Source organism: Brachybacterium sp. EE-P12, from assembly GCF_003711805.1.
Taxonomy (GTDB): Bacteria; Actinomycetota; Actinomycetes; order Actinomycetales; family Dermabacteraceae; genus Brachybacterium.
In genome coordinates, this window is sequence record NZ_QXCP01000005.1 from 342,527 (window position 1) to 398,401 (window position 55,875).

The window sequence follows — 55,875 nt, forward strand, 5'->3', positions numbered from 1 at the left end:
AACTCCACTCGTGAGGAGGTGGTCTTGGTGGGCTTGTGGAAGGGGACGCGCACGAGCGCGGAGCGGTTGTTGTGGCCCCAGCAGATGTAGCTCGGCGCCTCCTGCGCGCCCCACAGGCGCTTGTAGGAGTTCACCCACTGGTTGGTCACCGCGACGTACTCGGGTGCATGGCGCAGCAGACCGGCGATGAACTGGCGCCCGGTGCGGGAGAGCCCGTACTCGGCGCCCGGCTCGTGGAAGGCGTTCTTCCCGCCCTGGAAGAGGGAGAGGTGGGTGTGCATGCCGGAGCCGGGCTGGTCGATCATCGGCTTGGGCATGAAGGAGGCGACCTGTCCCATCGACAGGGCCACCTCCTTGACCACGGTGCGGAGGGTGACGATGTTGTCCGCCGTGGTCAGCGCATCCGCGTAGCGCAGGTCGATCTCGTTCTGGCCCGGGCCGTTCTCGTGGTGGGAGTACTCGACCTGGATGTTCATCGCCTCCAGGTGCTGGATGGCGGAGCGACGGAAGTCCTGTCCCTGGCCGCGGTGGACGTGGTCGAAGTAGCCGGCCCCGTCGATGGGGCGCAGCGGCTCGCCCTGCTGGTACGGCTGCTCGAAGAGGTAGAACTCGATCTCGGGGTGGGCGAAGAACTCCAGCCCCTTCTCCTCGACGCGGGCGAGGGCGTCCTTCAGCACGCGGCGCGGATCCGAGGCGGCGGGCTCCCCGTCGGGGGTGAGGACGTCGCACATCATGCGGCCGGTGGCATTGGTCTCGCCGCGCCAGGCGAGCAGCTCGAAGGTCGCCGGGTCCGGGCGCAGGATCATGTCGGACTCGTAGCTGCGCGTGAGCCCCTCGATCGTGGAGCCGTCGATGCCGATGCCCTCGGTGAAGGCGATCTCGAGGTCGGCCGGGGAGATAGCGATCGACTTCAGCGTCCCCGCGATGTCGCAGAACCACAGCCGGATGAACCGCACGTCCTGGTCGGAGACGGTGCGGATGACGTCGTCATGGAGATGTCCCATGGCTCAAGTCTGCCTCACCCGGCGAGCTCCGCTGCGGCAGGGGCCGCTGCTCGCTCAGAACGGGATGGAGAGGTACCACCGGCCGTCCTCGCCCCGGATCATCGGGACGTCGATGCCCTGCTGGAGCACGCTGAGGGAGATCGTGCCGTCCTCGGCGGGTTCGGCGCGGACCATCGAGGCGTCGAGGTCATCGAACGTGCCGGGCTCGAGGAGCTGCTCGTACTCCCCCATCGCCTCCCGGGCCCCGTCGGCGCAGGACCGCAGCCGCTCCCCCTCCGGTGCGACGCCGGTGTCCGGATCGAGGACGAGGCCGCAGGCGGCGTCCCAGTCCTGGTCGTCGATGGTCCGGAGGAAGCCGAGGAAGCGGTCCGTCGCCGTGTCGAGGTCCGCCTCGGTGACCTCCTGGCCGCCGCCGTCGCTCGGGCCCGCGGCGGGTCCCCCGGCCGGGGGACCGGTCTCGCTGCTCGGGGCCGGGGCGGGCTGCTCCTCGTCCCCTGTGCAGGCGGCCGCACCGAGCGCGAGCACCAGGGCGGCGGCGGCAGCGGCGCCTCGGCGGACGACGCAGGGCCGGGCGGGACTGCGCAGGGCGGTCAGCTCCATGGGGGCTCTCCTCGAGAAGGTCGAGCGGCGACGGATCCCAGGGTGGCACACACATCGCGCGCACGGCAGCCGCACGCAGGGCGTCCCGCCGGGCAGCGGGCCGCGGCAGGACTAGGCTGGCAGGCCGGAACCCGTCCTCGTCCAGGAGCCCGCTGTGAGCACTCAGTCCCCCGCCGCCGTCCCCGCCCCGTCCGGTCCGGCGAAGATCCGGCTGCGCCATCTGCAGCAGGCCAAGGAGCAGGGGCGCCCCTTCGCGATGCTCACCGCCTACGACCAGTTCTCCGCGACCGTCTTCGAGGAGGCGGGCATCGAGACGCTGCTGGTCGGGGACTCGGTCGGCACCACGGTGCTCGGCCACAGCTCGACCACCTCCACCACCCACGCGGACATGCTCACGTTCACCGCCGCGGTGGCCCGCAGCGTGCACCGTCCGCTGGTCGTCGCCGATCTCGCCTTCGGCACCTACGAGACGGGTCCGCGCGACGCGGTGCTGCACGGCATCGAGCTGGTCCGTGCCGGAGCGGAGGCGGTCAAGCTCGAGGGAGGCGCCCCGCTCGTCCCCCAGGTCAGTGCCCTGGTGGAGGCCGGGATCCCCGTCTTCGGGCATCTGGGCTTCACGCCCCAGTCGGTCAACGCCCACTCCGGCCACCGCGTCCAGGGACGTGACGAGGAGGCCGCCGAGAGGCTCCTCGCCGATGCGCTCGCGATCCAGGAGGCCGGGGCCAGCGCGATCGTGCTCGAGCTGGTGCCGGCGCGCGTCGCCGCGGAGGTCACCGCCGCACTGCGGGTGCCGACGATCGGGATCGGCGCCGGCCCGGGCTGCGACGGGCAGGTGCTCGTCTGGCAGGACATGGCGGGCCTGTCCGGCTTCCGCGGGAGGTTCGTCAAGGCCTTCGCGGATCTGCGGGGGACGTTGCGCGAGGCGGCGGGCAGCTACCGTGCCGAGGTCGAGCAGGGCAGCTACCCCGCGGCCGAGCACTCCTTCGAGTGAGCCACGTCGAACGCGCCGCCGAGCGGAACGTCGGCGAGGAGCTCAGTCCTCCCACTCCGCGTCGTCCTCGTCCCACTTCTCGTTGCGCTTCGCCGCGGTGCTGAGCGCCCGCTGCGCCTCCTCGCGCGTGGCGTAGGGGCCCATCAGGTCCGTGGCCTGCGACTGCGGGCCCTCCTCCACCGCGCCGGTGCTGAGGTTGTAGTAGTACTGCACGCCCTCGCTCATGTCCGGGCTCCTTCCGGGTCGGTGAGACACTGGTGGGCATGACTGTAGAGCAGGAATGGATCCGACCCGAGGGCCGCGCGCTGCTGGTCCCCGGCACCCTCAGCCCCCGTCGTCCCGTGCCCGCGCGCATCGAGCGCCCGGAGTACGTGGGCAAGGACGAGGCGGTCTCGGACAGCGGACCGTTCGTGCAGAGCGCCGACGTGATCGCGCGGGTGCGCGAGGCCTCTCGCGTCGCCGCCCTCGCGCTGCAGGCCGCGGGCGAGGCCGCGCAGCCCGGCGTGACCACCGACCACATCGACGCCGTGGTCCACGACGTGCTGATCGAGAACGGCGCCTATCCCTCCACCCTCGGCTACCTCGGCTTCGAGAAGTCCTGCTGCACGAGCCTGAACGAGGTCATCTGCCACGGCATCCCGGACTCCACCGTCATGGAGTCCGGCGACATCCTCAACGTCGACGTCACCGCGTACCTGGACGGGGTGCACGGCGACTGCAACGCGACCTTCCTCGTGGGCGACGTCGCGCCGCGGGCGCAGGAGCTCGTCGAGACCGCCCACGCCGCGATGATGCGCGGGATCAAGGTGGCCCGCCCGGGGCGCGAGGTGAACGTGATCGGCCGGGTCATCGAGAAGTTCGTCTCCCGGCACGGCATGGAGTCCGTGCGCGACTACACCGGTCACGGCGTGGCCGAGGGCTTCCACAACGGGCTGATCATCCCCCACTACGACTCCGCGCCGATGTTCGACGACGTCATCGAGGAGAACATGACCTTCACGATCGAGCCGATGGTCACCCTCGGCTCCCAGGCCTGGGACCAGTGGGACGACGGCTGGACCGTCGTCACCCGCGACGGCTCCTACTCCGCCCAGTTCGAGCACACGATGCTCATCACCGACGAGGGCCCGGAGCTGCTCACGGTCGTCTGACCCCGCCCGGGCGGGCCGGGCCGCCGGAGGCCTCCGCCACCTCCTGGAACGGACCGTCCCGCCCCGCCGCGCCCAGGTATCGTGGGCACGCGTGAGAGCGCCGACGCCGGCGCCCGGACCGGGCGGAACCACCCGCCGCACCAGCAGGGAGAGACGATGAGCAAGAGGGCCTTCGGCATCGACATCGGCGGCAGCGGGATCAAGGGCGCGCCCGTCCATCTGGGCAAGGGAGAACTGGCCGCCGACCGGCTGCGGATCCCGACCCCGCAGCCCTCGACCCCGGACGCCGTCGCCGACGCCGTCGCCGAGCTGGTGGACTCCTTCGACATCGCCGAGGACATGCCGATCGGCGTCACCTTCCCCGCGGTCATCAAGGACGGCGTGGCCCATTCCGCCGCCAACGTCGACAAGAGCTGGATCGGCACGGACGTGGACGCGCTGCTGACCGAGCGGACCGGGCACGACGTGTTCGTCGTCAACGACGCCGACGCCGCCGGGATCGCGGAGATGGAGTTCGGCGCCGGTCGCGGCAGCTCCGGGGTGGTGCAGGTGTTCACCCTCGGCACGGGCGTGGGCAGCGCGACCTTCACCGACGGCCGCCTCGTGCCCAACACCGAGCTCGGCCACCTCCTCCTGCACAGCGGCGACGCGGAGAAGTACATGGCCTCCTCGATCAAGGAGCGGGAGGACCTGGACTGGGAGACCTGGGCCGATCGTCTGCAGGAGTACTTCGAGCACATCGAGTTCCTCTTCAGCCCCACCCGCATCATCATCGGCGGCGGGGTGTCCAAGAAGCACAAGAAGTTCCTGCCCCTGCTGGACCTGCAGGCTGAGCTGCTCCCGGCCGAGCTGCGCAACGAGGCCGGCATCATCGGCGCGGCCGTGCTCGCGCACCGCGAGGAGAAGGCGCTGCGGAAGGCGGCGAAGAAGGACGGGAAGAAGAAGGACAAGAAGGACAAGCACGAGGGCTGATATGTAGGTCCTCCTGTCAAGTGGGCAGGGTGAAGCGGGGGCATCCACTGGCCGGTGGGTGCCCCCGCTTCGGCGTTCGCGGGGTGCGTCTGGGGATGTCGCGTGTCTGTTCGACGCGTGGTCAGTCTGATATTCGCGGGTTGATTACCGCAGGACGCTGTTTCCGGTGGGAGGAGCGGAGCTTGTCTGAGGTCGAGCGTCGCCCGTGAGGGCTGCTCACAGCCCTTGCGCTGGTCTCCTCCTCACGCTGCGTCCCCAGATGCTCTGGATCGCCCGTGAACGCTGTCTGTAGGGGTTATGCCTCCATCGTCGCCAGGGACCAGCACCAGCTGGCCAGCTCGCGCGCGATCGCGGTCGTCGCGACGGTGTGAGGCTTGTGGGCCGCAGTCAGCACCTTCCACCGACGATGGAGTCGACGGTTCCCGAGATCAGCCCGTTCCGCGACGGCTGCGGGGACCTTGGCCCAGTCACGGCGCAGGACCGGGCCGGGCCGGTAAGGCGACTTGTGCTGCCATGCGGTCTCGACAAGGAGGCGGCGAGCATGGGAGTTGCCAGTGCGGGTGATCCCGCCGAGCACCCTGGACTGGCCGGAGGAATGCTCCGATGGGACCAGCCCCAGGAACGCTGGGAAGTTCTTTCCGGTGAACCGGGTCCAGTCCCCGATCTCGACTGCGAGCCCGAACGCGGTCAGGGTCGAGATGCCTCGCAGGCAGCACAGACGGTGAGTGATCTCGGTGAACTCGCTGTTCTCAGATCGCGTCGGGCATCGTCCCGGCAGCGGACGAGGTCGCGTGCGGCTTCCTGGTTCCGCGTGGGGATCCGGACCGCGACGATGTCTCCGGCCCGGTCCAGACGGGCTAGCAGCAGTGCGTCGTTACGGTCTGTCTTGACCCGGTCGCCAGGAGGGCGGATCAGCTTCGAGGGCGCCGCGACCTGCACGAAGTGTCCCGCCTCGTGAAGGGCGCGGGCCAGACCGAACCCCGTGGGCCCGGCCTCGTACGTGATCCGCAAGGGGCCGTGGCCACGGGCGAGCTCGTCCGCGAACGAGCAGATCTCCACGGGATCGTTCGACAGCTTCCGATGGATCACCTCTCCGGTCGTCCCGTCGATCGCGGCAGCAGCCACGCTGCGCGCATGGACATCCAGTCCCAGGCTTGTAGTCTCGGTGAACACCAGGGCCTCCTATGAATGTGTGCACCCCGGCCGCCCATCGACCAGGGTGATCCACGAGTCTTCATAGCGGGGCCCTGGGCCACAACACCCGGGCACCCCCGCCCTCATAGCGTCTGACCCCGCAGGGCGGACCAGCCGGCCTGTAAGCCGGGTTCTGTGATCGGCAGCCATCCCTCTCGGGTCGCCGTCGCCGACGACCTCCAGCGGTCCACCCGGGAACTCGGGCCGGCGCCCTCGAACGTTCCCTGTCTGACCTTGCTCCCGGTGGGGTTTACCGTGCCGGCCTCGTCACCGAGACCGCGGTGGTCTCTTACACCACCCTTTCACCCTTACCGCCGCGCCCCGAGGGGCGAGGCGGCGGTCTGCTCTCTGTGGCACTGTCCCGCGGATCACTCCGGGTGGGCGTTACCCACCACCGTGCCGGATGGAGCCCGGACTTTCCTCGGCCCCGGAGCGTGAGCTCCGGAGACGCGGCTGCCCGGCCGACTGGTCCAGCACGAAGTCTACGTCTCGCCACGCCCGCTGTCGCCGCCGCGCCGCCGCGCGCGACCACGAGGTGACGTGCGCAACCTCTCCCCGGCCCCTCCCCGGGGAGGCCGCCGCCGCGGCCGAGAATGGGCGGATGCTGATCCTGCTGCCGCCCTCGGAGACGAAGACCCGACCGGCCGAGGTGGGCCATCGCCCGCTCGCCCTGGACGAGCTCGCGCTGCCCGCGCTGACGGAGGCGCGCGAGACGATGCTGCGCGCCGCGCATCGCACTGCGGCCGGGCCCGACGCCGCCTCCCGCCTCGGGGTCCCTGCTTCCGCGCCCGAGCTCGTCGGCCGGATGCTCCACCTCGAGCAGGAGCCCGCCGGGGCGCCGCTCGAGGTCTACTCCGGGGTGCTGTTCGACCAGCTCGATCCGGGCGCCGCCCCGAGCGAGGACCGGCGCGTGCTGGTCCAGTCCGCGCTGCTGGGGCTCGTCGACGCCGCCCGGGACCGGATCCCGGCCTATCGCCTCTCGGCCGGCTCGCAGCTCTCGAGGTTGGGCAAGGCCGGCTCCTGGTGGACGCCTCGGCTGAGGCCGGTCGCCGAGGAGCTGCGGGCCGACGAGGCTCGCGGGGACTCCCCCGTCGTCATCGACTGCCGCTCGGGGGCGTACCGCTCGATGATGGCGCTGCGCAGCGGGGGCGGGGTGCAGGTGCTCGAGGTCGCCCCGGTGCAGGAGCGTTCCGGGGTGCGCAAGGTGATCTCCCATGACGCGAAGCGCTACCGCGGCCTGGTGACCCGTGCGCTGCTCGCCGCGGACTCGACGCCGAGCACGGCCGACGAGGTGGTCGACACGGTGAGGAGCGGGTTCGGCCAGGGCCTGCGGGTCGAGCTGGACGGGGACCGGCTCGTGATCGTCGACGTCGTCCCCTGAGCAGCTCTGCGCCGGCTCAGCCGAGCCGGCCGCTCCACGGGTCGGTGACCTGCGCACTCACGCGCACCTCGAGGCCGGGCAGCGCATCGGTGAGCAGATCGTGGGCGAGCGGCAGCCACAGCGCCTCGCTCGCCGCATGCGCGACATCGATGAGGGCGGGGACGCGCGCGGTGTCGGCGGCCCCTTCGACGTGCTCGAGCGCGGGATGGTGACGCAGGTCGGAGGTGATGTAGGCGTCGACGCCCGCAGCGGCTGCGGCCTCGAGGAAGGAGTCCCCGGCGCCGGGGCAGACGGCGATCCTGCGCACGGGCCGATCGGCCGCACCGGTGAAGGCGATGCCGCGCGCCGTGCGGGGGACGATGCCCGCGACCGTCTCGGCCAGCTCGCCGACCGTCGTCGGCCGCTCGAGCTCGCCGACCGCGCCGAGTCCGAACAGACGCGAGCCGTGCCCCGCGGCCTCGCCCTCCTTCCCGGGAACGAGCGGACGCGCATCCTGCAGCGCGAGGACGTCGATCCACGCGCCGACGGTCCCGCGCGTGGAGCGGTCGACGTTCGTGTGCCCGCACCACAGCGCCGTCCCGGCGCGCAGCAGGGAGGTGACCACCGCGCCCTTGCCGTCGTCGGCCGGCAGGAAGCTCGCCCCGCGCAGCAGCAGCGGGTGGTGGGTGATCAGCAGCTCGCAGTCGTGCGCGACCGCCTCGCGGGCGATGGCGAGCGTCGGATCCACGGCCAGCAGCACCCGGCCGACGGTCGCATCGCGCTCCCCGAGGACGAAGCCCACCCGGTCCCAGTCCTCCGCCCAGGAGAGCGGGTAGGCGGATTCGAGGACGTCGACGACGTCCCTGACGGTGATGGTGGCGTCGGTGCTCATGGCGCTCAGCCTCGCAGGGCGCGCGCCTCGACGAGCGCGGCCTGGTAGGCCTTCCACGGCATGAGCACGCACTTCACCCGGGCGGGGAACTTCGCCGCGCCGAGCAGCGCGATCCCGTCGCCGATGAGGTCCTCATCGCCCTCGATGCGGCCGCGCGAGCCGATCGCCTCCTGGAAATGGAGCCGAGCCGGCTCGACCTCCTCGACGCTGTGCCCGATCAGCAGGTCCGCCATGATCGAGGCGGAGGCGCGGCTCATGGCGCAGCCGACCGCGTCGTAGGAGACGTCCTCGATGCGCTCGGCTCCGTCCTCGGACAGGTGCAGGCGCAGCGTGATCTCGTCGCCGCAGGTGGGGTTGACGTGGTGGACCTCGGCCTCGAACGGTTCGCGCAGACCTGCGTGCAGGGGGCGCTTGTCGTGCTCGATGACCAGTTCGGTGTAGAGCGCGGAGAGGTGGCTGCTCATGAGAGGGCTCCGAAGAACTCGACGGTGCGGGCGACGCCGTCGACGAGCGCGTCGACCTCGGCGGCGGTGGTGTGGACGGAGAAGCTCGCCCGGGTGGTGCCGTGCAGGCCGTAGCGGCGGTGCAGCGGCCAGGCGCAGTGGTGACCCACCCGCACCTCGATGCCGAGGGAGTCGAGCACCTGGCCGACGTCGTGCGGGTGGCGGCCCGCGAGGTCGAAGGCGACCGCGCCGGTGCGCTCGGGGGACGCGGCCGGGCCGATGATCCGCACCCCGTCGATCCCGGCGAGCCCCTCGAGCGCGCGGACGGTCAGGGCCTGCTCGTGCGCCGCGATCTGCTCCATCCCGAGCGCATCGAGATAATCGCAGGCGGCGGCGAGGCCGACGGCCTGGGAGATCGGCGGGGTGCCCGCCTCGAAGCGGGCGGGCGGCTCGGCGAAGGTGCTGGCCTCCATGGTGACGGTCTCGATCATCGAGCCGCCGGTGAGGAAGGGCGGCAGCTGCTCGAGGAGGTCGTGACGACCCCAGAGCACGCCGATGCCGGTGGGGCCGAGCATCTTGTGCCCGGACAGCGCCGCGACGTCGACGCCCAGCGCCGCCAGGTCGAAGGGCATGTGGGGCGCGGACTGGGCGGCGTCCAGCACCGTCAGCGCGCCGACCGCCCGGGCGGCCTCGACCAGCTCCGCGACGGGGTTGATCGTGCCGAGCACGTTGGACTGATGGGTGAACGCGACGACCTTCGTCCGCTCCGTGAGCAGGGAGTCCAGAGCGGTGAGGTCGAGGGTGAAGTCCTCGGCCAGCGGGATCCACCGCAGGGTCGCGCCGGTGCGCCGTGCGAGCTCCTGCCAGGGGACGAGATTCGCGTGGTGCTCCATCTCGGTCACGAGGATCTCGTCGCCCTCGCGCACGCGCAGGTGCTCGGGGATCGAGGCGTCGCCGTCGCCGAGGGAGCGGGCGACGAGGTTCAGCGCCTCGGTCGCGTTCTTCGTGAACACGATCTCCTGCGCGGAGGGGGCGCCGAGGAAGTCGGCGATCCGCTCGCGGGAGTCCTCGTAGGCGTCGGTCGCGGCGCCGGCCATGCGGTGCGCGCCGCGCTTGACCGCGGCGTGATCGTGGGTCAGATAGGCGACCTCCGCGTCGATCACCTGCTGGGGGCGCTGCGAGGTGGCGCCGCCGTCGAGGTAGACCATCGGGGTGTCCGGGTCCAGCATCCGCGTGAGGATCGGGAAGTCGGCTCGGATGGCGTCGACATCGAAGGGTCTGGTCGCTGCGCTCACCTGCGGTGGCCTCCTGGGTTCGACGGCGGTCCGGCCAGTAGCCAGTATAGGAACGCCCAGCCTCCCCTGACCGGGCCGTGAGACCCTGTGCACAGCCCGCCCGACCAGCCCATCCCGGAGGTCCCCGTGGAGACCCTCATCCTCGCTGCGATCGGAGTGTCGATCGCGGTCTCGCTCGTCGTCCTCATCGGCCGCCTGCTGGTGCGCCGTCGCGAGGATCGCGAACGCTGGGAGCGCGAGGGGCGACCCGAGCCCGCCGAGCGCAGCCCCGAGCAGAAGGAGCGCGACCGGCGCACCGGCATCACCTGGGGGTGTCTGCTCGTGGCCGTGCCGGTGGTGCTGGTGCTCGCGTACTGGCTGACGCGGTGAAGGACGCGGGAAGGCCCCTCCCTGCGCGGTGTCCGCGCAGCTGTGAGGCGTTTCGACAGGGTGGGTCGTGAGGGGCTCGGACCCGTCCCGGCGCTCTGCCTGATCAGGCGATATCCGCCCTGACCTGCGATGGAGCCTCTGCGTACTCGTGCCCAGATGGGTCGACATCGGGGGTGTTGTGGTCAAATTGTGCTCAACCCTGGCCGCGACGCGCTTCGCCTCGAGCCGGTCTGCGAGGTGGTCGAGATCCTCGTCGAACAGGTCGCTGTAGGTGTCGAGGGGGAGGGACGCGTTCGCGTGGCCGAGCATCCGCTCGATCGCCTTCACGCTCGCGCCGGAGCTCACCGCAAGCGAGGCGGCGGTGTGCCGGAGCTCGTGCGGGGAGAGGTACGCGATGCCGGCCTCGCGCAGCCCGGATTCGAGCCAGTCGACGCGGTTCGCGCCCTTCCGTCGATCCGACCTCGGCGCCGCCTTCCGCGGCGGGTACAGGAACCCGTCCTTGGATCGGGCCGGCGGGAACAGCAGCCGCTCGGGCCCCCGCCCGTGCGTGTCGGGCAGCGCCTTGATGTACGCCTTCAGCTCATCGAACACGGAGCGGGGCAGCGGCACCGAGCGCCGCTGATGCGTCTTCGTGTCCGTGACGTGCCACTCCCCCTCGACCTGCTCCGCGGCCCGCTCGACCAGGAGCCGCCGCCGCACCTGGTTCACGTCCCGCACGCGTAGCGCGGTCGCCTCACCCCACCGCAGCCGCGTCCACGCGAGGATCAGCACCAGCACCCGCCACCGCTCCCCCACGGCGCCGGCGAGCACTTCGACCTCCCCGGCGGTGAGGTAGCGCCGCGGCGCGCTCTTCTTCGACGGCAGCTGGATGCCGCGGGCGGGGTTCCGGGCGATCGGCCGATCTTCGACGGCGTCGTCGAGGATGCTCGCAAGGATGCCGTAGGCACGACGGACGACCGATGCGGACTTCGTCAGCGACAACTCTCCGACCCAGTCCCGCACCGCGCTGGTGCGGATCTGCGCGATCGCCGTACCACCCCACCGGTGCTCGACGTGCGTATCCCACGACGACTGCAGCGTCCGCCCGTAAGTCTTCGAGACGACCGCCCTCTTGTGTTCGAGCCACTTCTCGCCGAGCTCCCCCACCGTCACCCGCCCGGCGGACTGCGCGACGAAGCTCCCGTCGGCCTTCGTCGACTCGATCTCGACGAGGAACGCTTTCGCGTCCCGCTTCGTCGTGAACCGGCGCTTCATCGTCAGCCGGTTCTGATCCGACCGGTACCGCACCAGATACCGCGCCCCACCTGACCGCTTGTCCACGTACCTCTGATCTGCGGATGCTTCGTCGCCTCGTAGAACGCCACGCCCTGCTCCTCTCCTCTCCCGGGACCCTCCTGCGCCGCGCTGCGCTCGCCGGGGTGTCGAGCGTAGAGCGCGGCCCTCCGGCGCCGTGCAGCGGCGGCCGGAGGGCCGTGGTCGTGCGGTGTGTCGGTCAGCCGTCCTCGCCCATGTACGACTCGGGGGTGGCGTAGATGGGATCCTGCATGATGCCCTGCGGCATGACCTCGACGGCCATGGCGGTCTCGGGGAGCTCGGCCGCGCAGATCGACACCATCGTGGCCCGCTCGAACGGGGACACCCCGTGGACGTACTCGTGCTCGCTCGCCCGGTCGTCGAGCTCCTTCGCGACGTCGTAGTCCATCGGCTCGCCGTCGGCGGACTCGTACTCGTCCTCGTCGGTCGAGATGTACAGCCACTCGGGTCGCCACACCTCGTCGAGGTACTCGTCGGGGCTACCGCAGGCCCACTCGAGGCCTTCCTCGTCGTAGACGCTGATGTTGTACATGTTGATCGGCTCGCTGCCGTCGCGGTTGTCGACGTCGGAGAGGATGTAGGAGACGGGCTCGCCGCCGGCGTCTTCGCGGTACTGCTCGAGCCAGGCGATCTCCTCGCTGGCGTCGGGCTGTGCGTCCATCGTCATGGTGATCTGTGCGCCGGTGACGGTGGAGGCGAAGAACGGCTCGTCGGTGAGGGAGAACGCTCCGCTCTCGTCTTCGGGGTTCTCGACGACGTTGCCGTCCTCGTCTTCGACAATGGGCCAGGAGTCGGACTCGTCGGCGGCTTCGGCCTGGCTGTCGACGTTCTCCTCAGCTTCGGTGGGCGTGGCGTTGCTGGGTTCGTCGGCGCTGCCGCAGGCGGACAGCAGGAGGAGAGCCGTGGCGGGGGCGGCGAGCAGGCGGATGGTGCGCTTCATGGCAGGGTTCCTTCGCTACAAGGTGGTCTTGTCCGGATAGTAGGCAGGTGTCCGGACGTTCGACGCGTCGGTGACCGAACCGTGCCCTGTGGAGTGATCTACGCGCCCCACCAGCCGGTGTCCTGGTCGCCTTCGGTCTCGTGCTCGATGATCTCGGCCCACCACGGCGCCGGCACCGGCTCGGCCAGTTCGAGGCCGAGCTCGAGCTGCACCGGCTCCTCCCGCTCCCCCATCACGCGGCCCAGTGCGCGTCGGCGAGTCGGGTCCGGAGCGCGGCGTGCTCGGAGGGGGTGAGTGCGTGGAGGCGGTCGATGACGGTCTCGGGCATGACGTCGAGCTCCTCGGCGATGACGACGGGATGCGGGGACCAGGCCGCTGCTTCGCCGAGGCCGTCCAGGTGGATGAGGCCGGTAGCGACCTGGCGGTCGATGCCACGCTCGGTGATGGCGATGCAGTGCCCTCGGTGGCCGCGCGCGTAGTGGATCAGCTCGTGGTCGAGGACGACACGGCGATCCACGGCGGTGAGCTCGCGATCGAGCCAGATCCTCGAGATGCCGTCGGTGTAGCCGTGGATCCCCCGGGCAGGGCCGTATCGATGATCTCCGGTGGACGCATGACCTGACGGTAAGTGCTGGTGGTGACAGTCGAATGGTTCAGCGCCGACGCTTCAGCCGCCGTCGTCTTGTCGGCCTCCGCGCCCCGTCGATCCGCTTCACGGGGGGCGTGAACACCGGCAGCTCCCAGAAGCACGGAGCCGGGGACTTCATCCGAGACCTCAGGTTGAAGTAGTGGCGCCCGATGACGGCCATCTGAGCGAACATCGAGGCCCTCTGGACGTCGAGAGCGAAGATCCGGGCACCGTGCTCGAGCACCGCGTCGAACTCCTCCCTCACGGAGGCGATGTCGACGTTCTTGGTGAGCACCGGGATGCCCCGCATGCCGCACTGTTCGATCCAGTCGAGATCGGGAACGCGCTGCCCCTCGTTCGGGTAGACCTGGCCGATCCAGATAGGGTCCCAGCCGAGCATGCGAATCCCCGTCATGATCCTCTTGCTCAGGCACGCATCGACGAAGATCTGGTTGTCACGCCACTGGGGCCAGGAACTCTCGATGGTCAGCGACATAGCTGACCTCCGCTAGCTCCAGCCCGAAGTCCTCCGCGATCCATCGACGATCGTCCCCGCCCTCGATCTCGTCGAGGAGCGCGAAGACCGGCGTAGCGGTTCGCTCGATGATCGGGCGCCCGGCTGAGAAGCGTGGATCGATCACGATCCTCGTGGGGGCGTCGTCCCCTCCAAGCACGGTGTAGGACTCCATCACGTCGTCCCCACCGAAGTTCACCCTCTTGAGGAAATCGTCGAAGACGTCCCGGAGCGCGAACTGGCCGTCCTTCACCCGCTCGAGTTCGTCGTGGAGCATCCGGAAGAGGTCGGTGCCGTCCGTGTAGAAGCGCCTCGCGAATGCCAGCGGATCGGCCGCCTTCGCCTCGGTGATGATCGCGGCAACCTTCCGTGGCCCGATGCCGCGCCCGCCCAGCTCCTTCGCGACGGCCGCCTCGCTGAGCCCGATGAGCGGCACGGTCGGCGGTTCCGCGCCGTAGCCGCGGGCGCCCTGCGTGATGACGGGGCCTCGGTTCTTGCCGGGCTTGCTCCAGTTCCGGACCGTCCGCGCGGGAAGGCCGGCCAGATGCGCGACGTCGGCGTGGGTGAGGATCGCGGACGTCCTGATCCGATCGTGCTGGTCCATCCGACACCACCCCCTCACCACTCGGCACTGAGTACAGCTTCCCACGGTCGAACGCTAGACACACCGACCGACGCTCGATCATCATGCCCCACCAATCTCCGCTTCACGGTCCTGCTGCTGTCGGGCCTCGCGCTCCTTGGCCCGATGGTGTTGGATGGTCGGCATCAGCCAGCGGGCGCCGAAGATCAGGATGTCGGCGATCCACCAGACTCCGAATCCGCCCAGGGTGATGAGCTTCAGGAGTCCGAGCCCGATGTTGCCGTTGATGAAGCGGTCGATCCCGAGGTAGCCGACGAGGACCGCTGCGATGAAGGTGACGAGGTCGCGTACTACGCCAACACTGGTCATAGGCCCCGTCGGTCGCGGCGGCTGCCTCCGTCGCGTGGGCGCTCCAGAGCGGGCGGCTCGGCCCTTCTGCGCCATCGCCTGGGGGTAGATGTCGCGAAGCACTGGGAGGGTGATCATCGCCTCGGCTTCCTCGATGCCGCCGTCTCGTCCACGCTGGACCCCTACTGCGGCCTCAACGAAGATCGTCGCGCCGGCGCGGTTCGCGCGAAGGACCTCGGCCTGTAGGCGTGCGGCGTTGGTGCGCGCGACGTAGGCGATGACGTCGCCCATGTATCGGACGGCAACAGCGTTGCGATCGTGGACGTTGTGCGGCTCGGGATGCAGTTCAAGCTGCACTCGGGAGACGTGCGGCTCACCGTCGGGAGGGCACGGGAAGTGCCTCTCGTAGGCGTCGCGGTAGTAGTACTCCCCCACCAGCTCGAGGCGTCTGGACTCGCCTCTGATCAGCGCGTCCCAGCTCACGCCCCACCGTCCTCCGCTTCTCGGTCCTGCTGTTGCCGGGCCTCGCGGCCGCGGTCCCGGCCGCGCTTAGCGGCGAGGCTGTACTCGTCCTGCTCCCACGGCCGGTCGTCCCGCAACGCTTCGTTCTCGGATCCCCGCTGACGGTGATGCGCGTTCGAGCCTGCGTCTCGTTCACCTTCGCTTGTGTCAGCGCCACTTGACGTGGCGTGGCGCCGCGGGCTTGGCGTAACCCCATCTGGCTGAGACAGATCCGCCACGCTGCGATCACCATCTGCATGCTCGCGACGCTCGATGATCTGCTCCGTGCGGGTCGCGAGCTGGACGAGTGCGTTCGTCTCGTCCAGTGAGGGGACCGCGCGGCCGAGCAGGTGGGCGAGGTCGTAGAGGTCGTCGAGGTCCATCGCCTCGAGGGTCGCGTCGTCGTGCGTGTTGACCAGCTCGACGAGCGCCGTGCGCTCGGGGACTCGTTCGTCTCGTTCCTGCTCAAGTTGCGCCATCCGATCGTTGTCGCGGATGAATCCGCGGATCACATCAAGGACGACGCGTCGCTGCTGGGTGGAGAGGTTGTCAGATCCGTCGGGGAGCTGCTCGGCCAGGGAGGCCATCGGCAGTGGGAGCCCCGCAGCCGCGTACACCTCTTCGACAGGCATCTCCGCGAGCACGGCCAGAGCCTCGATCGTGGGGCGCTTTGGCGTGCTCTCGTACTTGCCGGCGAGGATCCGATCCACCGTCGCGTACGACAGCGTCAGGCCCTTGTTCTTCGCGATGCGCTGTAGCGCACGACCACCCTTGCCGCCGTTCCTCTCGGAGGCGACGCGGGCGACGTCCTGCAGCGTGAGCTTCGTTCGGGCCATGGAGTGATCCTCAGGAGTCTGGTCAAGCTTCTACACCCGCCAAGAACGGCCGGGCTGACAACCAGATTACTGGGAAGCGGCGCACACGCAGGGAAGTTGACACTTGCGCGATGACAAGCGGGTGCCTTTCGGTACGGGTACCACTTGTCACCGGTTCGAAAATTAGTGCAGGATGTACGTCATCACCGAGCGGCGCACGTGCGGCTATGGGCGCCCGAAGATCCGATACCAACGGGAGGCATGGATGAGGGTCAAGGACCCCGCGGCCATTCGGAGGGCGCGGAAGGCGCGCGGCTTCTCGCAGCGCGACCTGACCGCCCTCTTCAAGTGCACGCAGGCGGCGATCTCCGCACTGGAGAGGGGGACCATGAAGACATGCGGCGCTGATCTCGCAAAGATCATCTGCCGACGGGTCGAGCGCGGCCTGGAGGATCTCTTCATCGACCCGAGTGCCGAAGCGCTACCCAGCGTGACAACTGGTACCCGTACCACCCAGCACGCCAAGGCAGTGGCCTGATGCCCGCAGCAACCATCACCCCGTTCCGTGCGCCCCCGCGCGACCTCCCCGGTCCGCCCCCTCGCGCACCGCTCCCCACCGAGGCCGAGCTGTTCCCATTCCTCGGCGTGGACGACGTCTGCATCTACTGCGGCCGCTTCCAGACCTACGAGGAAGCCGAGCAGCGCACAGCCACCCACATCCGCGCCGACCTCCTCGCCGTGCACCGCACGAACGAGGCGCTGATGCGGGACTTCGGCGAGCAGCACCCCGGCTACCAGGACGACGTCTACGACCTCCTCTGCGAGCCCGACAGCGCCGTGCCGGCCCCGGCCGTCGAGGCGGTGGCCCGATGAACGCCACTCCTTCCCTCGACGTCCTCCACGCCTCCGCGGAACTCCTCCGCGAGCTGACCGCGCTGCTCAACTACGAGGAGGTCCGCGGCCTCGTCGCCCGCATCCGTGCGCACCTCGAGGCCGCGTGCGATTCCGATCCGGACTGGTGGCGGTCCCCGACGTCGAAGGACCTCGCCGAGGCGTGCCGCGACCTCGAGGACGCCCTCGACGTCATCGACTCCCGCCGCCGCGAGCAGGAGCGCGCCGCGCTCGTCGACGCCTCCACGCAGTCCTGAACGCAGGAGCGCCCCCGCCATGCAGGGCGGGGGCGCGTGATCCCAGAAAGGGATGCCCAATGGATGAACTGACCACACCGTACAACGCCGAGGACTTCGACACGCTGCGCCAAGTCCGCGGGGACGGCACCGAGTACTGGACGGGCCGAGACCTGAACCGAGTCACCGGCTACGCGGGCTTGCAGAAGTTCGAGGTCGCCGTGAAGCGCGCGATTGCGGCGATCGCGAACATGCAGATGGATGTGACCAGCCACGTTAACCAGATCAGCAGACTGGTCGAGAGGCCTCAGGGCGGCTCCATCCAGCAGGGCGACTTCGAGCTGTCCCGCTACGCCGCCCACCTCGTCATGATCAACGGCGATCCGCGCAAGCCGGAGATCGCGAAGGCGCAGACCTACTTTGCGGTGAAGACCCGTGAGGCCGAGCTCGCACCGGCCGTTCCGGTCGCACTGCCGGGCCGCCGTGAGCTCGCGCAGATGGTCCTCGAGGCCGAGGACCGCGCGGACCGGGAGGCGATCGCTCGGACCCGGGTCGAGCACAAGCTCGAGAAGCAGCATCCCGTCGCCGACTACCACCAGCGATTCGTGGCGGAGAGCCAGGACATCGTCACGATCGACAACTTCGCCTCGCAGTACGGCACGACGGGCCCGAAGGTCCGGGAGCTAATGAAGGACAAGGGTGTAACGGTCCATCAAGTCGTCGCGCAGCGCTGGTCGAAGAGCAACTGCCAGATGGTCGATGACTACGGGTGGAGGCCCCGTCAGGGTGTCCTCTCCTCGACCTGGTTCGTGCTCCGGCAGCACCGTCGCGTCCGTGTACGAGTCCGCTGCCGCGCAGCCCCGCTACCGGCCCGGAGAAGACCCCCGCCGCCGTCACGGACACGCACATCCTCCACGCACTCGGCACCATCACCGAGTGACGCGAGACGACGATGAGAAGCGCCCCATCTCCTTCGGGAGGTGGGGCGCTTTCGTGCGTCTCAATCTGAGGGGGTCACCCCGTCGATCTGCCGAGCAACGCGTTCGATGTCGACTCCCTTGTCGTAGACCGCCACAATGTGGCGCCGGCCAACGATGGGGACGCCCCCTTGCTTCAGGTCTAGAGCATCGGCGGTCATCTGTCGGAGCGCTTCGGTCTCCAAGGTCGAATCGGCCCTAACGATGAGTGTCAGATCTCCGCACTCCATTACAGACCCGTCCCCGCTGACATCATGGGGATTCGCGCAGTCTGTCCCGTCCGCCTCGTCATATGCCTGCGCTGCTTGCTCAAGGGTGAAGGCCTCGTCGAGGCTCCGAACGGGGGTGGCCTCTGATTCCAGCATCTGCGCTCCGAGGTTTTCAGCGATCTCGGCGGTGCCCTCGCGGTCGCTCGCCGCAGGGTTGATCGACCAGTTGTCGCCGAGGATCATCGTCGATCCGATGCGATCGAGAGCCCTCATGGTCGTGGCTACCGACGCTTTCGCGGACTCGGCGTCAAGGTAGAGCGCGAGCACCGTACCGGAGTCGGGGCACACCCCTGATCCCATCGCGGCGGTGACTCTGTTGATGTCCTCGAGAGGGCCTTCGCAGTCGCCGCCCGCGTCGACGAACGCTTCCTGCAACTCGGCAACGCTGGACACGGTGCCGAGGGGAGCTGGTGCGGTAGACACAACGGGCGTCTCAGGAGCCTCGGGGTTGCTCTCGATCGCTGAGGAACACGCGGAGAATGCGGCGGCGGCGATGGCGGCAGACGCAATGATGCGCGCACGCCGCAAGAGACCCCAGTTCATGGCGGAAGGATAAGCGGAGTCGAGGCTTTCAGGGGCCGCCTCCAGGCTTCCTCCTGCTCTAATCACGTCCGGGCCGAGCATCCGTACTCGTTCGACACATCGGCCCGGCCTACGCACCCAAGCGCCCGCGCGGCGTCACAGCCCTTCCACCGCCACGACGGATGCCCATCTTTCCGGGCGCCGTCGCAATGACATCCTGGCCGCACCACGCCGCAGTCTCACCGCAGCTGCACGGGCCGGGGTCTGGGTGGACCCACCCATGAGGAGAGCGGATCAGCGTAGCGCTCATGGGCGCAGAGTCTGTAGGCCGGGCCTGACAGTCAGATCGAGCATTGTGCTCAAATTGTGCTCAAATCCTGGCCGAGGTCCCCCTGCACCGGCCTGTCGATGCAGGTCAGGGGCTTCTCTTCGGGTGGGTCGTGAGGGGCTCGAACCCCCGACCTTCTGGGTGTAAACCAGACGCTCTGACCAGCTGAGCTAACGACCCGGACCGGGGTCTCCCCCGGCGTGCACGGCGGTCAGCTGGTGCGGCTGGCCAGGCGAGTGCCGGTCCAGTCGGTCGCCAGCGACAGCGTGCTCATCACGCGCAGGCCGGCGATCTCGGCGCTCTCCTGCACGTCGCCCGGCATCACGTGACCGTCGCGGCCCGCCTTGGGGGTGAGCAGCCACACGGGCGCACCCGCCTCGATGTTGCGCAGCGTGTCCACGAGCGCATCGGTGAGATCACCGTCGTCCTCGCGCCACCACAGCACCACGGCGTCGACGATCTCCTGGGTGTCCTCGTCCTCCATCTCGTCCCCGATCAGGTCCTCGATCGCGTCGCGGAGGTCGTGGTCTACGTCGTCGTCGTAGCCGATCTCCTGCACGATCTGACCCGTGGTGAGGTTCAGCGCCTCGGCGATGGCGCTGGGCGTAGGGGCGTCGGCCGACGGTGACAAGTAAGAACTCCTCGAGACGTGGTGTCAGTGCTGATGCAGCGGGCTCGACGACCCCGAGGGATCGCGAACGCAGGTGCTGCGCGCGCCGAGTCTATGCCACGGGCCACCGGTGTGCATTCCGGACGCAGGACCTCGGTCCTGCGCCCGGCGCGGATGTCCCGAGAGTCACAGATGAGGAGGGAGCGTGAAGGTACTCGGGGCCTCGGGCGACGGTAGTCTGGACGGCACCGAGGCCATAGGAGCCGGGCCCACCGGCGTTCCTCAGCTCCCACGGCCGGTCCATCGACTCCGGTAGAGAGAAGGACAGTGTGACTTCGCACGAGACCCCTCGTCCCATCGGCATCAACCTGCCGAGCCATGCGCAGGATCCCGACCCGGAGGAGACCCGGGAGTGGCTCGACTCGTTCGACGGGCTCGTCGAGCACCGCGGCGCCGATCGGGCCTCCGAGGTCATGCAGAGCCTCATCCAGCATGCCCGCGACGAGGACCTGCACCTCCCGGACTCGCTGACCACGGACTACGTGAACACGATCTCCGAGGAGAACCAGCCGGAGTACCCCGGTGACGTGGAGCTCGAGAAGGAGCTGCGCAACATCAACCGCTGGAACGCGGCGATGGTCGTCCATCGCGCCCAGCGCCCCGGCGTCTCCGTCGGCGGCCACCTCTCCTCCTACGCATCGATCGCGACGATGTACGAGGTCGGGTTCAATCACTTCTTCCGCGGCCGGAACCACCCCGGCGGCGGCGACCACGTGTTCTTCCAGGGCCACGCCTCCCCCGGCATCTACGCCCGCGCCTTCGCGATGGGTCGCCTGTCCCAGGAGGATCTCGACGGCTTCCGCCAGGAGTTCTCCAGCGAGCACGGGATGCCCTCCTACCCGCATCCGCGTGCGATGCAGGACTTCTGGGAGTTCCCGACGGTCTCCATGGGCATCGGCCCGGTCAACGCGATCGAGCAGGCCTCCTTCGACCGCTATCTCCACAACCGGGGCCTGAAGGACACCAGCGAGCAGCACACCTGGGCGTTCCTCGGCGACGGCGAGATGGACGAGGTCGAGTCCCGCGGCGCGCTGCACATCGCCGCGAAGGAGCACCTGGACAACCTCACCTTCGTCGTCAACTGCAACCTGCAGCGCCTGGACGGTCCCGTCCGCGGCAACGGCAAGATCATCCAGGAGCTGGAGAGCCAGTTCCGCGGCGCCGGCTGGAACGTCATCAAGGTGATCTGGGGGTCCGGCTGGGACCCGCTGCTGAAGAAGTCCACCGACGGCGCGCTCATCGATCTGATGAACGCGACCCCGGACGGCGACTACCAGACCTACCGGGCCGAGGACGGCGCGTTCATCCGCGACAACTTCTTCGGCCGCGACCCGCGCACCAAGGCGCTCGTCGAGGACCTCTCCGACGACGACATCTGGTGGAAGCTCAACCGCGGCGGCCACGACGCGAAGAAGATCTACGCCGCCTTCCAGCAGGCCGCGACGCTGAAGAACGGCAAGCCGACCGTCATCCTCGCCCACACCATCAAGGGCTACCGCCTGGGCTCGAACTTCGCCGGCCGCAACGCGACCCACCAGATGAAGAAGTTCACGCTGGCGGACCTCAAGGCGCTGCGCGACACCCTGCGCATCCCGGTCACCGACGAGCAGCTCGAGTCCGGCAGCGTCTACGACGCCCCGTTCTATCTACCGGAGGACGACTCCCCGGTCATGCAGTACCTCAAGGAGCACCGCAGCGCCCTCGGGGGCCCGGTCCCCTCCCGCAGCACCGAGCACAAGGCGCTCGAACTGCCGGGCGACAAGGCCTACGAGGTCGTCAGGCGTGGCTCCGGCAAGCAGGAGATCGCCTCGACGATGGCGCTGGTGCGCCTGCTCAAGGACCTCATGCGGGACAAGGAGACCGGCAAGCGCTGGGTCCCGATCGTCCCCGACGAGGCCCGCACCTTCGGCATGGACTCGCTGTTCCCGACGGCGAAGATCTACAACCCCGACGGGCAGAACTACCTCTCGGTGGACCGTGACCTGCTGCTGGCCTACAAGGAGTCGACCTCCGGCCAGATCAAGCACATGGGCATCAACGAGATCTCCTCGACCGCGGCGTTCACCGCGGCGGGCACCTCGTACGCCACGCACGACTACCCGATGATCCCGTTCTACATCTTCTACTCGATGTTCGGGTTCCAGCGCACCGGCGACTTCTTCTGGGCCGCCGGGGACCAGATGGCCAAGGGCTTCGTCATCGGCGCGACAGCCGGCAAGACGACCCTCGCCGGCGAGGGCCTCCAGCACATGGACGGGCACTCCCCGATCCTCGCCAGTACCAACCCGGGTGCGGTCGTCTACGACCCGACCTACGGCTACGAGCTGGGCCACATCATCCGCGACGGCCTGCAGCGCATGTACGGCGAGGACGACCGCCTGCAGGAGGTCTTCTACTACATCACCGTCTACAACGAGCCGATGGTGCAGCCGGCCGAGCCGGAGGACCTGGACGTCGAGGGGCTGCTGAAGGGCATGTACCTCAACGAGCCCGCCCCCGAGGGCGACGGCCCCATCGCGCAGCTGCTCGCCTCCGGCGTGGGCGTCCCGTGGGCGAAGCACGCCCGCGACCTGCTCCTCGAGGACTGGGGCGTGCGCGCGAACGTGTGGTCGGTGACCTCGTGGACGGAGCTGCGCAAGGAGGCCCAGGAGGCGGAGAAGCACAATCTCCTGCACCCTGAGGATCAGCGCACCCCGTGGCTGTCGCAGCGCCTCGAGGGCGTCGAGGGACCGTTCGTGGCCACCTCGGACTACGACTTCATGGTGCCGGACATGATCCGCGAGTGGATCCCGGGCCGCTACGGCGTGCTCGGCGCCGACGGCTGGGGCTTCTCGGACACCCGTCCGGCGGCCCGCCGCCACCTGAAGATCGACGCGCACTCGATGGTCGTCAAGACCCTCCAGCTGCTCGCCAAGGACGGCACGGTCGACCCGTCGGTCGTCCGGCAGGCGATCGACAAGTACGACCTGACGAACGTGAACGCCGGCGAGTCCGGTTCGTTCGGCGGCGAGTCCTGATCATCCCGTCGGGCCGCTCCTCCGTGGGAGGGGCGGCCCGACGGCCGCTCTCCCCTTCCTCACCGGCCCGTCTCGACCTCCGAGCGGGCCGTCACCGTCTCTCCCCTGGAGGTTCCTGTGCTCGCGATCGTCTGCCCCGGCCAAGGGGCGCAGAAGCCCGGTTTCCTGACCCCGTGGCGTGAGCTGCCCGGTGTCGACGAGCTGCTGGGCTCGCTCTCCGAGCCGGCCGGCATCGACCTGCTGCGCCACGGCACCGAGTCCGACGCGGACACGATCCGCGACACCGCGGTCGCGCAGCCGCTGCTGGTCGCCGCCGGGATCGTGGCCGCCGCGCAGCTGCATGCCGAGGCCGATCTCCCCTCCGTCGACGTGCTCGCCGGTCACAGCGTCGGCGAGCTGACGGCCGCCGCGCTCGGCGGCGTCCTCTCCGACGAGGACGCGATGCGCCTGGTCGCGGTGCGCTCGCGCGCCATGGCGACCGCCGCCGCGGCCGAGCCCACCTCGATGGCAGCGGTCGTCGGCGGGACCCGCGAGGACGTCCTCGCCGCCATCGAGCGCCACGGCCTGCACCCCGCGAACATCAACTCCGCCGCACAGGTCGTCGCGGCCGGCTCCTCCGAGCAGATCGCGGCGCTCGCCGAGGACGGGCCCGCGAAGGCGCGAGTCATCCCGCTGCAGGTCGCCGGGGCCTTCCACACCCCGTACATGGCCTCGGCCCGAGAGGACCTCGCCGCCTTCGCCCCGTCCCTGAGCCCCGCCGACCCCTCGGTCCCGCTGGTCTCCAACGCCGGCGGAGAGGTCGTCACCACCGGCGCCCGCTATCTCGACCTCGTCGTCACCCAGGTCGCCTCCCCCGTGGACTGGCAGGCCTGCATGGCCACCTTCCGCGAGCGCGGAGTCACCGGCCTGCTCGAGGTCGCCCCGGCCGGGACCCTCACGGGCCTGGCCAAGCGCGAGCTGAAGGGCATCGCGCTCGCGAACCTCAACACGCCCGATGACCTCGAGGCTGCCCGCGCCCTGTTGCGCGAGCACGCCGGTCTCGCCCCGGCCGACGAGGAGGCCTGAGATGGCTCCGACCCTCTCCGCCCCGGCCGCCGTCCCCGGCTCGCAGGTCCTCGCCTACGGCGCCGCGCGGGGCGACCTCGTCGTGCCCAACGACGATCTCGTCGGCCCGATCGACTCCTCGGACGAGTGGATCCGCCAGCGCACCGGCATCGTCACCCGCACCCGCGCGAGCGCCGACGTGGGCGTGGAGGACCTCTCGCTCGCCGCGGCGAAGGAGGCGATCGAGCGCTCCGGCATCGACCTGGAGACCCTCGACGCGATCATCGTCTCGACGATCTCCTTCCCGTACCCCACCCCGTCGCTCGCGACGCTGCTGGCCGGCGAGCTGGGACGACCCGACGTCATCGCCTATGACATCTCCGCCGCGTGCGCCGGCTTCGCCTACGGCATCGGCCAGGCCGACGCCCTGATCCGCGCCGGCAGCGCACGGAACGTGCTCGTGATCGGCGCGGAGAAGCTCTCCGACTTCGTCTCCCCCACCGACCGCTCGATCTCCTTCCTGCTCGGGGACGGAGCGGGCGCCGCGGTCGTCGGCCCGAGCGAGACCCCGAAGATCGGCCCGACGGTCTGGGGCAGCGACGGCGACAACTGGAGCACGATCCGCATGACCGGCTCCTCCCTCGACTTCCGCGACGGGAAGGCCGAGTGGCCGACCCTCGAGCAGGACGGCCGCACCGTGTTCCGCTGGGCCGTGTGGCACACCGCGAAGAAGATCCGCGAGATGCTCGAGCGCTCCGGCATCGGCATCGAGGACGTCGACGTGTTCGTGCCGCACCAGGCGAACATGCGCATCATCGACGAGCTCGCCAAGCAGCTCAAGCTGCCCGAGGACGTCGTCGTCGGGCGCGACATCGCCGAGACGGGCAACACCTCCGCCGCCTCGATCCCGCTCGCGACCCATCGCCTGCTCGCCGAGGGTGCCGCCGAGAGCGGGGACGTGCTGGTGCAGTTCGGCTTCGGCGCGGGGCTCGCCTATGCGGGCCAGGTGCTGATCCTGCCCTGAGCCGGCGACGCCGCCCGGCGAGGACTGTCACCCGCATCACGACCGCGAAGTAACATCGTTCGGCCTGCCCGGATCCGCCCAGCGTCCCGGGTAGTCTGTGACCGCCACATAATCCGATCATCCCTAAGGAGCACCCATGGCACACACCGAGAACGAGATCCTCGAGGGCCTCGCCGAGATCGTCAACGAGGAGACCGGTGTCGCCACCGAGGACGTGAAGCTCGAGAAGTCCTTCACCGACGACCTCGACATCGACTCCATCTCGATGATGACCATCGTCGTCAACGCCGAGGAGAAGTTCGACGTGCGCATCCCCGACGAAGAGGTCAAGAACCTCGCGACCGTCGGCGACGCCGTCAAGTACATCGAGGGTGCCCAGAACTGAGCCCCGCCTGACGCCCGGGACGCTCCCGTCCCGGGCGTCGCCGTTCCCCGTCTGCCCGACCCGGAGGTCCGCATGTCCGCTTCCCGCTCCCGAGTCGCCGTCACCGGCCTCGGCACCGTCAACCCGCTGGGCGCGGACGTCGCGTCCACCTGGGAGGCGGCCCTGGCCGGGACCTCCACGGCCCGCACCCTCGACAACGACTGGAAGGAGTCCTACGGGCTCTCCGTCGACTTCGCCTGCCGGCTCGTCCCCGGTGCGCTGGACTCGCTGAGCCGGCCCGAGGCGAAGAAGCTCGATCCCTCCGGGCAGTACGCGATGGTCGCCGCCCGTGAGGCGTGGGCCGACGCGGGCAGCCCCGACGTCGATCCGACCCGGCTCGGCGTCGTGGTCGGCTCCGGCATCGGCGGGATCTGGACCACGCTGGACCAGTGGGACGTGGTGCGCGAGCGCGGCGCCCGACGGGTCAACCCCTTCACCGTGCCGATGCTGATGGCGAACTCCTCGGCAGCGAACATCTCGATGGAGCTGGGCGCCCGTGCCGGCGCGCACACCCCCGTCTCCGCCTGCGCCTCCGGCTCCGAGGCCGTGGCTCTGGGCATGGGCATGATCCGCGACGGCCGCGCCGACGTGGTCGTCGTCGGCGGCACCGAGGCGTCGATCCACCCGATGACCATCGCGGCCTTCGCGAACATCCGGGCCCTGTCCACGCGGGTCGACGATCCCGAGCACGCCTCGCGACCCTACGACGTGGACCGCGACGGCTTCGTGCTCGGCGAGGGCGCGGCGATCCTGGTGCTGGAGAGCGAAGAGCACGCGAAGGCACGCGGCGCCCGCGTCTACGCCTACGCCGCCGGTCGCGGCATGGCCTCCGACGCCCACCACATCTCGGCCCCGAACCCCGAGGGGCAGGCCGCCGCGGTGCGCGAGGCGGTCGAGGACGCCGGCATCGCCGCGCAGGACCTCAAGCACCTCAACGCCCATGGCACCTCGACCCCGCTGGGCGACATCGGCGAGCTGCGCGCGGTCGCCGACGCCCTGGACGGCGAGACCGACCAGATCGTCGTGACCTCGACGAAGTCGATGACCGGGCACCTGCTCGGCGGCGCCGGCGCACTCGAGACCGTGTTCTCGGTGCTCGCCGCGCACCACCGCACCGTCCCGCCCACGATCAACATCGAGAACCTCGACCCCGAGACGCCGATGGCGATCGCGAACGGCGCTCCGGCGCAGCTCCCCGACGGCGACGTCGCCGTGCTGAACAACGCCTTCGGCTTCGGCGGCCACGACATCGCCCTGGTGGTCGCCTCGGCCTGATCCGCAGCGGCCAGCAGCTGCCGCGGCCGGCCTGCCGCAGGCCCGCAGCCGGCCCTGCGGCCCCGCAGCCGGCCCCGCGGCCCTGCGGCCGGCCCCGCGGCCCCGCAGCCGGCCCCGCGGCCGAGAATGCTTCAATCCCACCCGCTTCTGCCCGAGAAGCGGTTGGGATCGAAGCATTTCCCGACCCGGAGCGCAGCAGGACCCGGAGGGCAGCAGAAACCGGCGTGCGAAAGACCCGGTGAGCGTGAGGAGCGGTCTGGCCTGACTCAGCTCACGCGGTGGAGCCAGCGCATCGGGACGCCCTCGCCGGCGTGGCGGTAGATCTCCAGCTCCTCGTCCCAGGGCTCCCCGAGCGCGATGCCGAGCTCGCGGGGCAGCGCGAGGGGGTCCTGGCCCGCCCGCTCCATGCAGCCGCGCACGTGATCCTCGGTGAGCACGATGTTCCCGGCGTGATCGGTCGCGGCGTGGTGGATGCCGAGCTCGGGCGTGCAGCTCCAGCGGGCTCCGTCGACGGCGGCGGTCGCCTCCTGCGTCACCTCGAAGCGCACCTCGTGCATGCCGCGCAGGGCGCTGACCAGTCGCGCGCCGGTGTCCTCACGGCCGCGCCAGGTCATCTCGGCGCGCTGGAGTCCGCGGCCGACGGGCTGGTCCTCCCAGCGAATGCGCGCGGGCATGCCGAGGACCCCGCTGGCGGCCCATTCGATATGGGGCGTGAGGGCGCGCGGGGCGGAGTGGATGTACAGAACGCCCTGGGTCATCTCGTTCCTTCCGGTGTCCGATGCGTCTTCCCCAACGAATCGAAACCATGGACGGAACCGATGGCAGCGCGTGCCTGTCCGTGACGAGCTTAGAGGGTCTCCCTGATCTGGCGCAACGCACGCTTCTTCACCGAGCGCTCGAGCCCGTCGATGTAGAGCTCCCCGTCGAGATGACCGACCTCGTGCTGGATGAGGCGGGCGATGATCCCCTCGCCGGCGAACTCGATCTCCTCGCCCTCGAGGTTCGTGCCCACGCAGCGGGCGTAGGCGGAGCGGGTGCGCGGGAAGAAGAGCCCCGGCACGGAGAGGCAGCCCTCGTCGTCGTGCTGGAGCTCCTCGGAGAGCTCGACGATGACGGGGTTGAGGATGTAGCCGAGCTCGCCGGTCTCCACGAGATGCCAGGAGAAGGCGCGCAGGCTCACGCCGATCTGGTTCGCGGCGAGGCCCGCGCGGGCGTCGTCGTCGACGGTCTCCAGCAGGTCGCGCACCAGGCTGCGCGTACCGTCGGTGATCGTGCGGATCGGGTCGCAGGGGGTGCGCAGCACCGGATCGCCGACGACGCGGATGGGACGGATGGTCATGCCTGCTCTTCCTGGTCGGACGACGGGGCGGGGGCATCCGCGCCGAGGATGCGGTGGGTGACCTCCGTGCCCGGGACGACGGTGCGCTCGACCGTGCAGCCGGCCGCGACCGCGCGGGAGAACACCTTCGCCACGGTCGCGATCTCCTGCGCGGTGAGGCCCTCGAGCGGGAGCTGCACCTCCTCGGCGATCGTGGCGTAGCGGTTCTCCGACTCGTCGGAGGAGCCGTGCGCCCACAGCCGGGCCGGGAAGTCCTCCCCGAGGCGGCGTGCGAGGTTCACGTCGCTGCTCATGCCGGCGCAGCCGATCAGGGCGAGCTTCAGCAGCTCGCCGGGGCTCGCCTCCCCCTCGCCGTGGCCGATGGGGATCTCGACGCCCCGCTGGGTGCGGCCGACGAGGGTGCGCTGCCCGGTGCGGTCGGCCCAGACGCTGCCGGGGCCGAAGCCCTCCGGGAGCGGGAAGCGATCATCGGGCAGGGACGGCACGCTGGACTCCTTCAGGTGACCGGAGGGGGAAACAAGACAGCCCCGGACGGATCCGGGGCTGTGCCTTGGGGCTCCCGCAGTTGGATTCGAACCAACAACCCTTCGATTAACAGTCGAATGCTCTGCCGTTGAGCTATGCGGGATCGACCTGGACGACTGTAGCAGGGTCGAGCCCGGCTCCGCATCCCGGAACCCCCGCTCGACCGGCCACTATGACGAAGGTTACGCCGTCCGGGAGGAGCGCGTTGCGGGGCGCTCCGGCCCCTCCTCCGAGGGGCCTGTGGCACCGTCCAGCTGGGGGGCGGTCGAGCCGCGCACGATCAGCTCGGGGATCAGCGCGCGGGTCTCCGGCTCCCCCGCGCCGCCGGTCTCCCGGCGCTCGCGACGCGCGGCGATCACCTCGAGCAGCCGATCCGCGGCGACGCGTCCGTACTCGGTGGCCGAGCGCCCGATCGCGGTGATCGGCGGGCGGTGGCCGCGCGCGAGCGGCGAGTCCTCGTAGCTCGCGACGGCGACGTCGGCGGGGACCGCGAGCCCCGCCTGCTCGAGCACATGGCAGCCGGCCAGCGCCATCTCGTCGCTGTCGAAGAGGAGCGCGCTCGGCGGCTCCTCCCGGGACAGCAGCTCGGCGGTCGCGACCTCCGCACCTGAAGCACCGAAGCCCGCCGGCTGGTTCAGACACTCCAGGCCCAGCTCCTCACAGCGCGCGGCGAAAGTGCGGTCGCGCTGGTGGGTGTGCAGGAAGACGTCGTCGCCCGCGACCCGGGCGATGCGGGTGTGGCCGAGCTCGGCGAGATGGTCGACCAGCAGGCGCGTGGCGTGCGCGTCGTCGACATAGACCGACGGCAGGGAGCCGTGATGCCCGGGCCCGCCGACGACCAGCGCGGGCAGTCCGAGCTCCTCGAGCGCGGGGATGCGGGCGTCGTCGAGGCGGAGGTCCACGACGACGACCCCGTCGACGCGCCGCTGCGAGAACCAGCGACGGAAGGTCTCGATCTCCGCCTCGGGGGTCTCGACGATCTTCATCTGCAGCGAGTAGTCCTCCCGGCTGAGGACCTCCTGGAGCCCGGCGACGAAGGCGCCGAAGAACGCCTCGGCGCCGAGGATCTCCGCGGGGCGGGCGAGCACCATCCCCACGGTGAGCACGGGCGCGCCGGCGAGGGCCCGGGCGGCGGGAGAGGGCTCCCACCGCAGCTCGCGGGCGATCTCCAGGATCCGTTCGCGAGTGGCGTCGGAGACGCCGGGCCGGCCGTTGACCGCGAGGGACACTGCGGCCGAGGTGACCCCTGCCCGTCGGGCGATGTCCGCGATGGTCACGCGCTGACCGCGCCCGCTCCCCCGCGGCGGCGTGCGCTGCTCGGCTGCCATGCTCGGCCCCTCCCCGCCCGCCCCGCGGGGCGTCTCCCGCACCTGTGGCTAAAGCGCTATAGTAACTCGTGGTGACAAAGCGGTCCCCCGGGGGTCCCGGAGCCATCATCCTCCCCCATGCGACCGATGAGGTGCGGATGCCCCGCCGTGGTCGCCCTGTCCATGCACCGCCCGACGGAAGGACACGATGTCCGCGCTCACCCCGGCCCCGACGGCCGCCGGCCCGGTCCGCTTCGGCGTGAACTACACCCCGCGACAGGGTTGGTTCCACTCCTGGCTCGACCTCGACCTCGACGCGGTCGGCGAGGATCTCGCCGCGATCGCCTCGCTCGGCGCCGACCACGTGCGGCTGTTCCCGCTGTGGCCGCTGCTGCAGCCCAACCGCACGCTGATCCGTCCCCGCGCGCTCGAGGACGTCCGCGCCGTGGTCGACGTCGCGGCGAGCGTGGGACTGGACGCGGTGGTGGACGTGGTGCAGGGGCACCTGTCGAGCTTCGACTTCGTCCCGAGCTGGCTGCTCACCTGGCACCGGCGGAACATGTTCACCGACCCCGAGGTGGTCCGGGCGACCGCGACGCTGGTCCGTGAGGTGGCGCGCACCGTCGCGGAGGCCCCGAACCTGATCGGCCTCACCCTCGGCAACGAGGTCAACCAGTTCTCCGCCTCGAACCACCCCGACCCCGATGCGGTCACGGTCGCCGAGGCCGAGGCGTGGACCAGCACCCTGCTGGACGCCGCTCGCGAGGGCGCCCCGTCCGGGATGCACACCGTCGCCAATTACGACGCCGCCTGGCTCATGGACGACCACGCCTTCACTCCGGACCAGTCCGCGCAGCTGGGCGACGCGACCGTGGTCCACTCCTGGATCTTCGACGGCACCGGGCAGCGCTACGGCGCCCGCTCCCACGAGGTCGCCCATCGCGCCGAGTACTACCTCGAGCTCGCCCGCGCCTTCTCCCCCGCCCCCGACCGGCCGCTGTGGCTGCAGGAGGTGGGGGCGCCGCGCAGCATCCTCGAGGAGGAGGACGTGCCCTGGTTCGTGCGCTCCACGATCGCGAACGCCCTGGACTGCCCGGAGCTGTGGGGCGTGACCTGGTGGTGCTCGCACGACGTCTCGCGGCAGCTGGCGGACTTCCCACCGCTGGAGCACACCCTCGGACTCTTCGACGAGCACGGGCGGCTCAAACCGGCCGGCGAGTCGTTCCGCGACGCGATCGCCGCGGGGAAGGAGCGCACCGCGCCGAACCCCCGGGGCAGCGCGATCGAGTTCGCCGTGGGCCCCGACCCGCTGCTGGACCGCAGTGCGGCAGCACCCGGCGGCTCGGTCTTCGAAGCCTGGATGGACGCCTCCCGCAGCGGCGAGCGGCCGACGGTCCGCGTGGTGCGCGAGGCGGGCGAGTCCCGCGCCGGCGACCAGCGCACCGGCGGCGCCGCCGCGACACGCCTCCCGGCCTGAGCGCCGGCGAGCAGTCCACCCCCCGAACCCCAGCCATCACGCCAGGTCACGCCGTCCCGCGTGATAGATTCCTCGAGGCCCTCGCGCAGGGCACCAGGCCCAGTAGCTCAGCCGGTCAGAGCAGCGGACTCATAATCCGTCGGTCGCGAGTTCAAGCCTCGCCTGGGCCACCTGACCTGCAGGTCCTCGACCCTCGTAGCGTTCCGCGCTCGACAGGTACGATTTAAGTACGAGTTTCGAGCACTCCCACATCACTTCAGCACGGAGGCAGCCACGTCGACGTCGACGCTCCTGCTGTCCACGTACGAGGCCCACGAGGTTGCGGGGTCATGCCCCATGACCGACATGATGACCCGCGGATCGACGCTCGCGTCCATGAGCTGTCGCTCCACCGTTCTGCGCAGAGTATGGAACGTGACCCACGGGAACCCGGCACGGTCGAGCTTGCGGCGCACTGCTTTGCGGGCTGCGGTCTGGTCGGGCAGTCCACCTCGCTGCGCGGGAAACACGAAGGCGGCTCCCGGGGTTGCCCCCTGAAGCTGCGCGTCCAGCGCCCCCCGCTGACGAGCCCGCAGCATCTCGGCCGCCGCGGGAGGAAGAGGGACAGTTCGCCTACTCGAGTCGCGCTTCAACATCGGCTTCCACTCCCGAGACTTCCCGGATCCGTACACCTGACCGCGGACCGTCAGGAATGATCGTTCGTCTCCCAGGTGAACATCCACCCACCGCAGCGAGTTCGCCTCGTTAATGCGCAGGCCCGTGTAGGTTCCGAGGATGATTAGGTCCGCCATGTCGAGTCTCTGCTGAGGGTGACGGATTCGCACCTTCTCCCGAAGTGTCACTACCTGCTCGTTGGTGAGTGAGTTTTTAAGCGGACGCGACGCCCCGTTCTTATACGTATGCGTCTCTGGAGAAACCGTAGTCGCGGGGACGCGAAGGTTCACTGCCGGGTCGACCGTGATGTAGCGAAGTGCAATCCCACGAGCGGTAGCCTTTCGCCAAAGAGCTCGCAAGTGCGTGAGCGACCCAGCACCCAACTCCGCGACGCGCTCCAGTTCGTCTGAGAGATCCGCGGGAGTCAGCTGGTCGATCGGAATCCCGTGCACACGCGACTCCTGTGGCGTTGCACGACGGATGTGGGAGCGCGCTCCAGTGGAGCCCGCGTCGTCCGCGGGAGACGGGTGCCCTGCCCAGAGGCGGGCAACCCCCAGGTACTTCGACACGGAGTTCGGGGACTTGACCTGCGGGTCACGTCCGCTTTCGATCCGCTCGACTGCCCATGCGATCAGATCACCGAGTGTCGGTACCGCATCGTCGGCATCAAAGGACCTTCGCTCGTGATCGACGACTCGCTCGAGGGCAGACTGGGCCAGCGATGGCGTCTGCGCCGACCGGGAGAGCTGCGTCATCGTGCCATCTTCAAGGCGTAGCCGACACCGCGCTCGCCACTGCCTGCCACGCTTTGCTCGCGACAGCGAAGGATCGGAGGGGTCCGCAGCTCGCCAGGGACCACCGTCAGTGCGTACGTGAAAAGCGACCGCTGTGGTTGAGCCCGGCGGAGTCTTCCTTCGGCTCATCGCGACATCAGCCGCCATTGCATAGCGGCGTCGTGGGGCGATTGACGCAATGAAGTTACAGCAGTGACCACGCGAAATACGCGACGAGGCTTTCTCTCACAGCCGCTACCCCAGTAGCCTTGGGATGCCATCCTGAAGACCCTCCTCAGAGATCTTTCCCCCGAGGGGACTGGTAGGTATACCCCTCGGGTGTTCCACGCTCCCCCACATTAGCGCCAGAGCACGCAAGGAGCATTGTCTATTCGGGCGAGCTTCTGCTCACCGTTGAGCTCAAGACCCCGATGCCTGACGGAGTTGAGTCCCGCATAGTGGTGTAGCGCGGTGGCCCCGTGATCGTCTCGGACGTGGGCGCGGCCACCGTGTGATCCTTCGAGTGAACCTTCCACAGCACTCTCGAACGGAGTCATCACGATGACCGCACCCCATATTGTCGACCCTTCCGGCCTGCTTGGTGAAGCCCTGGCCGAGGCGTCCCCGGATCTGATGCGCAGCCTGCTCCAGGACGTGATCAATACCCTGCTCTCCGCGGACGCTGATGCCGTTGCCGGCGCGGAGTACGGCCGCCCCAGCAGCGGCCGGGTCGCGCAGCGCAACGGCTACCGCCACCGCGACCTCGACACCCGAGTTGGCACGATCGACGTCGCAGTCCCCAAGCTCCGCACCGGCACCTACTTCCCCGACTGGCTGCTCGAGCGGCGCAAACGCGCCGAGTCCGCGCTGATCACGGTCGTTGCAGACTGCTACCTCGCCGGCGTCTCCACCCGCCGCATGGACAAGCTCGTGAAGACTCTCGGCATCAACTCGCTCTCGAAGTCGCAGGTCAGCAGGATGGCGGAGTCGTTGGACGAGCACGTCGAGCAGTTCCGCCACCGCCCCCTGGACGAGGCCGGGCCGTTCACGTTCGTCTCCGCCGACGCCCTGACCATGAAAGTGCGTGAGGGCGGGCGCGTGACCAACGCCGTCGTCCTGCTCGCCACCGGCGTCAACGGAGACGGGCACCGCGAGGTCCTGGGAATGAGGGTCGCGACCAGCGAGACCGGAGCGGCCTGGAACAGCTTCTTCGCTGACCTCGTCGCTCGCGGCCTCGCCGGAGTCCGCCTGGTCACCAGCGACGCGCACGCCGGCCTAGTCGAGGCGATCGCTGCGCACCTGCCTGGCGCGGCCTGGCAGCGGTGCCGCACCCACTACGCCGCGAACCTCATGGCCGTGACGCCGAAGAGCATGTGGCCGGCGGTGAAAGCGATGCTGCACAGCGTCTATGACCAGCCCGACGCAGCAGCGGTGAACGGCCAGTTCGAGCGGCTGCTGGACTACGTCAGCGAGAAGCTCCCGGCCGTGGCCGACCACCTCGACGCGGCCCGCGCCGATCTCCTCGCGTTCACGGCGTTCCCGAAAGACGTGTGGGTCCAGATCTGGTCGAACAACCCCACCGAACGGCTGAACAAGGAGATCCGCCGCCGCACCGACTCCGTGGGGATCTTCCCGACCCGCGAAGCGATCGTCCGCCTCGTCGGCGCGGTCCTGGCCGAACAGACCGACGAGTGGGCCGAAGGACGCCGCTACCTCGGCCTCGACGTCCTCGCCCGCTGCCGCCTCAGCATCGTCCCCGACACCAGCCCCGAGGAGGTCGCCACCGACGCCCTGCCCGCCCTCACCGCCTGACCAATCAGCGAAGGATCGCTACACCACTTCCAGGGACTTGACCCCTGACGGGCGGGCCGATCGACTCAGCACAAGAACACCGTAGCGCGAGGCTGCACGCCGCCCGCACCGGGAATCGATCTGCTTGCGGGCTACAGGTGATCGACTGACTCGGTGCGGCAAGGGCGATCAGAGCCTTCTCTCCCCGGGCCCGCGGAGCCGGGCGTGCGCTTGCCTCGCAGAGTTCAGAGTAGGGCCCCACGACCTCGGGCACCTGAGCACCGCGTGCCCAGAGGTAGAGAGCGAGTGCGACGGGAAGCTGACCTCGCATCCAGAAAACCGGACCCAACTCCCTCCAGTGCGATGCGCCGGGCAAGCCCGCCTCGGCCCGGCATCTAGCAACTGCGCGTACGCAACTTCCAGCAGAACCAAGTCGTCGAGCCGCGGAGTGAAACCTAGACAAATCCTTGAGGCTCTTAAGGAAATCTAGAGGCTGCGTTCGAGGTCGCGAGTCACATGTTCGACGGCACAAACAAAGACGACACCTACCGACCGGTGTCATTCCGGAGCGCACGCAAAGACGCCCTCAAATTGTCAAACGGAACGGACCATTCGTCCTTGGAACCGCCGGATCGGCCAGTACGTTGATCTCGCTGCCCACGACATGAGCCGGCGCTTCGACGCTCGCCCTGCCGTCTCTGTGGCACTGACGAACTCATCGACTCCCCCTCGTACCGAGCGGGAAAGTTACGGAGAAGAACCATGACCCAGAACAACACCCACCGCGCCTTCGGGCGAGCTATCACGCCTGTCGGGACTACGGGACGAGCCCTGCGGAACACCGGCGGGGCAGCTGTGCTCGGCACGGTCGTCATCGCTTCGGCCCTGCTCGCTGGTCCTGCGCAGGCCGCTCCGGCCGTCTCACCCGCTGCACCCACCATCAGCGCGCAGACTGCCGCTCCGGCAACGCCGGCACCCGCCCACGCGGGGTCTGCGTTCGGGACCGAGAAGCTGCGCTGGGGTTCTCAGGGTGCGTCGGTGGAGCAGCTCCAGACCGCGCTGAATGAACACGGCACCTCACTGGAAGTCGACGGCAAGTTCGGCAAGCTCACCCATGGCGCAGTGAAGGACTTCCAGCGTTCGCATGACCTGCAGGTCGATGGCGTCGTCGGCCCTGAAACCAAGGGCGCTCTGAACGGTGGCGGCGCCACGGCCTCGGGCGGCGGCACGTCCGCGCCGGCCCCTGCATCCTCGTCGAGTAGCTCGGGTCAGGCGATCGTCGACGCCGCTCGTAGCCAGATCGGCGCCTCCTACTCATGGGGCACCTCCAAGCCGGGCGTCAGCTTCGATTGCTCGGGCCTGAGCTCCTACGCGTATGCACAGGCCGGCATCGACCTGCCCCGCACCTCCTCGCAGCAGGAGGCGGCCGGGACCACGATCTCGAAGTCCGAGGCCCAGCCCGGTGATCTCGTGGTGTGGCCCGGTCACCTCGGGATCTACGCCGGTGGAGACACCGTCATCGACGCGGGGCGCTCCCCGGGTGCGGTCACCGAGCGAACGATCTGGGGCAATCCCACCTTCGTCACTTTCCGCTGATCTCACGCCACGACGCTGACGCAGGCGGAGCCGCGACCATCGGTCGGGGCTCCGCCTTCGCGCGCAGCGACGGCGCTTTCAGCCCATGGTGGCCAGCAGCTCGGCGCAGGCCTTCTCACAGCGTCGACAGGCGTCGGCGCACTCCCGGTTCAGGCCGATGCACTGGGTCAGGCCCGCCACCATGTCCTCGGCCAGGCAGGCGTCGGCGCAAGCAATTCAGATCTACAGGTACTCGAAGCAGGCCCCGATGCGTTCGGCGGGCTTCTACTGGTCGAACGTGCCAAGGTCCTTCGACTGGGCCTTAAGCATCGAAGCGATGTGTTGGATCAAGGTCCTGCTCCTTCTCATCCCGCACGGGCCGGCGGGTGTCGGCCCGTCCCGGCGACGTTAGCCAGGACACGCCGAGAAGGTTCAGCGACTGGACCGCACGATTGGTGTCGGTGCGAAACTCCTGGTCAGTACGGCTCTCAAAACTTCAAGACCTGACCTTGAGGACACCTTGATCTGTGAGTCATAGGCTGGTGGAAACTGTCCTCTGACTAGGAGATAATATGCGTTCTCGTCGATCTTTCGGTCGGCTTGCAGCCGTGGCCATCACCGGTGCGATCGTCTTCGCCGGATGCACCGACAGCGGGTCTAACGACAATCAGAATTCGGGCGGGTCGGAATCGTCGGAGGCGTCCGATGGAGGCGGCCACGGCGGCATGGAGCACCCAATGGACGGGGGCGCCGCGCCCGAAGGGATGGTCCCTGCCGAGGATCCTGAGTTCCCTGTCGGCACGGAGGTGAAGCTCACCGCGGACCACATGGAGGGCATGGAAGGCGCGACGGCGACGATCGCTGGCGCCTTCGACACCACCACTTACTCGGTCAGCTTCACGCCGACCGATGGCGGCGAGCCGGTCACCGATCACAAGTGGGTCGTCCACGAAGAGCTCGAGAACCCGGGTGAGCCGCCGCTGTCGGAGGGAACCGAGGTAGTCATCACCGCCGATCACATGGCGGGCATGGAGGGTGCTGAAGCCTCCATCGACAGCGCCACGCAGGAGACCGTGTACATGGTCGACTACGAGGCCGACGGGATGATGATGACGAACCACAAGTGGGTCGTCGAAGGCGAGATCGAGCCCCTCCAGTGATCACCCCTCCGAGCCCCCGCGGCCCGCGCACTTCCTCCGGCGGCGATTCTCGTCGTCGCTTCGTCCAGCTACCCCGACGATCGCTCATGATCGGCGCCGGCGTGCTCCCATTCGTGATCGCAGGTTGCGGAGTCCGCGACTCCGAGTCCGCTCAGGTCGCGGGTGGTCAGGGCCTTCTTGAGGATCACGGATTCGCTGGCGCCGGGGCGTCCGAGATCATTGATCAGCTCGAAGCGCTCCCGGTGGTCGAGCGGCCGCAGGACCTGATCGCCAGCGTCACCGCGACCTCTCTCCAGCTCCAAGACGATGCTGGGCGCGAAGTTGAGTTGCCCCTCCAGTCGGACCAGTTCTATCTGTCGGTGGCCCCGTTCGTGGAGTCCACCCACGAGTGCACTTTCCACAGTCTGACTACGTGCCGCGGGGAACTCCGCACCCGCGAAGTCACTGTCAAGGTGATCGACAGCAGTTCGGGAGAGGTCCTCGAGGAAGGCACTCGCACCACGCGCGACAACGGGTTCCTCGGTCTCTGGTTGCCGCGCGGTATTGCCGCGGAGCTCACGGCCACCCTCGACGAGCTCACGGGGTCCGCCTCTATCTCGACCCAGTCGGAGGATGATTTGACTTGTCTGACCAGTCTTCAGCTGGCCTGACCCGACGGAGCTCTAACCCCTCTTCGAGCTATTCGACGGCCGGTCCAGCTGCGTGGAGCGGAGCGCACTCCGGCGCGAGTCGTCGGTCTGTCCTCCGACTTGGTGGAGGGCTGCTCGTCGCTGTTCCGCTCCTTGCGGCGTGCAGCGGTTCCTCGGATGCAGCGAGCGATGCAAGTGCCGGATACGTCTCAGGGGACGGTGTCGTTGTCGAGATCCCTCCGGAAAGTCGCGACGCTCCCCTTGCGTTCCAGGGAACGACCTACGACGGAGGCGACTTCGACTCCGCGTCTCTGCGGGGCGCCCCCTTGGTGGTCAACGTCTGGTACGCCTCGTGCCCGCCGTGCCGGGTCGAGGCCCCCGCGCTGAAGGCTGCACACGCCGAGTACGGCGCCAAGGGGGTGGAGTTCGTCGGGGTGAACACACGGGACCAAGCTGGGCCAGCAGCTGCATTCGAGGAGACGTTCGGCATCACGTACCCCTCGATCCCGGACCCCGATGGGGCAGTGCTCTACGCCATGGACGGCAGTGTCCCACCCAACGCCGTCCCCACGACATTGATCCTGGATGCTGAGGGACGAGTCGCCGCCCGGATCTCAGGCGCGGCCGACCAGAGCACCCTCGAGAGTCTCCTGGACACGGTTCTTGCGGAGGGAGCCTGATGGGGGAACTGTTCGCCACCACCGTGCTGAGTGGGCCGCTTGCCATCGCACTCCTGTTGTCGGTCGTGGCTGGTCTGGTCGCGTTCTTGTCCCCGTGCGTACTCCCGGTAGTACCCGGTTACCTCGGATACATCACCGGACTCACCGGGCAGAGCAGCGGCTCGCGCGACGCCAGTGGTCCCGGAGAACGTCCGTGGCGCCTGGTCGCCGGGGCGGTGTTGTTCGTCGCCGGGTTCACTGCGGTGTTCCTGGTCATCGGAGGATTCATCGGCGCTCTAGGGTCACTGATGGTCCAGCACATGAGCGTGATCAATCGGGTCTCCGGTGTGCTGGTCATTCTCATGGGCCTGGTGTTCGTGGGCATCTTCCCGCAGCTCTCCGGCGAGAAGCGGATACGAAAACGTCCCGACGCCGGGCTCGCCGGCGCCCCGCTGCTCGGGGTCACGTTCGGCTTCTCCTGGACCCCATGCATCGGTCCGACGTTCGCCGCGGTCGCGGCCCTTAGCCTCGGCGAGGCGTCCGCCAGGCGCGGCGCGCTTCTCGCTCTCGGCTACGCGATCGGACTCGGGATCCCGTTCATCCTCTTCGCGATCGTGTTCCGGCGGGCTCTGGGGATCTCGCGAGCACTGGCGAGGCATCGACGCATGCTTCAGATCGTCGGAGGGTCCGTGCTCATCGCGATCGGCCTCCTGCTGGTCACGGGGGTGTGGGAATCGTGGATGGCCCTGCTGCAAGTGCGGATCGGCAACTTCACCACGATTGTCTGAGAACGTAACCGACCGGGAGCTATGACGACGTCAGCGGGCAGGTCGCGCTCGAGGAAGCCTGATGGTGAAGGTGGCACCCTGTCCGGGTCCGTCGCTGGCGGCGGTCATGGTCCCGCCATGCGCGTCGACCAGGGCTCGGCTGATGGTCAGGCCGATGCCAGACCCTGAATTCTCTCGGGTGCGAGAGCTGTCGACGCGGAAGAACCGTTCGAACAGGCGGGACCGGTCCTCCGCGGTGAAGCCCTCGCCGTCATCGGTCACCGCGACTTCCACTGTGCTGCCGTGGGCCCATGCCGAGACGGTGACGGTGCCTCCGGGAGAGGTGTGTCGAAGCGCATTGCTCAGCAGGTTGCCGAGCACCTGGGCGAGGCGGTCGGGATCCGCGTGGATCGTCGCCGAGTGGTGGAGGTCGATGTCTTGTCGCAATGCCACCCCGGCCGTCTCGAACCTCTCGTCCCATTCCTGCAGGACCGATGCCAGAAGGCCATCAACCGTGACAAGTCGCAGCTCCACCGGAAGCTGGCCTTCCTCGGCCCGGGACACCTCGCTGATGTCGTCGGCCAGGCGGGAAAGCCGAACGGTCTGCCCGGCAAGAATGGGCATTGCAATCTCGGGCTCGATGACACCGTCCGCCATCGCCTCGTGATGCGCAGAGAGGGTGGCGATCGGGGTGCGAAGCTCGTGGGCGAGATCGGAGAGGAGTCGACGTCGAGTCTCCTCGACCGCGTCCAGACGTGCCGCCATGTCGTTGAGCGTGGCGGCCAGGGAATCGAACTCCGCCCCGGCCCCGACGGAAGGCACGCGGGCCGAGTAGTGGCCACGGGACAGCTCATCGACGGCCAAGGTGAGGCCGTGAAGCGACTGGCGGAGCCGTCGCGCCAGGTTCCAAGTGACGACACCTGCAGCGAGAAGCGAGACCACCAATCCGACCCCGAGGGCGAGGGCGAGCGCGTCACGGTACGCACGCTCGATGTGGACGAGCTCGGAGCTGTCCACGGGGAGATCGGTCTGGAGCAAGTGGAAGTGGAAGACCGCAGGCCCGATGAGCACCGTCAGGACCGCGATGGTGAGCGCACCGGCAAGCAACACGATGAGCTGTCCGATCATCAGGCGCGATGCCAAGCTGGTGCCTGGACGAACTCGTCGAGTGACTGAACTGGGTTCCATCATGAGCTCATCCCTTCCCCATGCGATAGCCGATACCGCGCACTGTGGTGACAAACCGTGCAGTCTCAGCCGTCTCCCCGAGCTTTCGTCGGAGGTTGGCGATGTGCACATCGACGAGATGGTCGTCCCCGATCCAGGTATCACCCCAGACGGCTTCCATTAGCTGGCGGCGACTGAACGCCTGGCCCGGGCTGTGCGCCAAGGTAACTAGCAGGCCGCGCTCGGTCGGAGTCAGCGGAAGGGCGCGGCCGGCGAGCCGTACTTCCTGCGCAGCAGTGTCGATCTCGAGCTCTCCGAACGTGCGCACAGTGCTCGTAGACGCCATTCCGTGTTCGCCGCGAGGCCGACGTAGCACGGCCTGGACCCGAGCGACAAGCTCACGCACGCTGAACGGCTTGGTGAGGTAATCGTCGGCACCCACCGACAGGCCCACAAGTCGATCCACCTCCTCAGATCGTGCAGTCGTGATCAGCACGTAGCAGTCGGAGAACGCGCGGATCCTCCGCATCACCTCAATACCGTCGAGACCCGGAAGGCCGAGGTCGAGCACGATCACGTCCGGCGACAAGGTGCGGGCCATCTCCACCGCTTCCGGTCCGGTTCTCGCGCTCGCAGTCCCGTAACCGGCCTTCGCGAGATACGCCTGGACCACATTTGACAGCGCCGCTTCGTCCTCGACGACGAGAACCATCGCGGCCACTCGATCCACTTCACTCCTCATGAGCACCAGTGTGGTCTCCGATCCTGGACGCCGTGGGTCCGCCCCGGGGTTCAAAGCAGATCTGGATCAGATCTTGAGGAACTCTCGACGAGACCTTCGTCCGCTGCAGAGAACCTGGTGGGGGCCGCATCGAACACGAACTCGACCCAGCGAGGAGACCTCAGATGATGCTGACAGATTCGTTGCCGTGGCTGATGTGGTTGATGCTCGCCGGCCTCCTTTTCCTCCTCTGGGCCCCCGCACTGCTGTTGACATGCGCGGTGGTGCCGGGACGTCCCCGCCGCGCTCGAAACGAGAACGAGGCGATCGGAGAACTCTCACTGCGCCTTGCTCGAGGAGAGATCACGGCCGACGAGTTCGAACAGCACCGACAGCTTGTCCTGGACGCCTTCCGGGACCGACCCCGAACCTCCACATAGAAGGACTTCACCTGTGAAGAGAATTTCCCGCCGCACCGCTATCACCGGAGGCTTCGGCGCCGCAGCGCTGACTCTCGCCGCATGCGGGAACCGCACCGTCCCCACCGAAGCCGGCACCTTCACGCCGGCTCCTACCCTGACGCCGAAAGCCGGTCAGAACGTCGTCACCCAGACCCTCACCGCCGCGCCCGCAAAGGTCGATCTCGGAGGGAAGACGGTCTCGACCTGGGCCTACGGTGAAAGCCTCCCCGGACCGCTGATCCGAGCCACCGCCGGGGACCTGCTGCGCATCACGCTCGAGAACCGACTGCCCGATGCCTCCACGATCCACTGGCACGGCATCCGACTGCACAACGCCGCCGACGGAGTGCCCGGAATGACCCAGGACCCGGTCGAACCGGACACTTCGTTCACCTACGAGTTCGTCGCCCCCGATCCCGGCACCTACTTCTTCCACTCCCACGTCGGCCTGCAGCTCGACCGCGGGCTCTACGCCCCGCTGATCATCGATGACCCCGACGAACCCGGTGACTACGACGCCGAGTGGATCGTGACACTCGATGACTGGATCGATGGCACCGGACAGACTCCCGACGACGTACTGGCCGGACTGACCGGCGCCGGAGCCTCGGACGGCGGGGGCATGGACCACGGCGACATGCCCATGGGCGAAGGTAGTTCCGACGGCATGGATCATGGCGAGATGCCGATGGGCGATGAGCCCTGGGGTGACGCCGGTGATGTGGCCTACCCGCACTTCCTCATCAACGGCCGGATTCCCGAAGCACCGGAGATCTTCGAGGCGAAGCCCGGCCAGCGAGTGCGCCTCCGTCTGATCAACGCCTCCGCAGACACCATCTTCGCCCTCGCGCTCGGAGACCACGTTCTCTCCGTCACCCACTCGGACGGATTCCCCGTCGAACCGGTCAACGCCAAGGCGGTCTACCTCGGCATGGGCGAACGCTACGACGTCATCGTCACCGTGAAGGACGGCATGTTCCCTCTCGTAGCGCGTCCCGTCGGGAAGCCCGACGGCGGCCAGGGACTGGCGGTGCTGAAGACCGGTGCCGGGGACGTACCCGCTCCGGATATCCAGGTCCGAGAACTTGACGGGGAGATCCTCATCGGATCCACCTTGGAACCGGCCGAGGCCGCGCGACTCGAGGACCGCACCGTCGACACCGAGCTCGAACTCGCGCTCCAGGGCTCGATGGAGCCCTACCAGTGGGCCATCAACGGAGCACCCTTTGGCCAGAACACTCCGCTGAGTATCCGCGAGGGGCAGCGGGTGCGGATCATCGCGACCAACCAGACGATGATGAGTCACCCCCTCCACGTCCACGGCCACACCTTCGCCCTGCCGTCGGGACTGCGCAAGGACACGGTGATGATGGCGCCGATGGAATCGTTCGCTCTCGACTTCGATGCGGACAACCCGGGGAGGTGGGCAGCCCACTGCCACAACGCCTACCACCAGGAGGTCGGCATGATGACCGGCATCGACTACGCCTCCTGACACCGAACGTTCTGGTCCCCGGTGCCGAAGGAGGCGGACGTCGGGGACCTATGGACCAGCGGGAGCGGGAGCCGACTGCTGCACTCGCAGGGCGCTCAGCGCATCTCTCGAACGGTGAAGGCCGGGAGCAGGGTCCCGATGATGAGGTCGGCGGCGTCCTGGCGTTCGATGCGGCCGGCGGTCACCTCTTCGGCGGCGGCGTTCATAGCCAGATGGGTGACGGCGAGCAGCCAGCTGACCGGGAGATCCGGCCGAAAGACCCCTTCCCGCTGTCCGCGTTCGAAGAGTCCCTGCATCCGCCCCTCGGCCACCTCGTGCATCTCCCGGATGCGCGCTGCCGGTAGCTCACGCTGTGCCACCACGAGCACCGACCGCACACGTTCCAGGAGCGTCCAGCTCGATGCGATGAGTGCTTCGAGCGCTGCTGTGGGATCCCCGTCCAGGGGTATATCCCCGAGGACGCCTTCGGCCTGCTCGAGGCTGTCCGCGAGAGTCGCGTCGATGAGTGCCGCGCGGTTGGCGAAGTGGCCGTACAGGGTCATGCGGCCCACGCCGGCTGCGGCGGCGATGTCGGCGACAGAGGCATCCGGATTCTTGCGTAGCGCGAGCGGGGTGGCGGCAAGGATCTTCGCCCGGCTGCGCCGGGCGTCGGCACGCTGATTGACCGCCGACCCGCTCCTATGGCGCTCAGCTGCTGCGGTCGTGCCCTCGGCGTTCGGCATTCTCCACCTCTAACTCGTACGGGAATGTTTGGGTTACTCTATCGGTTGTAACCCGTACACCAGTGTACGAGTTCTGTGTCGAGGGGCCTCCCGTCCCAGCAGAACACAGCCAACCAGGGAAGGACCAAGGCCATGAGAACAACGAAGCACGATACGAACGAGGTGCGTCATGACTGACACGGATGCCCCCGCGCCCCGGACGGGCGCGAAGCAGTGGTGGGGCCTTGCAGTCCTCGTGATCCCCTCGACCCTGCTGTTCATGATGTTGACGATCCTGTTCCTCGCGGCTCCGAACATGGCCGCCGACCTGGGGCCAACCAGCGCACAGCTGCTGTGGATCCTCGACATCTACGGGTTCGTGATGGCCGGATTCCTGGTCGCGATGGGCGTCCTCGGTGACCGCGTCGGCAAGCGCCGGCTCATGGTGATCGGCGCCGTCGTGTTCGGGATCGTCTCGATCGCTGCCGCGATGACGACGAGCCCGGAGCTGATGATCGCCTGGCGAGCCGTTCTCGGTCTCGGAGGAGCCATGATGCTCCCCTCCACCCTCGGGCTGATCTTCGTCCTGTTCGCCGACCCGAGAGCACGCGGAATCGCGATCGGGATGTGGGCCGGCGGCATCTCGGCAGGTGTTGCGCTCGGCCCACTGCTCAGCGGGCTGCTCCTCGAGGCGTTCGGCTGGGAGGCGACCTTCCTGGTCGCCGTCCCGGTGATGGCGCTGGTGGCGATCGGTGCCCCATGGCTGCTGCCGGAACACAAGGACAAGACGGCGCGGATTGACATCTTCAGCGCACTCCTGCTGGTCACCGCACTGCTGTCGATCATTTACGGCATCAAGCGCTTCGCCACCCAGGAGCCGGTCGGGCCGACCATCGGGCTACTGGCCACCGGTGCGCTCGTCGGCTTGTGGTTCGTGATCCGACAGCTGCGTGCAACGAACCCCCTGCTGGACGTGCGACTGTTCACCAACCGCACAGTCAGCGGAGCGCTCACGGTCTTCCTCCTGTCGGCCGCTGCCTTGGGAGGGGTGTACTCCTTGTTCACTCAGTACCTGCAGCTGGTCCAGGGGCTCTCGCCGATGCAGGCGGGGTTGTCGATCATCCCGGCCGCGGCAGTACTCATCGCCGTCTCCACTCTCTCCCCGATGTTCGCCCGGAAGTTCCGTCCGGGCAACGTGATCGCGATCGGCCTGCTCACGCAGGTCATCGGCTACTTCCTGTTCACGCAGCTCGATGCCGGCACCGGTCTCGCGCTCGTCATCGCAAGCTTCGTGATCACCTATCCGGGCGTCGCGCCCTCGATGGCGCTCACGACGGATCTGGTCGTCAGTTCGGTCCCGCCAGAGAAGGCCGGCGGCGCATCCGGGCTGGCAACCACAGTGAACGACCTGGGCATCTCCCTCGGCGTGGCAGTCATCGGCAGCGTCGGCATCGCCAGCTATCGCAGTCAGATCACCGACACCATGCCCGAGGGCGTACCGCCAGAGGCCGCAGCGACCGCGACGACCGGCATCGATGGAGCTCTCGGCGCAGCGTCGCAGCTACCCGACGCCGTCGGCGCATCCCTGGCGACCGCGGCGCAGCAGGCGTTCACCAGCGGACTGAACACCGCCGGTCTGATCTCCGCTGTCATCGCGGCTCTCGCCGCACTCATCGCCGCGACACGACTGCGCCACGTCCGGCCGACCGGCGAGGCCACATCGGACCCGAGATCCACCGAGGAATCCGTGCGGTGATCCATGCAGGCGAGCCGATGCCCGGCACCCGCAGCCATCGCTTGCACGATACCGGGTGGGGGTATAGTCTCGACCGTAATCGAATACCCCTCCGGGGTATCCTAACGAGAGGAGCACGACCATGACCACGAGCAACGAGTACCAGGTGACCGGCATGACCTGCGGGCATTGCGAGATGTCGGTCCGCGAGGAGGTCGGCGAGCTCTCCGGGGTGACCGACATCCAGGTGAGCGCCCAGACGGGTCGCCTCGTCGTCACCTCCGAAGAGCCCCTCGATGACGCACAGGTTCTCACCGCAGTCCAGGAGGCCGGCTACTCGGCGGTCAAGGCGCGATGAACGCCGCGGGACGCCTGATCGCCTATGGCGCCACCGTCGCCGTGACCTTCGGCGGGGCCTTCGTCGCAGCCGGCGTCGTCGTCCCGGAACGGGCCGTGGAGCGATGGGCGGCGCAGGCTGCCGACGCCCCGCACGACGAGGCCGGCCATGAGGGCGCGGGCACCCAGCCCGCGGACGCACCGCAGAAGGGAGTCTCGATGTCCGCCCAGGGTTACGTACTGTCCGAGATCTCCGCGCCGCAATCCACCGAGGAGTCCGACGAACTCGCCTTCACGATCACCGGGCCCGACGGGAGCCCCGTCACGGAGTATCAGGAGGCGCACGAGAAGCAGATGCACCTGATCGTGGTCCGCACCGACGGCACTCAGTACCGCCACGTGCACCCAGAGCTGGACCCGTCCACCGGCAGCTGGTCCCTCCCCTGGCAGTGGGAGGAAGCCGGCACGTACAAGATCTACGCCGACTTCGCCCCCACCGGGAACGGCGAGGACACCCTGACACTGTCCCAGACGCTCAACGTGGCCGGCGAGCTCACACCGGTCAACGACCGGCCCGTGTCCGCGAAGGACGAGGTCGACGGGTTCGACGTCACCCTGGACGGGGACCTGACAGCAGGAGCCTCCAGCACCCTCACGCTGACCGTCACTCAGGACGGTGCTGCGGTGACCACCTTGGAGCCCTATCTCGGCGCGTTCGGCCATCTCGTCGCGCTGCGCGAGGGCGATATGGAGTACCTCCACGTCCACGCCGAGGGCGAGGACCCAGCACCCGGCGAGACTTCCGGCCCGGAGATCTCGTTCATGGCGGAGGCCCCCACGGCCGGCCGCTACTTCCTCTACCTGGACTTCCAGGTCGACGGCGAGGTGCACACCGCACAGTTCGTCCTCGAGGCAGACCACGGTATCGAGGGCGCGGACACCGAAGCCCACTCAGAGGGTCACTGACCCCGTCGGGTCAGACAGACCGACACCGCAAAACGGAGAGGACAAGCAGTGAGCACCGAAGCACCGCTCATCGCGGATACCGGCATCGAACTGGAGATCGGCGGGATGACATGCGCGTCCTGCGCGAACCGGATCGAGCGGAAGCTCAACAAACTCGACGGTGTCACCGCGACCGTCAACTACGCCACCGAGAAGGCCAAGGTCACCGTCCCGGACGGATACGACCCGCTGCTGCTCGTCAGTGAGGTCGAGAAGACCGGGTACACCGCCGCACTGCCCAAGCCGGTCACCGGTAAGGGCTCGGCGACCACGCCCGGGGATGATCAGGAGGATTCCGATCCGGAGCTGACCGCTCTGCGCCACCGGCTGATCGGAGCGGTCCTGTTGACCGTCCCGGTCATCGCCATGGCGATGATCCCCGCCCTCCAGTTCCCCTACTGGCAGTGGCTCTCGCTCGCGCTCGCAGCGCCGGTGATCGTGTGGGGTGCGTGGCCGTTCCACAAAGCGGCCTGGACCAACCTCAAGCACGGCGCCGCCACCATGGACACGCTCATCTCCATGGGCACCTCCGCCGCCCTGCTGTGGTCCCTGTACGCGCTGTTCTTCGGCACGGCCGGCACCCCCGGCATGACCCACCCCTTCGAGCTGACGATCGCCCCCTCCGACGGGGCGGCGAACATCTACCTCGAAGTCGGCGCGGGCGTGACGATGTTCATCCTGGCCGGCCGCTACTTCGAGAAGCGCTCCAAGCGCCAGGCCGGCGCCGCCCTGCGCGCCCTGCTCGAGCTCGGCGCGAAAGAGGTCTCCGTGCTGCGCGGAGGCCAGGAGCAGAAGATCGCCGTCGACGACCTCGTCGTGGGTGATGAGTTCATCGTCCGGCCCGGAGAGAAGATCGCCACCGACGGCACCGTCACCTCCGGAACCTCCGCGGTCGACGCCTCCATGCTCACCGGGGAATCCGTCCCCGTCGAGGTGGGCGAGGGTGACATCGTCACCGGTGCCACCGTCAATGCCGGTGGGCGGCTCGTGGTCCGTGCCACGCGCATCGGCTCCGATACGCAGCTGGCGCAGATGGCGAAACTCGTCGAGGACGCCCAGACCGGCAAGGCCGAGGTCCAGCGCCTAGCCGACCGCATCTCCGGGATCTTCGTGCCGATCGTCATCCTGGTCGCCGCGCTCACCCTCGGCGGATGGCTCGGCGCCGGGTTCCCCGTCACCGCGGCCTTTACTGCCGCCGTCGCGGTACTGGTGATCGCCTGCCCCTGCGCGCTGGGTCTGGCGACCCCGACCGCCCTGCTGGTCGGCACAGGCCGCGGCGCCCAGATGGGGGTGCTCATCAAGGGCCCCGAGGTGCTCGAGTCCACCCGCAGGGTCGACACCGTGGTGCTGGACAAGACCGGCACCGTCACCACCGGCAAGATGACCCTCACCGACGTCGTCACCGACGAGGGCACCGATCGGGCCGAGCTGCTGCGCCTGGCCGGCGCCGTCGAGGACTCCTCCGAGCACCCGATCGCCCAAGCGATCGCCAAGGGCGCCACCCAGGAGGTCGGCCAGCTCCCGACATTGTCGGAGTTCACCAACGTCGAGGGGAAGGGCGTGCGCGGCACCGTCGAGAACCACTCGGTCGTCGTGGGCCGCGAGAGCCTCCTCGCCGAGACGCAGATGACGCTGAGCCCCGCGGTGGCCGCTGCGAAGACGGATGCCGAGCAGCAGGGCAAGACCGTCGTCGCCATCGGCTGGGACGGGATCGCCCGCGGAATCCTGGTGGTCGCCGACACGGTCAAGCCCACCAGTGCCGAGGCCGTTGCCGCGATGAAGGAGCTGGGGCTGACCCCGGTCCTGCTGACCGGCGACAACGAGGCCGTGGCCCGTCAGATCGCCGCCGAGGTCGGCATCGACGAGGTCATTGCCGAGGTGCTGCCGTCGGAGAAGGTGGATGTGGTCTCCCGCCTCCAGCGCGAGGGTCGCATCGTCGCGATGGTGGGCGACGGCGTCAACGATGCCCCCGCCCTGGCTCAAGCCGACCTGGGACTGGCGATGGGCACCGGTACCGACGTGGCGATCGAGGCCAGCGACATCACGCTGGTGCGCGGTGACCTCCGAAGCGCCGTCGACGCCATCCGCCTGTCCCGCAAGACCCTCGGCACGATCAAGACCAACCTGTTCTGGGCCTTCGCCTACAACACGGCCGCAATCCCGATCGCCGCGCTCGGCATGCTCAACCCCATGCTGGCCGGCGCCGCGATGGCCTTCTCCAGCGTCTTCGTCGTCGGCAACAGCCTGCGCCTGCGCGGCTTCACCTCCATCGCGAAGAACTGACTCAGCCTGCACGACACCCCAATGGAAGGAAAACTATGCACGACACCACCGACCAGAACTCCAACTGCTGCGGCGGTCATTCGTCCCACGCTCCCGTGGAGTCCGAAGGACGCCCGAACCTTATGGGCCCCACGGCGGATGACATGGCCATCTGCCCGGTGATGGAGGGCCGGACCGTGATCAAGAGCGTCGCCGAGGCCGCGGGCCTGTTCCGCGACTACGAAGGCACTCGCTACTGGCTGTGCTGCGCCGGCTGTGGCCCCCTGTTCGACGCCGACCCGCAGAAGTACGTCGCCGCCTGAACAACCACCCACGAGCGGGAGGGGTGCACCGCCTGGCAGTGCACCCCTCCCCCGTCCAGATCGGAGCTCCACCGTGTCCGCCACGACGCACGTTCTCGTCATCGGTGCCGGTGCCGCGGGATCCGCCGCCGTCCGGGAACTCGCCCCGCAGGAAAAGATCACCACGACGGCGATCATCGATGCGGAAATCGCCCCGTACAACCGCACGCTGGTCAACAAGGCCGTCGCCACCGGACTCATCGACACCCACCAGGCACAGCTCCCGCCGCTGCCCGGCAGCGTGGTCCGCGACAGCGTCCGCGCGGTCGATCCTCGTGAGCAGACCGTCCACCTGCGCTCCGGAGCCCGCCTGGACTATGACGCCCTCATCGTGGCCACAGGAAGCGCGCCACGCCCCCTCCCTTCGGGCGTCGCCGCCCCCGCAGCCGTGGACAGCGCTCGGATGACGCACCTGCACTCGCTGGACGATGCGCTTCGTGTGCGCGCCGCCCTCGCGGCTACGACCTCCCCAAGGGTCCTTATTTACGGGGCCGGAATGATCGGAGCCGAAACCTCGGGGATACTGCGCGATGCCGGGTGCCAAGTCACTCTCGCCGCCTCATCCCCCGTCCCCGGGATCACCGCGTTCGGCGCAGCGGTCGCGGAACAGCTCGCCCGCGCCCATCGCCGCGCCGTCACCACCCGCTTCGGTCACACGTTGACCCACCTGGATCTCGAGAAGAACGAGGTGCGCGCGGAGTTTTCCGATGGCCTCGTGGCCACGGTGGACCTGGTCATCACCGCTCTGGGCACGATCGCGGTCAGCCCCTCCCCCTGGAACGGTCCGATCGCCGTGGATCACCGCCTGCGCAGTCGCACCCACGATCACATCTACGCCGCAGGAGGTGTCGCAGTCCACGAGTCCGACGGACTGACCTGGCGCATCGATCACTGGAGCGATGCCGAGGCCCAGGGCGTTCACGCCGCCCGCAGCCTCCTGGCCTCGATCGGCCTCGCAGACTCCCCGGGCATCTACCGGCCGCGCGCCCTCTACAGCGCACAGATCCACCAGCATCTCTACCTCGCCGCGGGACACACCAGCCACTCCGAGAACGTGCAGACCACGTCCATTGTTCCCCTGGTCCTCACTCATGAGCGAGCGGGACAGCTCATCGGCGTCAGCGGCCTGGACGCCGGCGCCGCGGTGATGGCTCTCGTGCCGGAACTCCATAGCTCGATCGAGTCGATGCCGAGAGCGGAATCCACCCCCTCGACAGATACCCCCTAGGGGTATATGGTGTCGGCATGAACGCTGGCAACCACACCCACCGCCACGACCACGGGGAACTCGGCACGCAGCACGACCACCATTCCCCAGCACCCCATGACAGCCGCACCGCCATCGCTGAGCAGGACGCTCCCGGCGCACACCACGACCATGGATCGCACCGAGGCCATGAGGGCCACTCCGGACACGAGAGCCACTCCGGGCACGGTGGTCACTCCGGTCACGGGGACCACGTCGCACAGTTCCGACAGCTGTTCTGGCTCAACCTGTTCATCGCGGTGCCCGTCGTCGTCTTCTCCCCGATGTTCGCGATGCTCCTCGGATACAGCGTTCCCGACTTCCCCGGCGCACTGTGGATCGCCCCGATCCTCGGCAGCGTCATGTATGTCTGGGGCGGCCGCCCGTTCCTCACAGGTGCTGTCTCCGAGATCCGTTCGCGCCAGCCAGGGATGATGCTCCTCATCGGGCTCGCGATCACCGTCGCGTTCATCGCCTCCTGGGGTGCCACTCTCGGGCTCCTGGATCACCAGTTGGAGTTCTGGTGGGAGCTGGCTCTGCTGATCGTGATCATGCTGCTCGGACACTGGGTCGAGATGCGCTCCCTCGCGCAGACGACCTCCGCGCTCGACTCCCTGGCCGCGCTGCTCCCCGATGAGGCGGAGCGCATCGAAGGCGATGATCTCGTGAGCGTCTCGCCGAGCGAGCTGCGGCACGGTGACCTGGTCCTGGTGCGCCCAGGCGCGAGCGTTCCCGCGGACGGCACGATCCGTGAGGGTCGCGCCGATGTGGACGAGTCCATGGTCACCGGCGAATCCCGTCCGGTCACACGCTCCGCCGGAGACTCCGTCGTGGCCGGCACCGTCGCCACCGACTCCAGCCTCCGCATCGAGGTCACCGCCACCGGCGACGACACCGCCCTGGCCGGCATCCAGCGCCTGGTGACCGAAGCGCAGAACTCCTCCTCCCGAGCTCAGCGAATCGCCGATACGGCGGCCGCGTGGCTGTTCTGGTTCGCGCTCGGCGCCGCCGTGATCACCGCGATCACCTGGTCACTCCTCGGCATGCCCGATGATGCCGTCGTCCGCACGGTGACCGTGCTGGTGATCGCCTGCCCCCACGCGCTCGGTCTCGCGATCCCGCTGGTCGTCTCGATCGCCACCGAGCGGGCCGCCCGCGGCGGCGTCCTAGTGAAGGATCGCCTGGCATTGGAAGCGATGCGCACCGTCGACGCCGTTCTGTTCGACAAGACCGGCACCCTCACCAAGGGCGAGCCCGCCCTCGCCGAGATCATTCCTCGCCATGCGCAGGAGTCCGAGGTGCTGGCCCTGGCCGCCGCCGCCGAGGCGGAGAGCGAGCATCCGCTCGCCCGCGCCATCGTCGCCAAGGCACAGGCCGACGGAATCCAGATCCCTACGGGCTCCGACATCAGCTCCACTCCCGCGCTCGGCGTGAGCGCCTGGGTGGACGGGCACGAGATTCGCGTCGGCGGCCCCCGCCTGCTCGAAGAGACCGGAACTGGCGAGATCGAGGAGGCCGAGACCTGGCGAAAGGAGGGCGCGATCATCCTCCACGTCCTGCGCGACGGTGAGGTGATCGGCGGCCTCAAGCTCACCGACGAGGTACGGCCCGAGTCCCGCGAGGCGATCGACGCTCTGCACGACCTCGGGGTCGAGGTCGTCATGATCACCGGCGACGCCGAGGCAGTCGCGAACAGTGTCGGTCGCGAGCTCGGCATCGACCGCGTCTTCGCCGGCGTGCGCCCCGAGGACAAGTCCTCCAAGGTCGCCCAGCTCCAGAAGGAGGGCAAGAAGGTCGCGATGGTCGGCGACGGCGTCAACGACGCTCCCGCTCTCGCCCAGGCTGACGTCGGCATCGCGATCGGTGCCGGCACCGACGTCGCGATCGCCTCTGCAGGGGTCGTACTCGCCAGCTCCGATCCGCGCTCGGTACTCTCGGTCATCGAACTCTCCCGCGCCGCATACCGGAAGATGAAGCAGAACCTCTGGTGGGCCGCTGGCTACAACCTGCTGTCCGTGCCGCTGGCAGCCGGAATCCTCGCCCCCATCGGGTTCGTACTGCCAATGTCCGTCGGAGCGATCCTGATGTCCCTGTCCACCGTCGTCGTCGCCCTGAACGCCCAGCTCCTGCGACGCCTCGACCTGCGTCCCGAGGCGACCGTCGCTGCCGTACGCAATCGCCGCTAATGCCACTACTTCGAACGGAATCGATCATGTCCACTGTCCCGGAAAGCACAGAAGACCGGGCCTGCCACAGCGGGCCTCACGGGTACATTCAAGACAAGCCTCGCTACCTCAACCGACTCAAGCGCATCGAAGGTCAAGCTCGTGGAATCTCCCGCATGGTCGACGAGGACGTCTACTGCATCGACATCCTCACTCAGATCTCGGCCCTGAACAGTGCACTCGAGAACGTTGCGCTGGGCCTGCTCGATGACCACCTCCGCCACTGCGTCGTCGATGCGGCCCGCGAGGGCGGAGACGAAGCCGAGATCAAGCTCAAGGAGGCCTCCGACGCAGTTCGACGTCTCGTCAAGTCCTGAATCAACTGACCGCGAGCAGCGACCCAGTCGATCATCTGGACAGCTGCGGAGCTAGCAGGGTCCCCTGCGGTTCCGACTCGCTACCTCGAGGAATTTGACAACCTAACGAGATTTCTCTAGGCGTGTGCCTTGTCGCACTGCAGGTCGTAGCGCCACACATCTGTCTGATCTCATGAGAACTCACATGCGCATATCCAGATTCGACGGGTCACGGGTCGCGGGCCCTATTTCGAGAGGGTCTGCTGCTGTTCGGGATGGGCTGGATGGAGGGGTAGACGGACAACTCTCGATCCGTCTGTGTCGGGATTCGGCGCGCCCCGGTGTTTCGGGCCCTCGTGGGAAAGTGGACCGGGTGGGCGATCGAAATCTGCCCGATCTGATGGTGACCAACTGGCTCCCCTCGGTGGGCACGCCGGGGGCCCGCCCCATCGGCAACATCCCGGTTCTGGTGCGGCCCGTGCTCAACGACGGCACCGAACTAGAAGTGGTAGTGCTATAGCTCTGCCTTGGCCTCGGCAAAGGGCACGGTGACTGAGTCGCGGATTCTGCGGAATGCTCTAAACGCGACTGTTGACACGCGACAGCAGGACAGTCAGCATCTGCTTGGCGCAATCACCAAGTAATCAATGTCCGATAATGGCTCTTATCGGACACTGAGGGCCAGTCCCGCTGCTAGGAACGCGCTCCCGACAGTTGCCGGTGCCTGCTGCGGACAGTGCGCTGAACCCATCATGCCTCCCCCGCTGAGATATGGGGCTCATCGCATCTGAGGGTGTAGCTGGTTTCTGAAGCCGCCTGATTCGAGGAGACTGCGGGCGACGTAGTTCGTGAGATTCCGGAAGCCGAGGGCCGAACCGCGGAGGTGCTCGAGGCGGCCGTTGATTGCTTCGGTGGGGCCGTTGCTGGTGCCGGGGCGATCGAAGAACGCTAGGACGTCGTCGGCGCGCTTGGTCAGCGTCCGGCCGAGCTTCTCGAGCTCGACGAGGGTGTCTGGGACTTGCGCGCTGAGGGCCGCGATGACCTTCTCCATCATCGTTCTGGCTCTGGTCCGGTCGGGTTCTCGGTAGGCGGTGATCATGGCCTGGTAGATCTCCCAGGTCGCCTCGACCGCAGCGTGCGGGTGGTGGGCGAACAGGGCGCTGAGGCGGTCGCGTTGGCGCTCGGTCAACAGCTTGATCCCGGTGTGGAGGGTGCGGCGGGCCTTGTAGAGAGGGTCGTCTTTCCGACCTCGGCGCTTGTGGAGCTTCTGTTGAACGCGTCGGCGGCAGTCGTCCAGAGCGTCTCCGGCCAGGCGGACGACGTGGAAGGGATCCATGACCGCGACCGCGCCGGGCAGGGCCTCGCTTGTCGCGGTCTTGAACCCCGTGAACCCGTCCATCGCGACCACCTCGATGCGGTCCTTCCACGTCGTGGGGCGCGCTTCGAGCCAGGCCTTGAACGCTGCCTTGGAGCGTCCTTCGACCATGTCCAGCAACCGAGCTGGCCCAGTCTTGTTCCTGGTGGGGGTGAGGTCGATGATCACGGTGACGTACTTGTCGCCGCGGCGGGTGTGCCGCCAGACGTGCTCGTCGACGCCGATCACGCGGACTCCGTCGAAGCGGGCCGGGTCATCGATCAGCAGGCGTTTCCCCTCGGCCAGAACGGCGTCGTTCGCGGTGTGCCAGGCCACGCCCAGCCCGGCAGCGACCCGCGCGATCGAGAGGTGATCGATGACAAGGGCCTCCAGCGCCCACCGCATCCCGCCCCGGGAGAGCTTCGCCCGCTCAGCCGCCGCAGCGGTGGTGTCTTCGCGCCAGTGGTATCCGCAGTGATCACACCGGTAGCGGCGGATCCGCACCAGCAACGTGGTGGGCCGGTGACCGAACGGCTCGTGGGCGAGGGACCGGGAGATGGATCCTCGCGAGGTCGCTCGGGCTCCACAGGCGCGGCACCACGGATCCTCCTCGGCGAGCCGGCACTCCAGCACCGCCCGCCGGCGCGTGAGCCGTTGACCAACCACCACCAGACCGAGCTCGCCGAGGCGGGCGAAGGTCGTCAGGTCGGGGCTGTCGAAGGTAGCGTTGGGCACGTCGAGGTCTTCCTGATGGCGAGCGTGAGAACTTCCATCATCGGGAGACCTCGACGTCTATCCCGGCACCAACGCGCCTACCCCACACCCCGCTGCTACACCCTCATCTGCGAAGAGCCATATAAGCACTCGCACCCTCGTATGATGGCACAGTTGCCGCCCACGGCTGCCGCCGGGGCATAGAATCGTCACGAGTGGAGGAACCCTTCATGAGCGCATGGCCCGGTCGCGGCAAGGCTAGTGACGTAGCTGGGTCGTTGCGCGGTCGAGCGTCGGATTACGCCACGATGATGCGGGAGCCCTGGCACCAGCTGCGGATTGAACTTGTATGGCGCACTCTGGAACCGTTCGTTCGCCCGAGCTCGAAGTGACTCGACGTAGGCTGCGGGGACGGCAGCCTCGCAATGCGGGCGGCGATCAGCGGTCACACCATCACGATTGCAGACGTTGATCCGGACATGGTGGCGGTGGCGACCGACGCGTTGCGCGGGGTGACGTCCGCGCGCTCATGGGAGTCGCTCGTGCTT

The 55,875-nt window shown here is 68.6% G+C and carries 54 protein-coding genes, 3 tRNA genes, 1 other RNA gene and 2 pseudogenes (2 of these 60 only partly in view); 31 read left to right on the forward strand and 29 right to left on the reverse strand.

Going from position 1 to position 55,875, the window contains the following annotated elements:
* Positions 1–1,004 carry the 5' portion of a glutamine synthetase family protein gene (locus D1648_RS09100; protein ID WP_122940924.1) on the reverse strand. It extends 334 nt beyond the left edge of the window, so 1,004 of the gene's 1,338 nt are visible here — the first part of the coding sequence; its start codon is at positions 1,002–1,004; its stop codon lies beyond the left edge, outside the window.
* A gap of 54 nt (positions 1,005–1,058) precedes the next feature.
* A complete protein-coding gene (locus tag D1648_RS09105) occupies positions 1,059–1,604 on the reverse strand; it encodes a hypothetical protein (protein ID WP_164518654.1) in 546 nt (181 codons plus the stop codon).
* A gap of 154 nt (positions 1,605–1,758) precedes the next feature.
* Between D1648_RS09105 and panB the strand changes: the two genes are divergently transcribed.
* Positions 1,759–2,595, forward strand: coding sequence for a 3-methyl-2-oxobutanoate hydroxymethyltransferase (panB, locus tag D1648_RS09110; RefSeq protein ID WP_122940926.1), 837 nt, complete (start codon positions 1,759–1,761; stop codon positions 2,593–2,595).
* 42 nt (positions 2,596–2,637) lie between these two features.
* Here the strand turns inward: panB and D1648_RS09115 are convergent, their stop codons facing one another.
* Positions 2,638–2,820 (reverse strand): SPOR domain-containing protein, encoded by a 183-nt coding sequence (locus D1648_RS09115; protein ID WP_122940928.1) that lies wholly within the window; start codon positions 2,818–2,820, stop codon positions 2,638–2,640.
* Between the two features lie 38 nt (positions 2,821–2,858).
* Here D1648_RS09115 and map point away from each other — a divergent pair, with 38 nt between their 5' ends.
* Together map and ppgK are read left to right on the forward strand one after the other, a co-directional pair.
* Positions 2,859–3,746 (forward strand): type I methionyl aminopeptidase, encoded by an 888-nt coding sequence (gene map / locus D1648_RS09120; RefSeq protein WP_122940931.1) that lies wholly within the window; start codon positions 2,859–2,861, stop codon positions 3,744–3,746.
* Between the two features lie 156 nt (positions 3,747–3,902).
* The gene (ppgK, locus tag D1648_RS09125; RefSeq protein ID WP_122941113.1) at positions 3,903–4,718 is read left to right on the forward strand and encodes a polyphosphate--glucose phosphotransferase; all 816 of its coding nucleotides are present in this window, start codon (positions 3,903–3,905) and stop codon (positions 4,716–4,718) included.
* Positions 4,719–5,013: 295 nt separating this feature from the next.
* On the opposite strand, the gene D1648_RS18180 is transcribed toward ppgK, so the two are convergent.
* The 3 genes from D1648_RS18180 to rnpB all read right to left on the reverse strand — a co-directional run bounded on the left by D1648_RS18180 (position 5,014) and on the right by rnpB (position 6,381).
* Positions 5,014–5,496, reverse strand: a complete 483-nt coding sequence (locus tag D1648_RS18180) for a transposase (RefSeq protein WP_370239786.1) — start codon at positions 5,494–5,496, stop codon at positions 5,014–5,016.
* A complete protein-coding gene (locus D1648_RS18185; protein ID WP_241155421.1) occupies positions 5,406–5,891 on the reverse strand; it encodes a transposase in 486 nt (161 codons plus the stop codon). The genes D1648_RS18180 and D1648_RS18185 overlap by 91 nt, the downstream gene beginning before the upstream one ends.
* 127 nt (positions 5,892–6,018) lie before the next feature.
* Positions 6,019–6,381, reverse strand: an RNA gene (gene rnpB, locus D1648_RS09135) — RNase P RNA component class A.
* Positions 6,382–6,513: 132 nt separating this feature from the next.
* On the opposite strand from rnpB, the gene D1648_RS09140 reads away from it, so the two are divergent.
* Positions 6,514–7,293, forward strand: a complete 780-nt coding sequence (locus D1648_RS09140) for a YaaA family protein (RefSeq protein WP_122940933.1) — start codon at positions 6,514–6,516, stop codon at positions 7,291–7,293.
* 16 nt (positions 7,294–7,309) lie between these two features.
* On the opposite strand, the gene D1648_RS09145 is transcribed toward D1648_RS09140, so the two are convergent.
* From D1648_RS09145 to D1648_RS09195, 10 genes and pseudogenes are all read right to left on the reverse strand, one after another.
* On the reverse strand, positions 7,310–8,164 hold the full coding sequence (locus tag D1648_RS09145) for a Nif3-like dinuclear metal center hexameric protein (protein WP_122940936.1): 855 nt from the start codon (positions 8,162–8,164) through the stop codon (positions 7,310–7,312).
* A 5-nt stretch (positions 8,165–8,169) separates the two neighbouring features.
* Complete coding sequence (gene sufU / locus D1648_RS09150; RefSeq protein WP_122940937.1) at positions 8,170–8,628, reverse strand: Fe-S cluster assembly sulfur transfer protein SufU; 459 nt, start codon at positions 8,626–8,628, stop codon at positions 8,170–8,172.
* The gene (locus tag D1648_RS18190) at positions 8,625–9,902 is read right to left on the reverse strand and encodes an aminotransferase class V-fold PLP-dependent enzyme (RefSeq protein WP_122941115.1); all 1,278 of its coding nucleotides are present in this window, start codon (positions 9,900–9,902) and stop codon (positions 8,625–8,627) included. Before D1648_RS18190 ends, sufU begins: the two co-directional genes overlap by 4 nt.
* 639 nt (positions 9,903–10,541) lie before the next feature.
* Positions 10,542–11,525 (reverse strand): annotated as a pseudogene (locus D1648_RS18195) (tyrosine-type recombinase/integrase); the annotation flags it as partial.
* 238 nt (positions 11,526–11,763) lie between these two features.
* The gene (locus tag D1648_RS09170) at positions 11,764–12,525 is read right to left on the reverse strand and encodes a hypothetical protein (protein ID WP_122940940.1); all 762 of its coding nucleotides are present in this window, start codon (positions 12,523–12,525) and stop codon (positions 11,764–11,766) included.
* 232 nt (positions 12,526–12,757) lie between these two features.
* Complete coding sequence (locus D1648_RS09175; RefSeq protein ID WP_122940943.1) at positions 12,758–13,042, reverse strand: hypothetical protein; 285 nt, start codon at positions 13,040–13,042, stop codon at positions 12,758–12,760.
* 136 nt (positions 13,043–13,178) lie between these two features.
* On the reverse strand, positions 13,179–13,649 hold the full coding sequence (locus D1648_RS09180; RefSeq protein WP_122940945.1) for a hypothetical protein: 471 nt from the start codon (positions 13,647–13,649) through the stop codon (positions 13,179–13,181).
* Positions 13,609–14,271 (reverse strand): DUF433 domain-containing protein, encoded by a 663-nt coding sequence (locus tag D1648_RS09185; RefSeq protein ID WP_122940947.1) that lies wholly within the window; start codon positions 14,269–14,271, stop codon positions 13,609–13,611. Before D1648_RS09185 ends, D1648_RS09180 begins: the two co-directional genes overlap by 41 nt.
* Before the next feature lie 81 nt (positions 14,272–14,352).
* Positions 14,353–15,081, reverse strand: a complete 729-nt coding sequence (locus D1648_RS18200) for an NINE protein (RefSeq protein ID WP_241155422.1) — start codon at positions 15,079–15,081, stop codon at positions 14,353–14,355.
* Positions 15,078–15,935, reverse strand: a complete 858-nt coding sequence (locus tag D1648_RS09195) for a hypothetical protein (protein ID WP_122940949.1) — start codon at positions 15,933–15,935, stop codon at positions 15,078–15,080. The genes D1648_RS18200 and D1648_RS09195 overlap by 4 nt, the downstream gene beginning before the upstream one ends.
* 172 nt (positions 15,936–16,107) lie before the next feature.
* On the opposite strand from D1648_RS09195, the gene D1648_RS09200 reads away from it, so the two are divergent.
* Genes D1648_RS09200 through D1648_RS09215 form a run of 4 tightly spaced genes read left to right on the forward strand, consistent with a single transcriptional unit; the run spans position 16,108 to position 17,997 of the window.
* Positions 16,108–16,452, forward strand: a complete 345-nt coding sequence (locus D1648_RS09200; protein ID WP_122940951.1) for a helix-turn-helix domain-containing protein — start codon at positions 16,108–16,110, stop codon at positions 16,450–16,452.
* Positions 16,452–16,787, forward strand: a complete 336-nt coding sequence (locus D1648_RS09205; RefSeq protein WP_122940954.1) for a hypothetical protein — start codon at positions 16,452–16,454, stop codon at positions 16,785–16,787. Before D1648_RS09200 ends, D1648_RS09205 begins: the two co-directional genes overlap by 1 nt.
* Positions 16,784–17,062, forward strand: a complete 279-nt coding sequence (locus D1648_RS09210) for a hypothetical protein (RefSeq protein ID WP_122940956.1) — start codon at positions 16,784–16,786, stop codon at positions 17,060–17,062. The genes D1648_RS09205 and D1648_RS09210 overlap by 4 nt, the downstream gene beginning before the upstream one ends.
* A gap of 59 nt (positions 17,063–17,121) precedes the next feature.
* Positions 17,122–17,997 carry a phage antirepressor KilAC domain-containing protein gene (locus tag D1648_RS09215; RefSeq protein WP_122940958.1) on the forward strand — a complete coding sequence of 292 codons (876 nt, stop codon included), beginning with the start codon at positions 17,122–17,124 and terminating at the stop codon, positions 17,995–17,997.
* Between the two features lie 44 nt (positions 17,998–18,041).
* Here D1648_RS09215 and D1648_RS09220 read toward each other — a convergent pair whose 3' ends face one another.
* The 3 genes from D1648_RS09220 to D1648_RS09230 form a co-directional block, all read right to left on the reverse strand.
* Positions 18,042–18,830, reverse strand: coding sequence for a hypothetical protein (locus tag D1648_RS09220; protein ID WP_126281979.1), 789 nt, complete (start codon positions 18,828–18,830; stop codon positions 18,042–18,044).
* Between the two features lie 413 nt (positions 18,831–19,243).
* Positions 19,244–19,317, reverse strand: a tRNA-Val gene (locus tag D1648_RS09225).
* Between the two features lie 31 nt (positions 19,318–19,348).
* A complete protein-coding gene (locus D1648_RS09230) occupies positions 19,349–19,768 on the reverse strand; it encodes a DUF3052 domain-containing protein (protein ID WP_122940963.1) in 420 nt (139 codons plus the stop codon).
* A 308-nt stretch (positions 19,769–20,076) separates the two neighbouring features.
* Here D1648_RS09230 and aceE point away from each other — a divergent pair, with 308 nt between their 5' ends.
* The 5 genes from aceE (at position 20,077) to D1648_RS09255 (ending at position 26,591) form a co-directional block, all read left to right on the forward strand.
* Positions 20,077–22,824: a pyruvate dehydrogenase (acetyl-transferring), homodimeric type gene (gene aceE, locus D1648_RS09235; RefSeq protein ID WP_122940966.1), complete on the forward strand. Its 2,748-nt coding sequence runs from the start codon at positions 20,077–20,079 to the stop codon at positions 22,822–22,824.
* A gap of 117 nt (positions 22,825–22,941) precedes the next feature.
* Positions 22,942–23,889, forward strand: a complete 948-nt coding sequence (locus D1648_RS09240; RefSeq protein WP_122940968.1) for an ACP S-malonyltransferase — start codon at positions 22,942–22,944, stop codon at positions 23,887–23,889.
* 1 nt (position 23,890) lies between these two features.
* Positions 23,891–24,892 carry a beta-ketoacyl-ACP synthase III gene (locus D1648_RS09245; RefSeq protein ID WP_122940970.1) on the forward strand — a complete coding sequence of 334 codons (1,002 nt, stop codon included), beginning with the start codon at positions 23,891–23,893 and terminating at the stop codon, positions 24,890–24,892.
* Positions 24,893–25,028: 136 nt separating this feature from the next.
* On the forward strand, positions 25,029–25,277 hold the full coding sequence (locus tag D1648_RS09250; RefSeq protein ID WP_015775709.1) for an acyl carrier protein: 249 nt from the start codon (positions 25,029–25,031) through the stop codon (positions 25,275–25,277).
* 72 nt (positions 25,278–25,349) lie between these two features.
* On the forward strand, positions 25,350–26,591 hold the full coding sequence (locus D1648_RS09255; RefSeq protein ID WP_122940972.1) for a beta-ketoacyl synthase: 1,242 nt from the start codon (positions 25,350–25,352) through the stop codon (positions 26,589–26,591).
* Positions 26,592–26,857: 266 nt separating this feature from the next.
* Here D1648_RS09255 and D1648_RS09260 read toward each other — a convergent pair whose 3' ends face one another.
* The 5 genes from D1648_RS09260 to D1648_RS09280 all read right to left on the reverse strand — a co-directional run bounded on the left by D1648_RS09260 (position 26,858) and on the right by D1648_RS09280 (position 29,783).
* On the reverse strand, positions 26,858–27,349 hold the full coding sequence (locus tag D1648_RS09260; protein ID WP_122940974.1) for a DUF3145 domain-containing protein: 492 nt from the start codon (positions 27,347–27,349) through the stop codon (positions 26,858–26,860).
* A gap of 89 nt (positions 27,350–27,438) precedes the next feature.
* Positions 27,439–27,930, reverse strand: a complete 492-nt coding sequence (locus D1648_RS09265) for a peptide deformylase (RefSeq protein WP_122940976.1) — start codon at positions 27,928–27,930, stop codon at positions 27,439–27,441.
* Complete coding sequence (locus D1648_RS09270; protein WP_122940979.1) at positions 27,927–28,415, reverse strand: OsmC family protein; 489 nt, start codon at positions 28,413–28,415, stop codon at positions 27,927–27,929. Before D1648_RS09270 ends, D1648_RS09265 begins: the two co-directional genes overlap by 4 nt.
* A gap of 71 nt (positions 28,416–28,486) precedes the next feature.
* Positions 28,487–28,558: transfer RNA gene (locus D1648_RS09275), tRNA-Asn, on the reverse strand.
* A gap of 79 nt (positions 28,559–28,637) precedes the next feature.
* A complete protein-coding gene (locus D1648_RS09280) occupies positions 28,638–29,783 on the reverse strand; it encodes a LacI family DNA-binding transcriptional regulator (protein ID WP_122940981.1) in 1,146 nt (381 codons plus the stop codon).
* Between the two features lie 187 nt (positions 29,784–29,970).
* Between D1648_RS09280 and D1648_RS09285 the strand changes: the two genes are divergently transcribed.
* A complete protein-coding gene (locus tag D1648_RS09285) occupies positions 29,971–31,239 on the forward strand; it encodes a glycosyl hydrolase (protein WP_122940983.1) in 1,269 nt (422 codons plus the stop codon).
* Between the two features lie 96 nt (positions 31,240–31,335).
* A tRNA-Ile gene (locus D1648_RS09290) sits at positions 31,336–31,409 on the forward strand.
* An 81-nt stretch (positions 31,410–31,490) separates the two neighbouring features.
* Here the strand turns inward: D1648_RS09290 and D1648_RS09295 are convergent.
* On the reverse strand, positions 31,491–32,648 hold the full coding sequence (locus tag D1648_RS09295) for a tyrosine-type recombinase/integrase (RefSeq protein WP_164518656.1): 1,158 nt from the start codon (positions 32,646–32,648) through the stop codon (positions 31,491–31,493).
* Between the two features lie 579 nt (positions 32,649–33,227).
* Between D1648_RS09295 and D1648_RS09300 the strand changes: the two genes are divergently transcribed.
* The 6 genes from D1648_RS09300 (at position 33,228) to D1648_RS09330 (ending at position 39,268) form a co-directional block, all read left to right on the forward strand.
* The gene (locus tag D1648_RS09300; protein WP_122940988.1) at positions 33,228–34,478 is read left to right on the forward strand and encodes an IS256 family transposase; all 1,251 of its coding nucleotides are present in this window, start codon (positions 33,228–33,230) and stop codon (positions 34,476–34,478) included.
* 741 nt (positions 34,479–35,219) lie between these two features.
* Positions 35,220–36,053, forward strand: a complete 834-nt coding sequence (locus D1648_RS09305) for a C40 family peptidase (RefSeq protein ID WP_122940990.1) — start codon at positions 35,220–35,222, stop codon at positions 36,051–36,053.
* A gap of 551 nt (positions 36,054–36,604) precedes the next feature.
* Entirely contained in the window at positions 36,605–37,192 is a 588-nt protein-coding gene (locus tag D1648_RS09315) for a YdhK family protein (RefSeq protein ID WP_122940992.1), read from the forward strand.
* Between the two features lie 86 nt (positions 37,193–37,278).
* Positions 37,279–37,842, forward strand: a complete 564-nt coding sequence (locus D1648_RS09320) for a CueP family metal-binding protein (RefSeq protein WP_122940995.1) — start codon at positions 37,279–37,281, stop codon at positions 37,840–37,842.
* Between the two features lie 110 nt (positions 37,843–37,952).
* Entirely contained in the window at positions 37,953–38,501 is a 549-nt protein-coding gene (locus D1648_RS09325) for a TlpA disulfide reductase family protein (RefSeq protein ID WP_241155429.1), read from the forward strand.
* Entirely contained in the window at positions 38,501–39,268 is a 768-nt protein-coding gene (locus tag D1648_RS09330; protein WP_122940997.1) for a cytochrome c biogenesis CcdA family protein, read from the forward strand. The genes D1648_RS09325 and D1648_RS09330 overlap by 1 nt, the downstream gene beginning before the upstream one ends.
* A 30-nt stretch (positions 39,269–39,298) precedes the next feature.
* On the opposite strand, the gene D1648_RS09335 is transcribed toward D1648_RS09330, so the two are convergent.
* Together D1648_RS09335 and D1648_RS09340 are read right to left on the reverse strand one after the other, a co-directional pair.
* Positions 39,299–40,375 carry a cell wall metabolism sensor histidine kinase WalK gene (locus D1648_RS09335; protein ID WP_206424792.1) on the reverse strand — a complete coding sequence of 359 codons (1,077 nt, stop codon included), beginning with the start codon at positions 40,373–40,375 and terminating at the stop codon, positions 39,299–39,301.
* 67 nt (positions 40,376–40,442) lie between these two features.
* Positions 40,443–41,156, reverse strand: coding sequence for a response regulator transcription factor (locus tag D1648_RS09340; protein ID WP_241155423.1), 714 nt, complete (start codon positions 41,154–41,156; stop codon positions 40,443–40,445).
* A 432-nt stretch (positions 41,157–41,588) separates the two neighbouring features.
* Between D1648_RS09340 and D1648_RS09350 the strand changes: the two genes are divergently transcribed.
* Positions 41,589–43,091, forward strand: a complete 1,503-nt coding sequence (locus tag D1648_RS09350) for a multicopper oxidase family protein (protein ID WP_122941004.1) — start codon at positions 41,589–41,591, stop codon at positions 43,089–43,091.
* A 95-nt stretch (positions 43,092–43,186) separates the two neighbouring features.
* Here the strand turns inward: D1648_RS09350 and D1648_RS09355 are convergent, their stop codons facing one another.
* Entirely contained in the window at positions 43,187–43,813 is a 627-nt protein-coding gene (locus D1648_RS09355) for a TetR/AcrR family transcriptional regulator (RefSeq protein WP_122941006.1), read from the reverse strand.
* A gap of 235 nt (positions 43,814–44,048) precedes the next feature.
* Between D1648_RS09355 and D1648_RS09360 the strand changes: the two genes are divergently transcribed.
* From D1648_RS09360 to D1648_RS09395, 8 genes are all read left to right on the forward strand, one after another.
* Complete coding sequence (locus D1648_RS09360; protein WP_241155424.1) at positions 44,049–45,548, forward strand: MFS transporter; 1,500 nt, start codon at positions 44,049–44,051, stop codon at positions 45,546–45,548.
* Positions 45,549–45,669: 121 nt separating this feature from the next.
* Positions 45,670–45,885: a heavy-metal-associated domain-containing protein gene (locus D1648_RS09365; RefSeq protein ID WP_122941010.1), complete on the forward strand. Its 216-nt coding sequence runs from the start codon at positions 45,670–45,672 to the stop codon at positions 45,883–45,885.
* A complete protein-coding gene (locus D1648_RS09370; RefSeq protein WP_164518657.1) occupies positions 45,882–46,829 on the forward strand; it encodes a hypothetical protein in 948 nt (315 codons plus the stop codon). Before D1648_RS09365 ends, D1648_RS09370 begins: the two co-directional genes overlap by 4 nt.
* A 48-nt stretch (positions 46,830–46,877) precedes the next feature.
* Positions 46,878–49,151: a heavy metal translocating P-type ATPase gene (locus D1648_RS09375; protein WP_122941012.1), complete on the forward strand. Its 2,274-nt coding sequence runs from the start codon at positions 46,878–46,880 to the stop codon at positions 49,149–49,151.
* A gap of 35 nt (positions 49,152–49,186) precedes the next feature.
* Positions 49,187–49,453: a hypothetical protein gene (locus D1648_RS09380; RefSeq protein WP_029362807.1), complete on the forward strand. Its 267-nt coding sequence runs from the start codon at positions 49,187–49,189 to the stop codon at positions 49,451–49,453.
* Positions 49,454–49,526: 73 nt separating this feature from the next.
* Positions 49,527–50,720 carry an FAD-dependent oxidoreductase gene (locus D1648_RS09385; RefSeq protein WP_164518658.1) on the forward strand — a complete coding sequence of 398 codons (1,194 nt, stop codon included), beginning with the start codon at positions 49,527–49,529 and terminating at the stop codon, positions 50,718–50,720.
* A 17-nt stretch (positions 50,721–50,737) separates the two neighbouring features.
* Entirely contained in the window at positions 50,738–52,924 is a 2,187-nt protein-coding gene (locus tag D1648_RS09390; RefSeq protein WP_241155425.1) for a heavy metal translocating P-type ATPase, read from the forward strand.
* Between the two features lie 26 nt (positions 52,925–52,950).
* A complete protein-coding gene (locus tag D1648_RS09395; RefSeq protein ID WP_103384850.1) occupies positions 52,951–53,280 on the forward strand; it encodes a metal-sensitive transcriptional regulator in 330 nt (109 codons plus the stop codon).
* Between the two features lie 757 nt (positions 53,281–54,037).
* On the opposite strand, the gene D1648_RS09400 is transcribed toward D1648_RS09395, so the two are convergent.
* Positions 54,038–55,348, reverse strand: coding sequence for an ISL3 family transposase (locus D1648_RS09400; protein WP_122941017.1), 1,311 nt, complete (start codon positions 55,346–55,348; stop codon positions 54,038–54,040).
* Between the two features lie 383 nt (positions 55,349–55,731).
* Here D1648_RS09400 and D1648_RS09405 point away from each other — a divergent pair.
* A pseudogene (locus D1648_RS09405) lies at positions 55,732–55,875 on the forward strand (class I SAM-dependent methyltransferase); its annotated part runs 501 nt beyond the window's last position; the annotation flags it as partial.

Coding starts and splice junctions, on each gene's coding strand:
- D1648_RS09330 (WP_122940997.1), top strand. CDS start 38,501: ATGGGGGAACTGTTCGCCACCACCGTGCTGAGTGGGCCGCTTGCCATC.
- D1648_RS09295 (WP_164518656.1), bottom strand. CDS start 32,648: ATGACGCAGCTCTCCCGGTCGGCGCAGACGCCATCGCTGGCCCAGTCT.
- map (WP_122940931.1), top strand. CDS start 2,859: ATGACTGTAGAGCAGGAATGGATCCGACCCGAGGGCCGCGCGCTGCTG.
- D1648_RS09140 (WP_122940933.1), top strand. CDS start 6,514: ATGCTGATCCTGCTGCCGCCCTCGGAGACGAAGACCCGACCGGCCGAG.
- D1648_RS09205 (WP_122940954.1), top strand. CDS start 16,452: ATGCCCGCAGCAACCATCACCCCGTTCCGTGCGCCCCCGCGCGACCTC.
- ppgK (WP_122941113.1), top strand. CDS start 3,903: ATGAGCAAGAGGGCCTTCGGCATCGACATCGGCGGCAGCGGGATCAAG.
- D1648_RS09180 (WP_122940945.1), bottom strand. CDS start 13,649: ATGTCGCTGACCATCGAGAGTTCCTGGCCCCAGTGGCGTGACAACCAG.
- D1648_RS09285 (WP_122940983.1), top strand. CDS start 29,971: ATGTCCGCGCTCACCCCGGCCCCGACGGCCGCCGGCCCGGTCCGCTTC.
- D1648_RS09220 (WP_126281979.1), bottom strand. CDS start 18,830: ATGAACTGGGGTCTCTTGCGGCGTGCGCGCATCATTGCGTCTGCCGCC.
- D1648_RS09250 (WP_015775709.1), top strand. CDS start 25,029: ATGGCACACACCGAGAACGAGATCCTCGAGGGCCTCGCCGAGATCGTC.
- D1648_RS09365 (WP_122941010.1), top strand. CDS start 45,670: ATGACCACGAGCAACGAGTACCAGGTGACCGGCATGACCTGCGGGCAT.
- D1648_RS09115 (WP_122940928.1), bottom strand. CDS start 2,820: ATGAGCGAGGGCGTGCAGTACTACTACAACCTCAGCACCGGCGCGGTG.
- D1648_RS09255 (WP_122940972.1), top strand. CDS start 25,350: ATGTCCGCTTCCCGCTCCCGAGTCGCCGTCACCGGCCTCGGCACCGTC.
- D1648_RS09340 (WP_241155423.1), bottom strand. CDS start 41,156: ATGAGGAGTGAAGTGGATCGAGTGGCCGCGATGGTTCTCGTCGTCGAG.
- D1648_RS09320 (WP_122940995.1), top strand. CDS start 37,279: ATGATCGGCGCCGGCGTGCTCCCATTCGTGATCGCAGGTTGCGGAGTC.
- D1648_RS09265 (WP_122940976.1), bottom strand. CDS start 27,930: ATGACCATCCGTCCCATCCGCGTCGTCGGCGATCCGGTGCTGCGCACC.
- D1648_RS09355 (WP_122941006.1), bottom strand. CDS start 43,813: ATGCCGAACGCCGAGGGCACGACCGCAGCAGCTGAGCGCCATAGGAGC.
- sufU (WP_122940937.1), bottom strand. CDS start 8,628: ATGAGCAGCCACCTCTCCGCGCTCTACACCGAACTGGTCATCGAGCAC.
- D1648_RS09390 (WP_241155425.1), top strand. CDS start 50,738: ATGAACGCTGGCAACCACACCCACCGCCACGACCACGGGGAACTCGGC.
- D1648_RS09185 (WP_122940947.1), bottom strand. CDS start 14,271: ATGGACCAGCACGATCGGATCAGGACGTCCGCGATCCTCACCCACGCC.
- D1648_RS09335 (WP_206424792.1), bottom strand. CDS start 40,375: ATGATCGGACAGCTCATCGTGTTGCTTGCCGGTGCGCTCACCATCGCG.
- D1648_RS09245 (WP_122940970.1), top strand. CDS start 23,891: ATGGCTCCGACCCTCTCCGCCCCGGCCGCCGTCCCCGGCTCGCAGGTC.
- D1648_RS09380 (WP_029362807.1), top strand. CDS start 49,187: ATGCACGACACCACCGACCAGAACTCCAACTGCTGCGGCGGTCATTCG.
- D1648_RS09260 (WP_122940974.1), bottom strand. CDS start 27,349: ATGACCCAGGGCGTTCTGTACATCCACTCCGCCCCGCGCGCCCTCACG.
- D1648_RS09215 (WP_122940958.1), top strand. CDS start 17,122: ATGGATGAACTGACCACACCGTACAACGCCGAGGACTTCGACACGCTG.
- D1648_RS09195 (WP_122940949.1), bottom strand. CDS start 15,935: ATGGCCCGAACGAAGCTCACGCTGCAGGACGTCGCCCGCGTCGCCTCC.
- D1648_RS09280 (WP_122940981.1), bottom strand. CDS start 29,783: ATGGCAGCCGAGCAGCGCACGCCGCCGCGGGGGAGCGGGCGCGGTCAG.
- D1648_RS09105 (WP_164518654.1), bottom strand. CDS start 1,604: ATGGAGCTGACCGCCCTGCGCAGTCCCGCCCGGCCCTGCGTCGTCCGC.
- D1648_RS09170 (WP_122940940.1), bottom strand. CDS start 12,525: ATGAAGCGCACCATCCGCCTGCTCGCCGCCCCCGCCACGGCTCTCCTC.
- D1648_RS09200 (WP_122940951.1), top strand. CDS start 16,108: ATGTACGTCATCACCGAGCGGCGCACGTGCGGCTATGGGCGCCCGAAG.
- D1648_RS09370 (WP_164518657.1), top strand. CDS start 45,882: ATGAACGCCGCGGGACGCCTGATCGCCTATGGCGCCACCGTCGCCGTG.
- D1648_RS09300 (WP_122940988.1), top strand. CDS start 33,228: ATGACCGCACCCCATATTGTCGACCCTTCCGGCCTGCTTGGTGAAGCC.
- D1648_RS09315 (WP_122940992.1), top strand. CDS start 36,605: ATGCGTTCTCGTCGATCTTTCGGTCGGCTTGCAGCCGTGGCCATCACC.
- D1648_RS09395 (WP_103384850.1), top strand. CDS start 52,951: ATGTCCACTGTCCCGGAAAGCACAGAAGACCGGGCCTGCCACAGCGGG.
- D1648_RS09145 (WP_122940936.1), bottom strand. CDS start 8,164: ATGAGCACCGACGCCACCATCACCGTCAGGGACGTCGTCGACGTCCTC.
- D1648_RS09210 (WP_122940956.1), top strand. CDS start 16,784: ATGAACGCCACTCCTTCCCTCGACGTCCTCCACGCCTCCGCGGAACTC.
- D1648_RS09305 (WP_122940990.1), top strand. CDS start 35,220: ATGACCCAGAACAACACCCACCGCGCCTTCGGGCGAGCTATCACGCCT.